The sequence below is a fragment of the Hymenobacter daecheongensis DSM 21074 genome (genome assembly GCF_900141805.1).
Lineage (GTDB): Bacteria > Bacteroidota > Bacteroidia > Cytophagales > Hymenobacteraceae > Hymenobacter > Hymenobacter daecheongensis.
Map to the genome: position 1 here is coordinate 1 of NZ_FQYN01000001.1, position 56,945 is coordinate 56,945.

Consider the following 56,945-nt stretch of genomic DNA (forward strand, 5'->3'; position numbering starts at 1 on the left):
GCAAGAAAAAGTTGGAAGTCTTTTTCCTCTTGCGCAACCGCCTCGTGTAAGCGGGGTGCAAAGGTAACTAGCTTTTCGCTTTTTCCAAGACAAGCAGAAAATTTCTTTTCCGCTTTTCGGCGTTTCCGCCGCCTCAGACCCGCCTCCGATTGAAGCGGGCTGCAAAGGTACGAGTACTTTTTCCAGACTTCCTATTTCAGGCCAAAACTTTTTTTCGGGTGACTCCGCAGAGCCCTGTGCCGAAAAGAAGGCGAAATCCAGGAAACGTGCCCTACCGCGTTTCGGTTTGGGAGTGCAAAAGTGCGAGTTTGATTTCGACTTTGCAAGCCCAGAGCACATCTTTTTATCTTTTGGTCCGTTTAAGGCCATTCAACAAAAGTACGGGGCGTTCCGGGCATGCTGAGGTACAACTGCTTAGAGCAGTCAATAAGTTCAAGCGAGCGAAAAAAATTAGTGTGGGGTTGTAGGGGCAAAGAACTCGCGAAGATCAGGCGTGAACTGATAGCGGCGGGTTGACTCGTACTGATATAGTGTCTGGCCCAGTTGGGCTAGGAAAGGCAAGCCAACGGATGCATACTCGTAGGCCCCATCGTTTATGATGCCGTCATTATTGACGTAGAGCACGGCACTCAGCATAAATTCGGTGCGGTGGAGAGAATCAGCGAAGTAGGCTACATCCGCCAGATGGCCGTGGGACATTCCGACTACATTATAGATACGCAGCCCCGGCTGAAATTCAGCGGCCGGCTGGCGGCCGTAGTAGAGGTATTTTTTATACGCATCGAAATACTGCGCGGCGGCAACAAGCCGGTGCTGCGCAGCGTGGGGGGCCGCTTGTAGATAGTAGCGCAGAAACGCGTGGTCCGATGGGGAAAGATCAGGCCGTTGCGCTGCCGGCACTGCGGCGGGGAAAAGTACGGATTTGAGGATATCGGTAACGGTTTGCAGCGGCAGGTAATTGGCGGTGGTGAAATCGTAGGGCTGGGCAATGAGGTGCCCGCCGGCGCGGTAGGCGCGGCCTTTGGTGACGCGGCCGAGCGGAAAGCCCAGGGGCCGCAAGTTGGTTTGAGCCGGCTGCTCGTAGATGCGGGTTCCTTGGGCATCGTAAAATACTATGGGGTTGGTACGGCGGTTGGCGGCGGTATCGCAGGGGGCGAAGCGGCGAACGATGCGGGCGTTGGGGTAGCCCAGCTGCCAAAGCCGCTCGTTGAGAGGGCGCTGGCCGAGGAACTCGTAGAGCCGATTGTAGGCGTTGTTGTCGCTGACCAGTAGCATCCGCTTGATGTAGTTGCCGACGGTAAAGAGGCGGTCGGAATCGGCCGGGGCGGCGTAGGGTACGGGGGTCTGGCAGCGGAAGGCGGTGCCAGTAGCCATGGGGCTGCGCCGGGTGAGGCCGGGCTGGTGGAGGCGGTTGAGCTTTTCCAGTGCCAAAGCCGCTACGGGCAGCTTGACGAGGCTGGCGGGATTGAAATACTGCCGCGCATTAAGGTGAAAGCTATGCTGAGTGAACCGCGGCTGATTTTGCGGGTCGCGGTTAATCTGGGTGTAGATGATTTGTAGCTCGTATTTGTCCGCGTTGCTGACAACGGGCAATAAGCGGGAATCTGAGCGCAGCAGACTATCCAGCAAGGGACTATCAGCGGAAGTGAGGCGGGCGGGTGCTGGCAGCCCTGACGGTTGGGGCACCGCAGACTGATTGCTGCAAAGCAGCCCCGCCAACACCACCGGCAAAATGCGGGCACAAGCAAGGAGGAATTTTCGGGCGTTTTGCATACCTCTATATAAGGAGAGAATAAATGAGCCTGCCCCTACCCCGCCATGAACGAAAATGGAGCCGCGCCGAAGATGCACAGCTCCATTCACAATGACTTCATTTAGGCCGCGCCTACATGGCCGGGGCCGAGCGGCGGCGGGCCAAAAGCAGGTTAGAGTCGTTTTGGCGCCAGTTGTAGCCGGTGCCGAAGGGCAACGGGCGCGGCCGGTGGGCAGAATCGGCGTAGGCTTTGGTCAGCTCGGGCTGATACTGTTTGGCGAAAAGGTTGATGGGACGCTTGTAAACCCCATAATAGGTGAATTGCCAGTCGGCTGGCCGGAAGTATTTCATGGCGATGCCCGAATCGTCTTGCAGCACGAAGCTGCTCTGCTCCAGAATGAGGTTGCGGACCTTGGAGAAGTAGGTCTTGTGCATCAGATAGGTAGCCGATTTGACGTAGGTAACCAGGGGGCCGAGGGTGCGAACGTATTTCAGCGCGGCTTCTTTGTTGGTACCAAGCTTCCAGTCGCTGAGGTCGGCGGAGAAGTAGTAGAGCTGCTTTTTCTGGCCGCTTTCGTTCAGTAGCTGCATTTCGACTCCCGGAATGATTTTAGGGCCGGGCTTGCGGATCGTGGCAGTATCGGCATCGAGGAGCTGGCCCTGGGTATTGAGCTGCACGTAGCGAATGGCGGTGACCTGGTGGCCGGTGCGGGCGGCAAAGAGCATCAGCAACGGCAGCGAGCCATCCAATTCTACCGATTTCAGGTCGACGGCCATGTCGTTGGTGCGGAAAAAGCTGAAGTTGAGCACCGACCAGAGCGAGGCTTTGAGAGCCGGAAACAGCCGGGGATTTTCGAGCGTGGCGCGGCGCGGCACCGAGCCCACGGGCTCCAAACCAATCAGCACGTAGGTCTGGCTGGTGGGAAACATGGTGGCGACGTTTAGAAAATCAGGGCCGCTGAAGGGGTAGAAGACGGTTTGAGCGGCCTGACGGGCCGAATCCAGCTCGGCGGCAGCCCAGGGCCGGATCTTGTCGGTGCGGGTTTGGTGGTAGCTGGCCCAGCTTTTATCGGCATCGATGGCGAAAGCCTGCCATGCGGGTTGGGCCACTAAATCCCGCAGCTCGCCGGTTCGGCTCACGGGCATTCCGGCCAGGTAGGCAGCCACATCCTGTACGGCAGTGGTATCGGCGGCGGCAGGTGCGGCGGACGGGCGGCTTGGGGCAGCCGCTACGGAGTCCGGGGTGGTTCGGGCGGCCGGCTTTTGGTGCTCGATGTTAGCAGTTTTTTGTTCGGAGCAGCTGACGAGGAGCCAAAGCAGGGGGAGCAGCCGGAGCAAGGGGAAACGCATCGGGAAGGGTTGAGCGAAATGGAGCGGCAAGATAGTATGGCTGGAATTTTGGCCAGATACTGACTCGGGCAGAAATGGCGGCGGTTTTGGCAAAAAGAACGGGGGCGGGCGGCTTCTACGTGGCCCGCACTTTTCGGCCCACGAAGTAGGCGACTAGGCCAAGCAGCAGGGTCAGCAGGCCGAAAAGGGATTCGGTGGGCTTGTCGCGCAGAATGAAAATCAGCGTCCAGCCGCTCAGAGCCAGGAAAACCAGGGGTGTGATGGGGTAACCCCAGGTGCGGTAGGGGCGCGGCAATTCGGGGCGGCGCACCCGCAGGATGAACAGCCCCAGCACCGTGAGAAACGTAAACAGGCTCAGAACAAAACCCGCGTAGAGCAGCACTTTCTCAAAGGTTCCGGTGAGCACGAAAAGCAGCGTCAGAGTAGTTTGAAGCAGCATGGCCCGCACCGGAATGCCCGCTTCGCTCACGACGGCCAGCCCGCGCAGCGCCGGCAGATCCTCGCCCATTACCTGCACGATGCGGGGGCCGGCAAAAATCATGGAGCTGACCGTGGATACCAGCAGCCCGGCAATGACGGCCCCCATCAGCCGGCCCACGGCGGGCCCGAAAAGCTGGCTGGCGGCCACGTAGCCCACTTCCAGCTGTCCGGCCAACTGCGGAATGGGCGTGGAGTAGAGAAACACGAAGTTCAGCCCGACATATAAGAGGAGCACCACGGCGGTGCCGGCCAGCAGAATGCGGGGCAGGTTGCGGCGGGGCTCGGCTACTTCGCCGGTCAGGTACACGGCCGCGTTCCAGCCGGAATACGCATAAGACACATACACCAGCGAAATGGCAAAAGCAGGGCTCAGCAGCTGGTGCCAATCGGCCCGCAAGGGCACAAAGGAAATGGCCTGGGGCTGCGCGGTAAGCAGGCCCGCCCCAATGAACAGCACCAAAACCAGCACTTTTACGGCGGTAATGACGACCTGCAGGCGGCTACCCGCCCGGCGACTGGTAGCGTGAACGGCCGTGAGAGCCAGCACCACGCCAACCGACAGCAGCTGCGGATTCAGTTCCGGCCATACGCCGGCGGCGTAGCGGCCCAGCGCCATGGCGGCCAGCGCCGTGGGCGCGGCAAAACCCACCGTGGCCGACACCCACCCCGACAGAAACCCGACGGCCGGATGATAAATCTGTGAGAGGTAGTGGTATTCGCCGCCCGAGCGGGGCATGGCAGCGGCCAGCTCGCCGTAGCACAAGGCCCCGCACAGCGCAATGAGGCCGCCCACCACCCACAGCATCAGCAGCGCAAACCCGCTCTGGATGCCCAGCACCTGAAACCCCAAACTGGTGAAAACGCCCGTGCCCACCATGTTGGCCACCACAATAGCGGTGCCGGCCAGAAAGCTGATTTTGTAGGGCGAGACGGTGGTGGTAGCGGTGGGCATGAAGCGGCGGGTGAGGCCCCAAAGATGCGCAACAATGCGTAACCGCTACTTCAAACCCGGTTTGCCCCACCAAAGCTTCAGCAAAAAGCCCCGCTTTCCGAGGACGGGAAACAGGGCTTGCAGGACAGAAACCGGCGTTATCTAAGCTTTCGGACGCTTGTAGAGCGGCACCGTGCTGCACGGCTCGCCATACATCACGCTGCTCACCACCGGCAGCAACTTCTGCATGATGGCCACGTAGGCGTAGGTAGGCACCGGAATGTTGCCGCAGCCCTTCACCACCACTTTCGCGTCGCGGTACTCTTCGGCATCAATAGCGGCAATGGCTTCGTGAAACAGCTCCTGCTCCAGCGCTTCCAAGTTGCCGAATACGTAGCGGTGCGCATGGTTCTGGAGCTTGGAGGCCAGCAGCATGTAGGCCCAGGTGGGCACAATGGCATCGGCGGAGCAGATGATGGCCACGCTCTTGCCGTCGTATTGCGTCCAGTCGTGGGTTTTCACAAACTCGCGGAAATCCTTTTCGCGCAGCATCAGGCCATGAAACAGGTTGTCCTTGATGTCATACACTACCCGTTCGCCCGGATGCAGCAGCTCTTCCAAGTTCAGGGTAGTCAGCGCACTTTGCGCCACTCGGTTGACGAATATTTCTTCCATGATGGGCTGGGCTGTAGAGACGCGACGCTTCGCGTCTCAATCGTTGCTGATGTTGTATGAATCACGCCGGGAGCTTAATGCCGAGGCGTAACCAAATGTTTCTACCGGACTTTCGGGGTCGTGGTGTACACTTCCTTCAGATAAAACGGCTCGTAGTAGGCCACGTCGCGAAAATCCTGCCGCTCGTAAGCCGCCTGCGCCAAAATGCCCACGGTAATGGCCGAAGGCTCGATGCTGCTCAGGAAACCCGCGTTCGGATTATCCGCCACGAGCGGCTGAAACTTGGCCGCGCCGTTGCCAAAGAACAACAACCGATGGTGGGCTAATTGTTCGGCCAACGTGTCGGCATCCAGCAGCAGCGGCGCGGGAGCCAGCACTTCCCGCCCATCGGCGGTATACAAAGCGCTGTACACTTCCATCCGCCGGGCATCGAGCATGGGGCAAAACAGCGTATTTTCGGCCCCGGCCGTGTACGCCGCCACCTGCGCGGCCATAGCCTGCAGCGTGCTGACGGCAATGAGCGGAATATCCAGCGCGAAGCACAGTCCCTTGGCCGCCGCCGCCCCGATACGCAGCCCCGTATACGACCCCGGCCCATCCGACACGGCCACTGCCGCCAGCTCCGGCAGCGTGCATTGGCAGTTTTCCAGCAGCTGATTCGCCAGAAGGCTTAGATGCGTGGAGTGCGACTTTTCCAGCCGCAGCTCTGACTGGCCCAGCAGGCTACCGTCGCGGTGCAGAGCCACCGAGCAGACGGGGGACGAGGTTTCGAGGGAAAGGATGAGGGTGGACATGGGGCAAAGGTACGTTGCCGCATTTTTCCCTGACCACACTCCGAATACCGTTACGCTACGGTTAAACGGCGCATTGCAGCGCCGCCTGAATGTCGAGCATTTCCAGATCGGGCATTTCAGCCAACACCTGCTCCGCAGTCAATCCAGCCGCTAGCAGATTCAGCACGTCCGTCACGCGGATCCGCATACCCCGAATGCACGGCTGCCCGCCGCACTGCCGCGGGTTGGTGGTGATACGCTGACGGAGATTTTCCATAAAGCCGAAGACGCTAAACGAAAGTGAGCCAAAAAGAAAGCAGCCCTTCTCAGAACTGCTTTCTCTTTCAATGATTAACAGAAACCCTACTTCCCTCCTGCCGTCCGGCGGTTGGCCTCGGGGCGGGTTTTGGCTTCCGGCGTGCCGGGCTTCAGCAAAGCGGCATAGCGCACCGGGTCGTTGAGCACGGCCATGGCGGTCAGAATATTCGGGTCGTCGTCGAAGCTGGCTTCGATGCCGCCCTTCTGGAAGTAGTAGCGCGACACGATTTCCTGCTCCAGCATCTCCCGGATTTCGGGCTTGAAGCGCATCAGGTCGTTGCTTTTGTTGGTGGAAACCTTGCGGCGCATGGCTTCCAGCTCGGCCTTCACATCATCGTAGTGCTTTTCCTCCTTAGCCTTCTTGGTCAGGTCGGTCAGGCTCTTCTCCATGTCAGTGCTGTAGTTGATATCCTTGTTTTTGAGGAAATCAACGAACTTCTGGTAGTCGGCGTCGGAAAGCTGGAAGTCGCGGGCCGGGGCAATGGTGGCGTGCTCGGCGCGGTAGCGGGTGGCGAAGTCGAAGAGGTAGCTCTTCTGAATCAATACCCGCGAGATGTCGGCAATTTCCTTGTCGGCCACGGCCACATCGGGCGCTACGCCGCCGCCATCGTACACCACGCGGCCGGCCTGGGTTTTGAAAGCCGTGCGCAGCGAGTCGGGAAATTTGCCCAGCGTGCCGTCATCGGCACGGTGCGCGTAGTCTATTTCCTGAATGCAGCGGCCGCTCGGGATGTAGTATTTGGCCGTGGTCACTTTCAGCTGCGAGTTGTAGCTCAGCGGCCGGGTGGCCTGCACGAGGCCCTTGCCAAACGTCCGCTCGCCCACTACCACCGCCCGGTCGTAGTCCTGCAGCACCCCCGACACGATTTCGGAAGCCGAAGCCGAGCGGTTGGAAGTGATGATGACCACCGGAATCTGAGTATCCAGGGGCGCGTCGAGGGCCTTGTAGGTTTTGTTCCACTCCGTCACCTTGCCCTTGGTGCTCACCACGTCGAGGCCTTTTTCCACGAAGATGTTGGAAATATTCACCGCCTCGTTGAGCAAGCCGCCCGGATTGTCGCGAATATCGAACACGATTTTTTTCGCGCCCATCTCCTTGAGCTTGCTCACCGCTACCCGGGCTTCCTTGCCCGCATCTACGGTAAAGCCGATAAGCTGAAAATACCCGATTTCCGGCGTCAGCATACCGTAATACGGCACGTTCTCCATCTGAATCTTGTCGCGGGTGATGCTGATTTCGATGGGCTTTTCCTGGCCGTAGCGCGTTACTTCCAGCTTTACCGTGGAGTTGGCCTGGCCTTTCAGCAGCTTGCTGATGTCAGAGTTGTTCTTCTTCTCAACGTTGATGCCGTTGATGGTCAGAATCTCGTCGCCGGGCAGAAGGCCGGCTTTCTGGGCCGGGTAGCCTTCATACGCACTCTGCACGATGGTTTTGCCATTGCGCTTCGCTACTTCCACCCCAATGCCGCCGTACTGCCCGGTAGTCATGAAGCGGAAATCTTCAATTGCGTCTTCGGGAATGTAGTTAGTGTACGGGTCCAGCGACTTGAGCATGGCATCGATGCCGGTTTTCACCAGCTTGCCGGGCGTCACATCGTCCACGTAATACGTGTTGACCTCCTTAAACAGCGTGGCGAAAATGTCGAGGTTCTTGGCAATTTCGAAGTACCGCTCGTTGTCGGAAGCCGGGCGAAACGATACGAGCAGGGCAGCGCTTCCGAGAAGCAGGCCGGCAACGGTCTTTGTACGCATATAAGCAGCTGGAAGCGAAAAACATGACTAGGCAGAAGACCCCGCGGAAGCCGTGGGGGTTGCTTCTTGCAGCAAACGCTCCAGCCCTGAAATTAATTTTTTTTCGACCAGTGTGAAAGGCTTTTTTTCCTTGCCCGTGTAAATGAGGGCCAGCAGGGCCACCGGGTGCCCGCCGGGCGCTTCCAGCAGGCGATATTTGTTCAGCCGGTACGCCTCGCGCAGCAGGCGCTTGAGGTAATTGCGGTCCACGGCCCGCTTAAAGCTACGCTTCGACACGCTCACCAGCACCTGTGGCGGGGCCGTGGTCGGGGTCTCAGCCGCAATCCAGACCAGGCGCAAAGGGTATAAACCAAAAGAAGAACCCCGACCGAAAAGCTCAGCAATGAGCTTTTTGCGGCACAGGTGTTCTTCTTTCGGAAACGAATAAGAGCGCGCGACAGGCATCTGAGCCGGTTCGGGCACCACGGCGGGAGCCGTCAGCGGCTTAGCGCTTGTGCTTGCCTTCGTCGGACACGGTCAGGCGCTTGCGGCCTTTGGCACGACGACGGGCCAGCACGCTGCGGCCGTTAACAGATTCCATACGCGAGCGAAACCCGTGTTTGTTGCGGCGCTTGCGCTGCGAAGGCTGGAAGGTACGTTTCATGATATGTTAAAGACTTCAGTGGCAGGTAAGGCCGGCAAAGGTACGACGAGCGGGAAAAGATTGCAAGGGCTTGCTTGGTTTAATTGCAATTGTTGCCCGGCAGGCTGGTAAGTGGCCTTTCGAAGCCCGCCCACCAGACTGCCGGAACAACTTTTATTGAAGCACTACCCGGCACTGCCCCGTGCCCTGGTCGGTGTGCACGGTGAGCAGGTAGCTGCCGCGGGCCAACGCGCCAACGCGCAACTCCGCTTCGGGGCCGAAGGTGGCCACCGTTTGCCCCAGCATGTTGGTCAGCACGGCGCGGCTGAGCTTCGCGGCGGCGGGCAGCGTCAGGTGCAGGCGGTCGGTGGCGGGGTTGGGGTAGGCAGCCAGCGCCACCTGGGGGCCGGCGGCGCGGGCTGCCGTCACAGTGATGAGGGGCGAATACTCGTACCAGTCGCTGGTGGCGGTGGGGCCGGTGGCAGTGCCCAGGCCCACATAGGCTTTGCCGCCGGCAATGGCCGCCACGGCCTGGTCGCGGGCGGTGCCCAGGAACGGCGTGCGCTGCGTCCACTGGTCCGTCTGAGGGTTGTATTCCCACAGGTCGCGGTAAATTAGGCCGGCGCTGTAGCCGGTGGCAAAGTAGCCGAAATTGCCCAGGCCAAACCCAACCGCCGCCGAGCGGGCATTGCCGGGGAAGTCGGTGCGGCGCGTCCAGACGTTGGTAGCGGGATTGTACTGGTAGAAGTCGCGCAGATAGCCGCCCGCAGCGTTGCCCAGGCCCACGTAGCCCTGGCCGTTGATGGCAAAGCCGGAAGGATAGGCGCGGGCGCTGCCGGCAAACGCGGCCTTCTGAGCCCAGCTGTCGGTGGCGGGGTTATACTCCCACAGGTCGCGGTAGTTGAAGCTGTCGTCGGTGCCGCAGGCCACGTAGGCGCGGCCGCCGGCCACGAAAGTAGCTGCCTGCCGGCGCGTGCCAGGGGCGAAGGCGGCGCGCAGCGTCCAGACGTTGGTGGCGGGGTTGTATTCCCACTGCGTGTTGTAGAGCGCGGAGCCGAGTGCCCCACCCACCACGTACCCGAGGCCATTGATGCTGTAGCCCATACCGTCGCTGCGGTTGCTGTTGGCATTGCCGAAGGCCGCTTTTTGCGTCCAGACGTTGGTAGCGGGGTCAAATTCCCAGAAGTCGCGGTACACGTTGTTGCCTTCGCGGCCGGTGCCCACATACACGCGGTTGCCAATGCCGAAAGCGGCCGCGCCATAGCGCACCCCGCCCGCAAACGGGGACCGGGCGCGCCAAGTGTCCTGGGCCTGGGCCTGTTCCGGGGTGGCCAGCAGCGCTAGGCCACCGAGCAGGGCCACGCGACGGAGAAGAGAGTAAAATAGAGTCATACGAGCTGAAAAAGAGGTTGAGGAAATTTATAAGCAGTTGAGAAAATCAGGAACGAAGGCAATGCGGGGGCAGCCAGTACGGCATCAGAGGCCCAGGCTGTCCAACTCGGCCTCGGTGACGGAGGGCGGCATCTGCCCCCGGCCGAGCTTGGCCTGCACCAAATCCGCTACCTGCCGGGCCTGGGCGGCGGTGGCAAAGCCGCGTACGCCCGGCCGGCCGGGCACGTTGGGCTGCTCGATGAAGGGACGGCCGCGCTGGCGGATGCGGTAGCCGAACGACCCGTCGGCATTGGCAAAGGTTTCGCTGGTGAAGTCGGCGGCCGGCGTGGCGCGGGCCGGTGGCGTAGCGGCCGGCGTGGTGGTAACTGCGGCGCTGGCGGGCGTGGCGGCCGGAGCTTCGGCCGGAGTCGATGAGCACGCGGCCAGGGCGGTCAGGCTGGCGATTACTAAAAGCGTGCGAAGTGGCTGAGCAAGAGCGTATCGGGGATAGAGCATCAGTCAAATTTAAATGAAAAAATTGGTTTGGCGCTTGCCGAAGGGCACCCCGGCGCTACTTTCGTTTTTCTCCGCCTTGCCCTATGCTTCACTACCACGTCGCCTTCGAGAACCCGCTTACGTTTTACCTCCAGATTCAGCTGACCTTTGAGGTGCCCGCCGCGGCTGCTGAGGCCCTGCAGCTGCAGCTGCCCGCGTGGCGACCGGGGCGCTACGAGATTCAGAATTTCGGGCAGAAGATTCAGCAGGTGATAGTGGAAGATGCCGCTTCGGGCGAAAATCTGCCTTTCCGCAAGCTTACCAAGGACCGCTGGGAAGTGGCCGGCGCGGCGGGCCGCACCGTGCGCGTGCGCTACAACTTCTACGCCCACCAGATGGATGCCGGCGGCTCCTGGCTCGACGAAACCCAGCTCTACCTGAACCCCATTCAGGCCTGCATGTACGTGGAAGGCCGCCAGCAGGAGCCCTGCGAGCTGACCCTGGAGCTGCCCGACGGCTGGCAGATAGCTTGCGGAATGCCCCAAAGCGGCCCCAACACGTTGCGGGCGCGGCATTTTGAGGAGCTAGTGGATTGCCCGCTGGTTGCCAGTCCCACGCTGGTGCAGCGCACCTACGAGGCCCAGGGTCTCCCGTTCTACGTATGGGTGCAGGGCGAGTGCGCCCCCGACTGGCCCCGCCTGCTGCGCGACTTCAAGGCCTTCACGGAGGAGCAGCTGGCGCTTTTCGGCTCGTTCCCAGTGTCCGATTATCATTACTTGAACCAGATTCTGCCCTACAAGCACTACCACGGCGTGGAGCACTCCAACTCGACGGTGATTGTGCTGGGTCCGGCCGAGCTGCTGATGACCGAAGGGCTGTATAAGGAGCTGCTGGGCGTGAGCTGCCACGAGCTGTTCCATACCTGGAACATCAAGCAGATTCGGCCCGCCGAGATGCTGCCCTACGATTACACGCGGGAGAATTATTTCCGCACCTGCTACATCGCCGAGGGCATTACGACTTACTACGGCGAGTATTTGCTGGCCCGGGCCGGGGTGCGCACGGCCGAGCAGTACTTTGCCGAGCTGAACACGGTATTGCGCAAGCACTATGATGACTATGGCCGCTTCAACCTCTCGCTGGCCGATGCCTCCGTGGATCTGTGGCTGGATGGCTACAAACCCGGCGTGCCCGACCGCAAAGTATCGGTGTACCACAAAGGGGCGCTGGTGGCGCTGCTGCTCGACCTCACGCTGCGCCGCCTCAGCCACCACGAGCGCAGCCTCGACGACGTGATGCGCCGCCTGTGGCTGGAGTTTGGCCAGCCCGGCATCGGCTACACCGAGCAGGACTACATCCGGCTGGTAAACGAAGTGGCCGGGCGCGACATGCAGACCTATTTCGACAAGTTCGTGTATGGCACCGCGCCGCTGGAGGAGCCGCTGGGCAAGGCCCTGGAGCTGGTGGGCTGTATGCTGCTGACGGAAGAAAATTTATCCGCTTCGGAAGGCCTGTTCGGGTTTCGCACCGTAGTGAAGAATGAGCGCACCGAGGTGACCGATATTCTGCCCGGCTCGCCCGCCGCGGCCACGCTCACCGTCGATGATGAAATTATTGCGGTGAATGGCAGGAAGGTAGCTATGAATCTGCAAACTTTGCTGAGCGATGGTGCCCCCGGTTACCAACTCAGCGTATTCCGCCAGAATCGCCTGCTCACCGTGACGCTTACGGCGGATGCGGAGCAGCGTTTCTGGCAGAAAATAACGGTGGAAAAACGGCCCGATGCCACGCCTGACCAGCAGGCCAGCTTCCGGCAGTGGCTCAAACAGGACTTCTAGACGCGTACTTTTTACTCCTTTTTTATGTTTCGGCTTGGTGCGGTGGCAATAGCTCTGCTGGTGGCGGCGGGGCTCACGGCCTGTTCGCTGCGGATGCAGCCCGCCGAACGGGCGCGGCCGGCAGCCAAGCCGATTCCGGCCGTGGTGGCGCTGCCGCCGCCCAAGCCGCCACGTATCTACCGCCTTGAGCACCTCGATACGCTGGTGAAGCTGCCCGGCCGCATAGTGCAGCTCTACCCCGCCCCGCGCCGGGTGTATGAGCAACTGCCCCCGCCCGCGTGGCTGGCGCCGGCGCCGGCCAGTTCAGAAGAGGAGGAAAATGTCCTGGATTTTTCGCTGGAAGAAAAGCGGCAGCTGCGGCACGCCGGCTCCAAAGTGAAGCGCGTGGGCAACACCCTCTGGCTGCGCCCCACGGCCGCGCCGCCGGTACGCTTAGTAAGCAACTTGGCCGACGACGACCGGCACACGGTGTACGAATACCTCACCGGGCTGCCCAATATTCAGCACTGGCTCGTGTCGGTGCACTTGTATGAGGGCGGCTATTACCTGCTGGTCAGTCAGCGCACGGGCCGGCGCACGCGCGTGTGGAGCCCGCCCGCCGTGGCCCCCGACGGCCGGCATTTCGTGTGCGGCAACTCCGATGTGCTGGCCCGCTTCGAGCCCAGCGGCCTGCAGGTGTGGGCCGCCGATGGCCCGGCCCCACGCCTGCTCTGGGAGCGCCAGACCGAGTGGGGCGTGAGCGGCCCGCGCTGGCTCGACAACAAAACCATCCTCTTCGAGCAGGATTTCTTCGATAACGGCGACGTGGATACCCGCGTGGTGCGCATGACGGTGGTGCCGTAGGGCCGGCCGCCAGCCGACTCCGTAGCCCACAAAAAAGCCCTGCCGGAATGCTCCACAGGGCTTTTTCAGGAATATTAAATGTGGGCTAGTGCTTGGTATCGCCGCCTTTGCCCACTTTGCCGTTGCCATCTACTGACATAGGCTTGTTGCCCTGCGGATTGTTGCGCGGCTTGTTGGCCGGCGAGGTGCGCTGGTCCTCGTTGTTGCCGTCGCCGGGAGTGCTATTTTTGGTGGGATTTCCGCCCTCATTCAGCCCGTTCTGATTCACGTTCTGCATGTGCGTGCCCCCGCTGTTCGACTGCGCCTGGCCCTTGAAGTCCATTGACTCCTGATTTTTCGGTTCCTGCGCGGCGGCATCGGCCGGCTTCTTCGATTTTTCCGAGTTTGTGGGCGCTTTATCTTGATGCTTGGTCATGGCGGTAAAAGCTTAGGTGGGAAATGTCTTTGTACCGCCGCCGCCGGCAAATAGTTGTGCCCACTAACCCACAAAAAAAACCCTGCCAACCTTTCTAGAAGGCGAGCAGGGTTTCAAAACAGGGTTTTCCGGAAAGGCAGCCAGCTACACGTTCTGCACGGCCGTGGCCGGCACCACTTCCACCAGATCGGCAAACTGCTTCTCGCGGGCTTCGATTTCTTCCGGCTTCAGGTTCAGCAGCCGCTCGGTGCCGAATTTCTCCACGCAGAACGAGGCCATAGCCGAGCCATGAATGACAGCACGCTTCATGTTGTCGAAGCTGATGTCGTCGGTGGCGGCGAGGTGGCCGATGAAGCCGCCCGCGAAGGTGTCGCCGGCGCCGGTAGGGTCAAATACTTCTTCCAGCGGCAGGGCCGGGGCATAGAAAATCTTCAGCTTCTGCTTCTGGGCGTGGAAGAGCAGCGCACCATGCTCACCTTTCTTGATAATCAGATACTTAGGGCCCATATCCAGAATCTTGCGGGCCGCTTTCACCAGCGAGTATTCGCCGGAAAGCTGCCGCGCCTCCTCGTCGTTGATGCTGAGTACGTCCACCATTTCAATGGTCGCAATCAGGTCGTCGAGGGCAATGTCCATCCAGAAGTTCATCGTGTCCATCACAATGAGCTTGGGGCGGTTTACGAGGCGCTGAATAACGAGGCGCTGTACCTGCGGGGCCAGATTGCCCAGCATCAGGTATTTGCAGTCCTGGTACGAGTCGGGCAGAATAGGGTCGAAATCGGCCAGCACGTTCAGCTCCGTTACCAGCGTTTCGCGCGAGTTCAGGTCTTTGGAATAGATGCCCGACCAGAAAAACGACTTTTCGCCCGGCTTCACCTGCAGGCCTTCCACGTCCACGCCGTGCTCTTCGAGCAGCAGAATATCGGATTGCGGGAAGTCGTCGCCGACCACGGCCACCAGCTTCACGGGTTTCAGCGAGTACGAGGCCGACAGGCTGATGTAGGTGGCGGCACCGCCGATGATTTTGTCGGTTTTGCCGAAGGGCGTTTCCAGGGCGTCGAAGGCGACGGAACCGATAACAACCAGACTCATAGTCAGAAAGGTAAGTGGGAGTTGGGCAATAGGCCGCTGCGAAGGACAACGGTGCAAGGAACAAAAAAGTCCCCGGAAGTTTCTTTCCGGGGACTTGCTACGGGTAAATAATGGGGCTCGAACCCACGACCTTCGGAATCACAATCCGACGCTCTAACCAGCTGAGCTATATCTACCGTGTTGGGGTATTGGAGCGACAAAAGTAGAAGCCCGAACGGTTTTATGCAAGGATTAAGGCAGTTTTTTTCTGGCCGGCAGTTGTTGCGGGCTCTCAATCCGCTGTCATTGCGAGCAGAGCGAAGCAATCCGTCCCGGACAATGAGCTGAGCCTTGATTACGCACAAAGCCCTGATGTATGCTCACGTCAGGGCTTTGTGGGTGAAAAGGGCTCTTTACATTTCAGAGGACGGATTGCTTCGTCCTTCGTCCTCGCAATGACAGCACTTCGTCAGGCGTTGCGCTGCTATTCAGCTGGCCCCGACTACATTCCCCGTACCTTTGTGGCTCGCAATATTTTTTCTGCCGTCATGTCCGAGTCGCCTGCCCCCGTTTCCTTCGCCGATTTCAAGCTCAACAAACAACTGCTCACGGCCGTGGCCGAGGCGGGCTTTGCCGAGCCCACCCCCGTGCAGGAGCAGACGATTCCGCTGCTGCTGGCCGGTCACGACGTGCTGGGCATCGCCCAGACCGGCACCGGCAAAACCGCCGCCTTTGGCCTGCCGCTGCTAATGAAGGTGAAATACGCCCAGGGCATCAACCCGCGGGCCCTTATTATGGCTCCCACGCGCGAGCTTGCCATGCAGATTGAAACTCACCTAAAGCGGCTTTCCACCTACACCGATTTGCGCATTTATGCCATCTACGGCGGACTGGGGCCCAAAACCCAAATCGAAACGCTGGCCAAGGGTGTCGATATTCTCATTGCTACCCCCGGCCGCCTGCTGGAGCTGTACCTGCGCGGCGACCTGGTGCTGAAGGAGCTGAAAACGCTGGTGCTCGACGAGGCCGATAAGATGATGGATATGGGCTTCATGCCCCAGATTCGGCGCATTCTGGAAGTTATTCCGCGCAAGCGGCAGAACGTGCTGTTTTCGGCCACCATGCCCGACAAGGTGACCACCTTGAGCGAGGAGTTTCTGGAGTTTCCGGTGCGCGTGGAGGTGACGCCGGCCGCCACCTCGGCCCAGAACGTGAGCCAGAGCCTATACCGCGTGCCCAACCTGCTCACCAAAATCAACATGCTGGGCTACCTGTTCAAGGATGAGGAAACCTTCAACCGGGTGCTGATTTTCTGCCGCACCAAGGAAAACGCCGACAACGTGGCCCACTTCCTGGCCCGCAAGGTGAGTCCCGAAACCCGCGCCATTCACGGCAACAAGGGCCAGAATGTGCGCATCAACGCCATGGACGCTTTCCGCGCCGGCGAGCTGCGCTTTCTGGTTTCGACCGACGTGGCGGCCCGCGGCATCGACGTGCCCCAGGTGAGCCACGTCATCAACTTCGACGTGCCGCTGGTGTACGACGACTACGTGCACCGCATCGGGCGCACGGGCCGGGCCCAGCACACGGGCGCGGCCATCACCTTCGCCAACGAGGCCGAAATGCACCACATCGAGAAGATTTCGGAGCTGATCAACCAACCGATTCCGGAGCTGCCGCTGCCTGAGGGCGTGAAGGTGATGGACACCACGTTCGACGAAAAGCAGTCGATGGACCGCGAAATTGACGAGCGCCGCCGCCGCCTGGACCCGGACTTTCAGGGCGCTTTCCACGAGAAGAGAACCCCGCTGCAAAAAGGCATCGACAAGCGCACAGGCCAAGCTTATGTGGAAGGCCCGAACCGCAGCCAGAAAGGCAAAAAGAAGCGGGCTTCGCCGGGCAAGAGCCAGTCGCCGGCCGCCAAAGCCTCGGCCAAGCTGCGCAACTCGCGGCACAAGTAGGACGCAATGAAGCCGCGTAGCGGCGACAGGTTTGTAGCAACCGACAAGTACAACGAACAAAGCCGCGTAGCGGTGACAGAGCCATTCGGGCATTTCTGTCGCCGCTACGCGGCTTTTCGTTCTGCCAATACAATTTGCTACAAACCTGTCGCCGCTACGCGGCTTTTTTATTTACAGCGAGGCTGAGAGCTGTAATAACCGCTTACCGGTGAAAAAACGGCAGGTGGCTGAACCGGATGGTAAGCGTAGTCATGGCGACGCCCCAGAACATGGCGCTCCAGAACATGTGCAGGAAGATGCGCAGGCGCGGTACGTGCAGTTGGGTGGCAATGACGGTGCCGCCGATGGGGCTGAACAGAATGGGCGTCAGAAACGCAATACCGGGCATGCCGAAGCGGCGGAAAAACCGCACGATGTTGCGGCTGCGCTTGGTAAAAACGGGCTTGCCTTTGGCCTGGCGGCGGCGGCGCTGATGCAGCGCCCAGGCCTGGCCCACGCTGGAAATAATCAGCACCGTGGTCATCATGCCGGCCACCGTGAGGCCGAGCGTCTGCACGAAATTCAGCCCGATGGAGATGCCCGCCACAGGGCCGGCAAAGAACTTAATCATGCTGAGCAGGAAAACAGAGGCGCATTTGAGCAGGTAGGGCAGCACGGTTGTTTTCGGAGCTAGGAAGGTGACTTTGGGCGCTTTTGCCGGTTTGGCAAAAGACAAAGATAGTAAGGGCAGCTTGTGGGTTTTGGTTCCGGGGGGTTGGGGTTTGTTGGTTTCGTAAGTGTTGCAGCCAGCCAAGCCGTCTGTCATCCTGAGCTTGCGAAGGACCTCATCACAGTTCAGCGACGAGCGTAATAACGACTCGTTCTTATCCTATAAAGTCCTTCGCTTTGCTCAGGATGACAGATGGCTTGGCTGGCTGTTCCCTACTTACACCTACAGCTTGCTGCCGTACGACAGGTCGCCGGCGTCGCCGAGGCCGGGCACGATGTAGGCCTGGGCGTTGAGCTTTTCGTCGATGGCGGCTACCCAGAGCGTGGCCTCCGGGATTTCGCGGGTCACATATTCCACGCCCTCGGGGCTGGCAATGACGGCGGCAATATGCACCTGCCGCGGCTGGCCGAAGCGCAGCATAGCCCGGTAGGTCTGCACCAAGGACTTGCCGCTGGCCAGCATCGGGTCGGCCAAAATCAGCACCCGCTCATCGAGGCTGGGGGCCGAGAGGTAATCAACCTGCACGCGCACCTGCGCCGTGCCCTCGATGCGGTAAGCGGCGGCAAACGCGCTGGGCGACTGATCGAAATAATTCAGAAAGCCCTGGTGAAACGGCAGGCCCGCCCGCAGCACCGTGGCCAGCACCGGAAAATCGTGCAGCTGCTTGCTGACGGACTCGCCTAGGGGCGTGGTCACCGTTTTCTCGGCGTAGCTGAGCTGGGAGCTGATTTTGTAGGCCATGATTTCGCCCAGGCGCTGCAGGTTGCGGCGGAAGCGCAGACTGTCGCGCTGCACGTCCACGTCGCGCAATTCGGCCAGGAAGTGGTTGGCAATGGAGGGCTCGGCGCACACAATGTGCACGCGGTCGGGGTGGCTCAGAGTCGGCTTCAGCGTTTCCATGATAGATACCAGGGCAAAGAGGTTTGGGTAAGGGCGGCGTAGGGCACGGGCGCAGCGCCGAAGTTGGCGAAAAAACGGGCAATGGAAGGAATCATGCCGCCTTCAAAATCGAGCACGAGGCCGGGCGTGGCGGCATGGCACCGGATAACGTAGTCGGGCAGCAGCAGCGGGGCCCCGGCTTTTTTGCCGGCCGGCGAGGCGGCGGCAAACAGGTAGATAAGGCGCCGGGGCGTGACGACGAACAGCGCCCCGGCCAGCAGCTCGCCGGTTTCGGGGTGGCGCACTTCCAGTATAAGCGCCTGCCCCAGCGTCTGCAAAGCGGCCGTTAGCCGAGCCAACTGCTGATAATGGCGGGGCTTGAGGCCAGCTACTTCGCCGCCCTTATGCTCCTGAAACAACTGAATAATAGCCGCCACGGAAGCCGTTTCGGTGACGACCAGCGGCCGGGGCTGCTGCTGGTTCAGGCGCAGGCGGCGACGGTAGTCGGCGTGGTAGCCGGCCAGCAGCGCGGGGTAGTCGAAGGCCAGGGGCATCAGGTATGTTTGGCGCTGCGCGAGGGAAAAGCCGGCTGGGGCAACACCAAGCTCGTTTTGGGCATTGAGCTGCGTATAGAGCCGGGCGTAGCGGCCGGGAAGCAGCGCCAGGTAGTCCGCCAGGTTTTGGTGGCGGCTGCCGGGCGTAGTGAGCAGGCCCAGCTGCTGAGTGAAAGCCGGCTGGTACACTTCCCGGCCCCAGGGCCGGCGCTTTACCGGCAGCGGCAGCACCGCCAGATACCGGCCGGTGGCTTCCTCCACTTCCACCACCGCATCCCAGCGGCCGGCGGTGGCGCGCAGCCAATCGGCCTGCGCGTAGGGCACAGCCTGCGCGGCCCCGGCCACGCAGGCATCCCAGGCGGCAAGGTTCAGGGCGGAAAAAGGCAGGTAACGCAGCGGCACGCGGCAAAGGTAGAGAGTTCGGGCCGGGTGGCGGGCTTTAGAATAAGCGGACTCGGCAGTGGGGCCGCAACCAAAAGGGCACTCCTGCGGTAACTGCGTAGCTTTGCGTGAGCCGGAAATTCTTCCCGAAGCGCGGCCCCTTATCCTATGAAAAAAATTTTCCTGTTGCTAGGGCCGATTCTGGCCGGATTTTCTTCCTCGGCCACCGCGCAAACCCAGACGGCTCCCCTCACCACGACCGACAAAGACCCGGTCTGGATGGTGTACGATCATCCGGTGCCGCCGCCGGAGGTGCCCGTGGCCAAAACCACGCAGGGCGCGACCTACGTGCCGCTTGATGCCGACGTGTACCGGCTTATTGACCGCTACGCCGTCATCTACGGCACTGACTCGCTCTACCAGCTGCATACCTCCGTGCGGCCTTACCCGCGGACGGCCGTGGCGCGCCTGGCTGAGCGGATGCTGGCTGATAGTGCCAACCTCTCGGCCCAGGACCGCTTCAACGCCGAGTACCTGCTGCGCGACAACTGGAACTACACCACCCGCGCCACCCCGGTAAACCAGGGCCGCCGGCCGCTCTGGAAAAACCGGTTTTTTGAGCGCCAGTCGGACCTGTACAGCGTAGCCACCCGGGACTTCACGCTGCGCGTGAACCCGGTGGCAGGCCTGAGCCTGGGCAACTCCGACGGCGCCAAGAGCTACGCTTTCCTGAACACCCGCGGCGTGCAGCTGGAGGGCACCATCGACCAGCGGCTGGGCTTCTACACTTTCCTGGCCGACAACCAGATGGCCGTACCCGAATATGTGCGGCAGCACATCGGGCGGGATTTGGCCGTGCCGCACGAGGGCTTCTGGAAACCGTTCAAGACCACGCCCGGCCAGTATGACTTCCTTTCGGCGCGGGGCTACCTCACGTATGCGGCCGGCCGCCACGTCAATATTCAGTTGGGCCACGACCGCAACCAGATTGGCAACGGCTACCGCAGCCTCATCCTGTCGGACTACTCGGCGCCCTATCTGTTTCTGAAGCTGAATACGCGCATCTGGAAGTTCAACTACCAGAACCTGTTTGCCCAGATGGTGTCCGACGCGCCCAACGTGGACGCCTCCTACGACCGCAAGTACCTGGCCATGCATCACCTCAGCTATGATGTGCTGCCCAACCTGAATGTGGGCGTCTTTGAAAGTGTGGTGTACAGTGCCTATTCTAACACCATTGATAGTGTGGTGGTGAACAAGCAGGTAGTCGCGCGCCCGCGCCGCCGCGGCTTTGAGCTGCAGTACCTCAACCCCATCATCTTCTACCGCGCCGTGGAGCAGGGCGTGGGCTCCGAGGACAATGCCCTGCTGGGCCTGGATTTCAAGTGGAACGTGAAGCGGCAGGTGCAGCTCTACGGACAGGTAGTGCTCGATGAGTTTGTGCTGAGCCAGATCCGGAGCGGCAACGGCTGGTGGGCCAACAAGCAGGGCATCCAACTGGGGGCCAAATACCTCAACGTAGCTGGCATCCGCACGCTGGATCTGCAGGGCGAATTCAACTATATCCGTCCCTACCTCTACCAGCACGAGGATAAATACCGCAACTACCAGCACTACCAGCAGCCGCTGGCCCACCCCATGGGGGCCAACCTCTGGGAGCTGATCGGCATTGTGAGCTACCAGCCGCTGCCCCGCCTCAGCGTAGTAGCGAAGGGCTTCTACGTGAAGCAGGGCCTCGACCCGCTGGGCCAGAACTACGGATCCAACCCCAACCTACCCTACACCAACCGCCCCCTCGACAGCAACGGCCGGATCCGGGAATTCGGCTTCCGCGTCGGCGACGGCGTGACTTCCTACCTGTTCCACGGCGACTTTACGGCCACCTACCAGCCGCGCCACAACCTCTGGCTCGACGCCAAGCTCATCGTGCGAAACCGCACCCTCGACCAGCCTGTGTCCTACGCCACCGCCGGCACCGATGCGCTGGCCTCGCTGGCATTGCGCTGGAACATCGCCCAGCGCCTGCACGAATTTTAAGCCAAGCCCACCGATGCGCCACGACCCGCCCGCCCTGTTGCTTTTTCGCCCCGTCAACCAGCCGGAACTGGATTTGATTGCCGCCACCGACTGGCTAGCATTTCCGCCCCGCCTGCCCGAGCAGCCTATTTTTTATCCGGTGCTCAATGAAGAGTACGCCGCTCTGATTGCCCGCGACTGGAACGTGCCGTACTACGGCATCGGCTACGTGCTACGCTTTGCCGTGGATGCCGATTACGCGGCGCAGTTTCCGGTGCAAATTGTGGGCGACGCCCATCATGAAGAGCTGTGGATACCGGCCGAAGAGCTGGCCGAATTCAACCGCCATATCGTGGGCCGGATTGAAGTAGTCAGCCTCTTCAAGGCCGAATAACCGGGAAGCCACCCCGGCACAATCTCCGCTTTCAACAAACCTCGTCGCCTGCAATCGACGAGTTTTTTTTGCGTTGAGGGCAGAAGCGGGGTTCGCGCCCGAATGGCTTCGTTTCGTGGCTCTGGAGTTAGCTGGTTACGCGCAGCGAGTTGCCGGTTTGCGTCACCGTGTATTTCTTCAGCGGCCGGGCAGCGGGGCCATTTGCTACCGTGCCGTCGGCGTTGAACTGGGAGCCGTGGTTGGGGCAGAAGAAGTTTCCCTGACCGGGCTGAAACAAGATGGCAGTGCCCTGGTGCGTGCACGGGGCCTGCACGGCCAGATAAGTGCCGGCCGTGGTTTTGGCCACTATCACCTGTCCGCCGGCTCCGTACACGTAGCCTTTGGCCGGGTCTTGCAGATCGGCATTAGCGGGGGCCGTCAGGTCGAGGGTGAAATCGACGCTGGTGGCGCCGGTGGGGCCACTGCTGCCGGGCGTGGGGTCGTCGCCTTTGCTGCCGGAGCAGCCGCCCAGGCAGCCCGTGGTCAGCACGGCCGCCGCGCCCAGGCCGAAGAGGTGGATGAATTCTTTGCGTTCCATAAGCCGGCAAAACTGGTGAGGAAAGTATAGTCCGAACTCGCTCGTCAGCGCCCAAAGGTTGCCCGCACCACAACGCGGAATGCCGGTTACCTTTGCTGCCCCCATGAAGACCTACCTCCGCATTCTGCAGTACGCCCGGCCCTGGGCGGCCTTTTTGCCCCAATACCTGCTCTACACCGTGCTGACCATCTTTTTCAGCATCGGCAACTTCACGCTCATCATTCCGCTGCTGCGGGTATTGTTCGACAAAACGGCCAAAGTCCCGCTGAAGGCCCCGGCCAGTATTCCGGACTTCGCCCCCACCATCAACTGGGTAACGGACACTTTCAACTACTTTTTTGCTCAGGTGCTGGCTCAGCGCGGGCAGTTGGGGGCACTGGGCTTTGTGTGCGGCGTGGTGGTGGTGTCGGTGCTGCTGAGCAACGTGTTTCGCTACCTGAGCCTGCGCCTGCTGGCCACGGTGCGCGCCCGCGTAATCCGAAACCTACGCCGCGACCTGTACCACCGCATCATCGGGCTGCCGCTGGGCTTTTTCGGGGGCGAGCGGAAGGGCGATTTGATGTCGCGCTTCACTTCTGATGTGCAGGAAGTGGAAACTTCGGTGGTGAACACCATGACGGCCGTTATCAAGGAGCCGCTTACCATCATTGCCTATTTCGTGGTGCTGTTCCACATTTCGGTGCCGCTCACGCTGTTTACGCTGGTGCTGCTGCCCATTTCCGGGGGCATCATTGCCACCATCGCCAAGCGCCTGCGCACCCAGGCCAAGCAGAGCCAAAAAACCCTGGGCACCATGCTGTCGGTGATTGATGAGACGCTGGGCGGCATCCGCGTGATCAAGGCGTTCAATGCGCAGGAGTACATCAAGGGCAAGTTTGAGGCGCAAAACGACCAGTACGCCCGCACCTCCCGCACCATCGACAACACCCGCGACCTGGCCTCGCCGTTTTCCGAGTTTGCGGGCGTCACGGTGGTGGCGGGGCTGCTCTACTTCGGCGGCTCGCTGATTCTGGGCGGCGGCTCTAATCTTGATGGCGAGACATTTATCGGCTACGTGATTCTGTTTTCGCAGGTGCTCACACCGGCCAAGGCGCTGTCGTCATCGTTTGGCAATATTCAGCGCGGGCTGGTGGCCGGCGAGCGGATTCTGAGCATTATTGACATGGAGCCCACCATCCGCGACAAGCCCGGTGCGCAGCTTCTGCCCGCTTTTCAGCACCAGATTGAGCTGCGCAACCTGCAGTTTGGCTACGCCGACCAGCCCGTATTGCAGGACATCAACCTGACGATTGCGAAGGGCAAAACCGTGGCCCTGGTAGGCCCCTCGGGCGGCGGCAAAAGCACGCTGGCCGACCTGCTGCCCCGCTTCTATGACCCCACCGGCGGCCAGCTGCTCATCGACGGCCACGACGTGCGCGACTGCACCATCCATTCTGTGCGCGACCAGATGGGCATCGTGACCCAGGAAAGCATCCTATTCAACGATTCGATTTTCAACAACATCCGCTTCAACACGGAAGCCACCGAGGCCGAAGTCATCGAAGCCGCCCGCATTGCCAACGCCCACGAGTTCATCATGCAGACGCCGGAGGGCTACCAGACCACCATCGGCGACCGGGGCTCTCGCCTCTCGGGCGGGCAGCGGCAGCGCCTGAGCATTGCCCGCGCCATCCTGCGCAATCCGCCCATTCTCATCCTCGACGAAGCCACTTCGGCCCTCGATACGGAAAGCGAAAAGCTGGTGCAGGAAGCCCTCACGCGGCTGATGCAGAACCGCACCTCGCTCGTCATTGCCCACCGCCTGAGCACCATCCAGCACGCCGACGAAATCATCGTGCTCCAGCACGGCCGCATCGTGGAGCGCGGCACCCACGAAGATCTGCTGCGCGGCGGCGGCCTCTACCAGCGCCTGAACCAGATGCAGAGCAACGGGATGCTGGGTTGAGTGATTGGTTGTCCGTTGTTAGTGGCTGGTTGTGGATTGGTCGTTGAACAAACTAACAACGGACAACTAGCAATCAACGCCTATATTTAGTGCGCCAAGAAGGCGGCCGCGTGGTATAGCCCGCGGTTTTTCCGGACTCTTACTTTGCCCTGCTCATGCTTGCCATCAAACGTCTTGTTACGGTTCTGGTAATGGTTTTCGTTCTGACCGGGCTGCTGCTCGTGCTGGTGCCGTCCGTGCGCTCTTCGGCCGAAGGCATGTTCAGCAGCGGGCCGGTGGGGTTATACTACGCCCTGTTTCTGGCCGGCTTGGTGCTGCTGGGCCTGCAGCTCATCACCGAAAATCTCGACAGCGCCCTGCTGCGCCGCGAAGTGGCCGCCCACAACAGCAAGGTGAACGAGCTGAAAGCCAAGCTCTACGACCACCAGGCCGACCAGCGGGCCCGCGAGTTTCAGCAGCGCCCCACCGCCACCACGGCCATTCCGCCGGACTATGGCACCCAAACCAGCCGCCCGGCCCCAAGTCAGCCGGCCCCCGACGCGGAGCACCCCACCTTCCCGCAATCGGACCCCGGCCTGCTGAACCGGCCGCTGGACCAGCCCAATTCCATTATCAACACGCCGCCGGACCCCACCAATCGTCCGGCGCTGTAACCCCGCCGCCGTGCCTGCCCCGCTCACCGAACTCATCCGGGCCGAACTTCTCGAAGCCCGCACCGTGCTAGACCGTTTTCTAGCCGCCCCGCACAACCTCACCAGCATCGAGCAGGCCGCCCGCCTGATGGCCGAAAGCCTGCAGAATCAGGGCAAAATTCTGACCTGCGGCAATGGCGGCTCCCTCTGCGATGCTCAGCACTTTGCCGAGGAGCTGACCGGCCGCTACCGCCAGGACCGCCCCGCGCTGGCCGCCATTGCCCTCACCGAAGCCTCCCACATGAGCTGCGTGGCCAATGACTACGGCTACGACTACGTGTTCAGCCGCTACGTGCAAGCCCTGGGCCGCCCCAACGACGTGCTGCTGGCCATCAGCACCAGCGGTAACTCGCCCAACGTGCTCCGCGCCGCCGAAGCCGCCAAAGCCGCCGGAATGCGCGTCGTGGGCCTCACCGGCAAAGACGGCGGCCAGCTGGCCTCCCTCTGCGACGTGGAAATTCGCGCACCCCACGCCGGCTTCGCCGACCGGGTGCAGGAAATCCACATCAAAGCCATTCATATCATGATTATGCTGATTGAGCAGCTGGTGAAGTAGCTCCTGCGAGTACAGAAAAGAACGTCATTCCGAGCGAAGCCGAGGAATATCGCCTGCTGACGACTGATTACTAATTCAGCGACGCCACGCGAGATTCCTCGGCTTCGCTCGGAATGACGTGCTGGTTATGGCCTAATGCTTCTATCTTAGCCTATTCTTCCCCCCTCCTATCCAACGTGCGCTATGCTTACCAAAACCTACGGCTCGGCCGTGCAGGGTGTCAATGCCAATACCATTACCATTGAAGTCGTCGTGTCGCAGGGCACCAATTTCTTCGTCGTCGGGCTGCCCGACAATGCCATTAAGGAAAGCCAACAGCGCATCGAGGCCGCTTTAAAGTTTCGGGGCTACAAGATGCCGCGCACCAAAGTGGTGATAAACATGGCCCCCGCCGACATCCGCAAGGAAGGCTCGGCCTACGATTTGCCCATTGCGCTGGGCATTCTGCATGCTTCCCAACAGCTGCTCACCGAAAAGCTCGGCGAGTATATCATCATGGGCGAAATGGCGCTGGATGGGGCGTTGCGGCCCATTCGCGGGGTGCTGCCCATTGCAATTCAGGCCCGCAAGGAAGGTTTCAAGGGCATTATGCTGCCGCTGGAAAACGCCCAGGAAGCCGCCATCGTGAACAACCTCGACGTGATTCCCGTCGAGACTATGCAGCAGGCCATCGACTTCTTCGAGGGCCGGCTGGACATTGCGCCCGTCACGCTCGACACGCGCCAGGTGTTTCAGCACGCCGCCAACCAGTACACCGCCGACTTCGCCGACGTGCAGGGCCAGGAAAACATCAAGCGGGCGCTGGAAATAGCCGCCGCGGGCGGCCACAACGTCATTATGATCGGGCCGCCCGGCGCGGGTAAAACCATGCTGGCCAAGCGTTTGCCCAGCATTTTGCCCATGCTCACCATGCAGGAGGCGCTGGAAACCACCAAGATTCATTCCGTGGCGGGCAAGCTCGGGGCCAATGCCTCACTGCTGAACGTGCGGCCCTTTCGCTCGCCCCACCACACCATTTCCGACGTGGCGCTGGTGGGCGGCGGCAGCAATCCGCAGCCCGGCGAAATCTCGCTGGCCCACAATGGTGTGCTGTTTCTGGATGAACTGCCCGAGTTCAAGCGCACGGTGCTGGAAGTGATGCGCCAGCCGCTGGAAGAGCGCCGCGTAACCATCGCGCGGGCTAAAGTCAGCATCGACTTTCCCGCCAGCTTCATGCTCATTGCCAGCATGAACCCCTGTCCCTGCGGCTACTACAACCATCCCGACAAGGAGTGCGTGTGCGGCCCCGGCGTGGTGCAGCGCTACCTCAACAAAGTCAGCGGTCCGCTCCTCGACCGCATCGATCTGCACGTGGAAGTCACGCCCGTCACCTTCGACCAGATGACCGAAACCCGCAAGTCGGAAACCAGCGCCGGCATTCAGCAGCGCGTCGAAACGGCCCGCACGGTGCAGGCGGCGCGCTTCACGGAGTTTCCCGACGTGCATTCCAACGCCATGATGCCACCCCAGATGGTGAAGGATATGTGCCAGATCAGCGACGCGGGCCGCGCCCTGCTCAAAACCGCCATGGAGCGCCTGGGCCTCTCGGCCCGCGCCTACGACCGCATCCTGAAAGTAGCCCGCACCATCGCCGACCTGGCCGGCACCGACGAAATCCGCCTGGAGCACCTAGCCGAAGCTATCCAGTACCGCAGCCTCGACCGTGAAGGCTGGGCCGGCTGAAGCCGCCGCACTCTCGGAAAATCAGAAAACAAAAAACCCTCACTGCATTACGCAATGAGGGTTTTTGGTGATCCCGCTGGGATTCGAACCCAGGACCCGTACATTAAAAGTGTACTGCTCTACCAGCTGAGCTACAGAATCATTTTCCCGGCCGCGAAGATTGATTTCCGCTTTGTGGGGGTGCAAAAGTGCCAGTCTTCTCGCTCGTATCCAAATTTTAGCAGGCTTATCTGCTGACTTAGCCAGCTACTAAGATGATATCTGCTTAATTATCATGCGAATAACTTTGTAAAAAAAGCTGCCTGTTAAGGCATCATATTACGCGTTATTCTACGGGAATAAGTTAGGAGCTTTGCAGCGCCCACTCCTTGCTGCGGCCTGCCATGTACAAAGCCCTGCTGAAACCCTTGCTCTTTCAACTGGATGCCGAGCAGGCCCACCACTTCGTTTTCGACAACCTGAAACGTGGCCTTCGGGTGCCGGGCATGGCGGCACTGCTGCGCCAGCTCTACGATTTTGAGCATCCGGGGCTGATGCGGGAAGTGTTCGGGCTGACGTTTCGCAACCCCGTGGGGCTGGCCGCGGGCTTCGATAAGAACGGCGAGCTGACCGACGAGCTGGCCACGCTGGGCTTCGGCTTCGTGGAAATCGGGACGGTGACGCCGCGGGCGCAGCCGGGCAACGCGGCGCCACGGCTGTTCCGGCTGCCGGCCGATGAGGCGCTGATTAACCGCATGGGCTTTAATAACGACGGGGCGGCCGTGGTGGCGCAGCGGCTGCGCCAGCGTCGCTCGGGCATCATAATCGGCGGCAACATCGGCAAGAACAAGGACACCCCCAACGAGCACGCCGCCGCCGATTACGTGGCTTGCTTCGAGGCGCTTTATGGCGTGGTCGATTATTTCGTGGTCAACGTCAGCTCGCCCAACACGCCCAATCTGCGGGCACTGCAGGAAAAGGAGCCGCTGATCCGGCTGCTGCAGCAGGTGCAGGAGCGCAACCTGGCTAAGGCCAAGCCCAAGCCGCTGCTGCTCAAAATAGCCCCCGACCTCACCGACGGCCAACTCGACGACATCCTGCTCATTGCCCGCGAAACCAACCTCAGTGGCCTGGTAGCCACCAACACCACTATTAGCCGCGCGGGCCTGACCACGCCGGCAGGCGCTGTGACCGGTATGGGCGCAGGTGGGCTGAGCGGTCGGCCCTTGCGGCAGCGGGCCACGGAAGTTATCCGCTACTTGCACCGGCGCAGCGAGGGCAGCCTGCCGATCATCGGGGTGGGCGGCATTGCCTCGGCAGCCGATGCGCTGGAAAAGCTGGCGGCCGGCGCGGCGCTGGTGCAGCTCTACACTGGTTTTATCTACGAAGGGCCGGCACTGGTGAAGCACATCAATCAGGCGCTGGTGCGGGGGCAGCAGGGCTAGTCAGCGCGGCGGGGCTGGTTCCGGCTGAATACGCACGGCGGCTACTTCGGCGGGCGGGCGGCCTTGGGCAAATTGGGCTTTGTAGCGGCGCTGCGTCCAGATCAGCGGGGGCACCATGAGCAGCGTGGGCCACAGAAAATTGAGCGGAAACGGAATGAAGGTGAGGCTGGTGGCTGAAAATGCCGAAACGGCCGCAATGTAGGAGCCCACAAAGCCCGATATGTGGTTCAGCAGCCACTGGCCAGCCGGCCACGGGCCTGTCCGCAAAAAGCCCCGGATCTGGCGTAGCGTCGTCATCAGCCCAATGCCACCAAAGACGACCGGCACCGGATTCTGGCGCAGATGCAGCAGGCCATATACTATCGTGCCGGCAAATACCAGCGTGCCCAGCCCCACGCCCAGCCAATCGGCCAAAGCCGGGCGGGCCTCGCCGCGGGCCAGCTTTTTGTGGTATAAAGACCGATAGCCAAACCAGGCCAGATACAGGCTAAAAATGCCCGTGAGCAGCAAAAACGTAAGCCCATTGTAGGCCGCCGACACAATGGCTGTAGTGCCTGCTACCAGCATTGACCAGAAGAAAATACGCCCCCAAAGCCGGTGCGCGGCCCCACCCTTGCGCACGTACAGCGCCGCCGGAGCCACAAAAAAGCCGATAAAGCCCGCCGTGATGTGAAGCCAGCGGTTGGCCAGCAGAAAGGTTTCCATGCGCAAGAGAGTTGTAGAGCGGGTTCAACTAAACACCCTTGAAATAAGCAGATTGCTGGAAGTCCACCCAAAAAAACATGCTCAAGTAGCAAACGGCAATGCTGAAGCGCCTGAGTTTGTGTCTGAATGCTAAACTGGTGGTGACGTTAGAATAGAGTTTTAGCACAAATACTTTGAAATACAAAGTACTTTAGTTTCATTTACACCGTCGCTGTTATCTGCAGTAGCAACGATAGCCAACGGGCGAAGCTGACTACACCTCACTTTGATAATTCTTCCTAACCTCTCATCGACTTTGCCATGACCCCATTGCTCAAAAACCTTGTCCGGCTGGCACTTGCCACTGCGTTTGTTCTACTGATTCCGCTGGTGGCAATGCAGTTTACCCACGAAGTAGTCTGGACAGTTACCGATTTCGTATTCGCCGGCACGCTGCTGTTTGGCACGGGGCTTACCTACGAGCTGATTGCGCGCAAGGGCGGCACCAGGGCCTACCGGCTGGCGGTGGGCGTGGCACTGGCAGCAGGGTTTCTGCTCATCTGGCTTAATCTGGCCGTTGGCCTCATCGGGAGCGAGCAGAACCCGGCCAATTTGCTCTACGGCGGGGTGCTCGTGGTTGGCATCACAGGGGCTTTGCTGGCTCGCTTCCGGCCGCAGGGTATGGCACGTACGCTGCTACTGATGGCGGCGGCCCAGGTGCTGGTGCCCGTGCTGGCCCTGTTGCTCTGGCAGCCCCGAACCATTTTGGGTGCCGACTTTGCCGAGGTCCCCATTGTGTTGGGGGTCACGGCACTTTTTGTAACGCTTTGGGTTGGTGCGGCTTGGCTGTTTCGATATGCAGGCACCCGTAGCCTGCAGCAGGGCTGAAAACCAGCGTGGTAGCTGACGCGAAGCTAAATCGGGCCGAGGGCTACTCCCTAAGTAGCAGCTCTCGGCCCGGATTTTTCTTACAGCGTAGCTCCGATTTTCAGCTCGATTACATCAGCGGCGCCACGGTGTATTTTGAGGTCAACGGCGCTCCAGAGACGGTTGGTGAGGTGGTATTTGAGGCCCAGGCGCTCGTAGTAGAATTTGTTGGACTTGTAAGGATTGTAGACGTAGAAGCCCAGGTGCGCCACGAAGGCCAGGCGGCCAAACAGCAGCTCGTGGCCCACCAACACGCCGGCTTTTTTCACGTCGGGGCGGGGTATGCCGGCGCGCGTGGTATCCTGGAGCTGGGCCACCAGGCTACGGTCGTAGAAGCCTTCCAGGCCCAGCACCAGGTTGCTTTTGCGGTTCACGCGGCGGCCCGCCACCACCGATACGGAGTTGACGAGGTACTTGCGGCGGTCCGACTCGTTGCGCTGCTTCCAGCCGATACTGGTGCTCAGGTCCAGAAAATTACGCCCGATTTCGGCCGGCGCATCCAGCGCGGGGTTGGCGGCCAGCGGCTGAAACGGGTGCTGCTGATGGTAATTGAAGCCCATCAGCACGGTGGGCAGATTGATACCGAAGTTGGGCTTGGTGGTGGCCCCATTCGAATAGTGATTCAGCCCCAGCCCAAGCAGCAGCCCCCAGTGCTCGGCCACAGCCACATCGTACTCCAGCCGGGTTTGCAGGGTGGCATTCAGCCGCGAGCTGACGATGGTGTTCTTGTGGTTGGTTTCCTGATCGAAGCGCACCGGGAAGTAGCCCAGGCCGGTGCCGATGCGGAAGTTCAGCTCGTGCCGGCTGGTGCGCAGGAAGGTTTTGTTCAGGTAGAGGCTGCTGGCGTAGGAACGCCCCAGCACGGGGTTGTGGTAGTCGTAGTACACGAAGTTGACCCCGATTTTGGGGTACTTATACCACGCGTGCCACGGCTCCGAGCCGTTGGTCTGGCGCTGCACGTTCAGCTCGAAGCCCGTGGGGTGCGACACGGCCAAGTGCTTTACCGAGGGCGTGTGCGCGATGATGAAGCTGCCCTGAGCGTAGGCCCCTAGAATAAGCGGGCCTTTGGGCAACGCGGGTGCCACCTGCTGCGCCCAAAGCGGGCCGCTAAGCAGGCCCGCCAGAGCCGAAACTACTACTCGGGGAAGGCGCAAAATAACTGAAGGCATAAGGCGGAAAAAGAGCTTCCCAAAATTAGCGAAAGCCCTTGTACCACGCGGCCCAAATGCCTGAACCGGCTGCCGCTACGGGCGCGGCCAACGCCCGCCTACGGACCAGCTAGCCAACCAGTACAGTGTTAAATCATTGCTCAACCGCAACATTCTTGCTGCTTTCTACGGTAAGAGGGCCAAATCTACCCACCCAGATTCGATACCGGCCACCCATTTGCCGGTTCATTTTTCACCCTCAAATTTCCATCTTATGAAAAAGATTGCAGTACTGGCTTTGTCTCTTTTGAGTGTTTCGGCTGCTAAAGCGCAGGACGCGGGCGGCTTCCGCATCGGCGTGAAAGCCGGCGCTACCTATTCCACCGTCAATGGCCGCGACTCTGAAAAGCTGTTCAATAATGGCCAAGACAACAAGCTGGGCTTCAACGCGGGTCTGGCTTTCACCATTCCGCTCACCAGCGACGGGTTTGCCTCGTTTGCGCCCGAAATCCTTTTAAACCGCAAGGGCTACGAGGCCAAATCGCAGACGACTACGGGACTACCAGCTGGGGTTTCCAAGGTTGAAAACGAGTATAAGCGTACCCTGACCTACATTGAGGTGCCGCTGCTGGCTAAAATCAACGCCGGCGGCCTGTTCTTTGAGCTGGGCCCGCAAGTAGGCTACATGGCTCGCTCCAGCCAGGATCAGCAGACCATCACCAAATTCACCAACGGCGACAAAGACAAAGTGAACGACAACACGAGCGACGGCAAAGAGGATCTGGCCAGCTTCGACATCGGCGGTATTGCCGGCGTAGGCTACCAGACCGAAAGCGGCCTGAGCATCGGGGTTCGCTACAACCAGGGCTTCAAAACGCTGTTTGATACGAAAAACGTGAATGGCAAAGACGAAGACCGCGCCTTCAACACGGCATACATGCTCCAGATCGGCTACCTGCTGCCGCTGGGCAAATAAGCTAGCCGCAACTCCCTGAAAATGTGGCTTCCAGACCGGGAGCCACATTTTTTTTGGCCCCAGCCCACCAGATTGGCCCAAAAATGGTGTTCAGGGCCTAACGCTGCCCGCCGCACTGGCGGGCAGCGCTTGTGCATCTTTCACCAATTTTCTTTTGCACCATGAAAAAGACCTCTTTCCTACTGGCCGCGCTTCTTTCCGCTGGCGCACTGTTTTCGTCATCGGCTCAGGCGCAGGTACGGCTGGGCCTCAAAGCCGGCGCTAACTACTCCAACCTATCCGGCGACCTGACCAACGAGGACCGGTACGAAAGCAAATTCGGCCCCCACGGCGGCCTGATGGTTAATTTTGACGTGACGGGCGACGGGTTTTTCTCGGTGCAGCCCGAGCTGCTGTATTCGCAGAAAGGCTTTCAGTACGCCGACAATAAATTTACCATTGCCAACAATACTTACACCTACAAAGGCAAGGTGAACTACAACTATCTGGAACTGCCGGTGATGCTGAAAATCAACGCCGGGGGCCTGTTTTTTGAGGCCGGCCCGCAGGTGGGCTACCTGATGAGCGTAAACGACAACGTGGAAACGACCCTTAACGGCCAGCCGCAGAGCAAGTCGAACACCTACACCAACCTCGACAACACGAACCGCGTGGAGCTGGGCTACGCGGCGGGCCTGGGCTACCAGTCGGAAGCCGGACCGCTGGTGGGACTGCGCTACAACGGCGGCCTGAGCAAATACGGCAAGAGCGACGCGCCGGCCAACGACTTCAACAACGCCCGAAATTCGGCCATTCAGCTGTATGTAGGCTATATGTTCGGCGGCAAATAGTCAACTTGCCATCTCACAAGAAAGCCCGGTTCCTACACAGGAATCGGGCTTTCTTGTGAAGTAGTGAAATAGTGAGTTTGATGTTCTGGCTGCGCAAGTGGCGCAAACCGAACATCACACTCACTATCTCACTATCTCACTACTTCATCGCCGCGGCGTAGTTGCGGAAGAAGTGCGGGATGGTTTCGATGCCTTTCAGGAAGTTGAAAACGCCGAAATGCTCGTTGGGCGAGTGGATGGCGTCTGAATCGAGGCCGAAGCCGAGCAACACGGTATCCAAGCCCAGCTCGCTCTTGAACATGGCCACGATGGGAATGGAGCCCCCGCCGCGGGTAGGAATGGGGCGCGTGCCGAACGTGGCTTCCATGGCATCGGCGGCGGCTTTGTAGGCTACCGAGTCGGTGGGCGTTACGACGGGCTCGCCGCCGTGGTGGGGCATCACCTTCACCGTGACGCCGCTGGGGGCAATGCTTTCGAAGTGCCGCTGGAACAGGGCCGTGATTTCGTCGGAGGTCTGGTGGGGCACCAGGCGCATCGAGATTTTGGCGTAGGCCTTGGAGGCGATGACCGTTTTGGCCCCTTCGCCGGTGTAGCCGCCCCAGATGCCGTTCACATCCAGCGTGGGCCGGATGCCGATGCGCTCCACGGTGGTGTAGCCTTTTTCGCCGTAGGTATCGGGCAAGCCGATGCTCTGCTTGAACTCGTCGTCGGAGTGCGGCACGCGGTTCAGCTCGGCGCGCTGCTCGTCGGTGAGCACGGCTACATTGTTATAAAACTCGGGGATGGTAATGTGGTTGTTCTCGTCGTGCAGCGAGGCAATCATCTTGCAGAGCACGTTGATGGGGTTGGGTACGGCCCCGCCGTAGATGCCGGAGTGCAGGTCGCGGTTGGGGCCGGTCACTTCCACCTCGTGGTAGCTCAGGCCGCGCAGCCCCACCTCAATGCTGGGCACGTCGTTGGCAATCATGCCGGTATCCGAAATCAGAATCACATCCGCCTTCAGCTTCTCCTTGTTGGCTTTCACGAAGATGCCCAGATTGCTGGAGCCTACTTCTTCCTCGCCCTCAAACATGAACTTCACGTTGCAGGGCAGCTCGCCGTCCTGCATCAGCACCTCAAAGGCCTTTACGTGCATGTACACCTGGCCTTTGTCGTCGCAGGCGCCGCGGGCGTAGATTTTGCCGTCTTTAATCACCGGCTCAAAGGGCGGCGAGGTCCACAGCTCGTAGGGGTCGGCGGGCTGCACATCGTAATGGCCGTATACCAGCACAGTGGGCAGGGCGGGGTCGGTTATTTTCTCGCCGTACACGATGGGGTTGCCGGCCGTCTGGCACAGCTCCACGTTCTGCACGCCCACTTCTTCCAGCCGGGCTTTGAGGTAGTCAGCAGCTTTCAGCACATCGGCGTGGAACTTAGGATCGGCCGAAACGGAGGGAATGCGCAGCCAGTCGAGCAGCTCGCTCAGGAAACGGTCTTGGTTCTGTTCGAGGAAAGAAGCCATGCGGAGAGGTTGGGAAAGGGGTGAGAAGAATGGATGGTAAAAGTAGCCAACGAATACATAGGCCCGCTCAGAAATCGGAGTTAAAACAAAGCACCCCTCCTTTTTCGGGGAGGGGTGCTTTGTTTCAGGGTTGGTGAAGTAAGGCTACTTCAGCTGCTCGGGGCACTGGCTCAGCCAGGCTTTGGCCTCCACTTCATTGCCAAACACGCGGCCTTCAAAAGCCGTGAGCTGGGCGTAGAAGTTGGCCGCCGACGAATCGGCCATCGAGTCGGGGGTGGCAATGAGGGCGAAGTAGCGCAGGCCGGCGGCAGCGGCGTTGGGGGCCCACACGTTGATAACCCAGTCCATGGAATGGTCCCAGGGGCCCAGCACTTTGCGCGTATCGTTCAGCACGCGCTGAAAGCCGGACTGGGCCAGCGCCTGCGTGTAGGCGTGCGCCCCGGCCTTGATGCTATCGGCGGTGAGGTAGCCGGCCCAATCCACCGCAATCCAGCGGTTTTCCGGGTCGTCCTCGATGGTGATGTAAGGCCGTCCGAGGGAGCTTTTGAGTTCTTGTTTCATTCGAAATGTGGCAGAACGGCACCGCCCGAGGGCAGCCGGCTGGTAGGAGAAGGGAGCGGGAAATGGATAGAATCTGGGGCGGAAGTAGCGCTGGCCCAGGCAAGAAATAGCTAACGAGAATCTACCATCAGTAAGGCTTACAAAGATAACCACATTGCACCGCAAGCCCTAACGCGCCGGGCAATCAAAACCGGCCTGGTCGGGGTGAGGAGCATATCCTGTTCTACTTCCTTCCAAACATCGGCACCCGGCTCTCCGTGCCGCTCCGCAGCCGGCTAATATTGGCCCGGTGAGTATAAATAAGCAGAACCGCCAGCACGAAGCCGAAAACCAGCAGCAGGCTATTGTCAGGGCGAAACGGGGGCAGCAGCTGAAGCAGGGCGAAGGCCACGCCGGCCGTCATGGAGGCTAGGGACACGTAGCGGAACAGCACCAACATGAGCAGGAACACCAAGATGCACACGCCGACCGTAGCCGGAGCAATGGCCAGCATCATGCCCAGCACCGTGGCCACGCCCTTGCCCCCGCGAAACTGCGCGAAGACGGGGTAAATGTGCCCCAGCACCGCCAGCACCCCACACGCCAGCTGGAAATACAGCAGCTGCCTCGGCTGAATCGCGCCTTGGTTCAGCATCACGGTAGCCATCATGGTGGCGGCCCAGCCTTTGAACACGTCGATGGCCATAACGACGGAACCGGGCCGCTTGCCCAGCACTCGGAACGTGTTGGTGGCGCCCGCATTGCCGGAGCCGTGCTCCCGGATATCGAGGCCGAAAAACCGTCGACCCACCCACAGCGCCGTGGGAATGGAGCCGATGAGGTACGCGGCCACGAGCAGGGCGAGGATGAGGGGTAGGTTCATGGAGAAAGAGATAGAGCGGGTGAGGTGGCCAAAGATAGAAAAACCCCTTACGCTGGCCCCTTGTGCCAACCCCTCCCCAACCCCTCCCCAAAAGGGAGGGGCTTTAGCTTTAGAATTTAAACTGCCAGAAAGCTACAATTAGAGCCCCTCCCTTTTGGGGAGGGGTTAGGGAGGGGTTGGGGTTGGGGAGTGGTAAACAAACAGCCCCGCGCCGGATACCGGGCGGGGCTGCGTGTTCGGGGCAGGAGGCGGGTTAGGAGTCGCCGAAGGGGTCGTCTTCCTTCTTTTTCTTCTTTTTTTCGTCTTCCTTGGCCTTCTTCTCTTCCTCTTTTTTGAGCTTTTCCGCCTCTTTGGCTTTGCGCTCTTCCTCCTTTTTGGCTTGAGCGGCTTCCTTAGCCGCATCCTTGGTATCAGCGGAGGCCGGGGTTTCGGTAGGAGCCGGGGCGGCAGGTTTTTCTGCCGGGGCAGCGGGTGGCGCGGCGGGTTTCTCTACCGCGGCTTCTTCCTTCTTTTTCTTTTTGCCGGTGTCCTCGGTGGGCGGGGCCGGCTCGGCCGCGGCGTTGTCGAAGGGGTCAGCGTCCTTGCTCTTTTTCTTCTTCTTGCCGGTGTCCTCGGTGGGGAAATCGCCGGCGGGCGGGGTGCCGGCGTCGTTGGCGGCGGCTTCTTCCTTGGCCTTCTTTTTCTTCTTCTTATCGTCCTCAGCAAAGTCGAAGTTGCCGGTGCTGGCGGGGCGCGAGCTGACGGCTTTGGTCTTGCTGTTGTCGCCGAGGAAGTCTTTGCGGAAGTGGCGGGTGAAGCTGTCCTTTTCCTGGTCGTCGCCGAGGTAGAAGCCGTATTCGGTGGCCGTGTTGTAGTCGCCTTTGGCCTTGAAGCCGATGATTTCGTCGAAGGAACCGTGCTGGGCCTTGGCCAGCAGCACGTTGTTGGAGTAGCGGATATGATACCAGGTCTGCGGCTCGGCCTCCAGGTACATTTCCACCGCGTCGCCGGTGCTTTCCTTCTTGATTTCGATGTAGCCGTCAATCAGGGCGTTGATGTCCTTCTTGCCGATACTCACCAGCCCGATCTTGCCCACCGAATACCAGGCATTCAGCTTGGGGCTCCAGCGCAAGTTTACCTGACTGAGCACCAGCGTGTGCAGGAATTTCGGCGACACCTTCTGCAGGGCCACGTAGTTGCCTTTGCGGTCGGTGTAGTTCTGCACGGCCTTGCTGCCGATGAACTCGCCCATCTTATACAGCTGCTCCTGCGAGCCGGTAAGCGCTTCGGGCAGGCCGCGGGCGTTGGTGGCCATATCCGTGCCCATCGCCTCAATGGCCTTTTCGGGCATATTGATGTCGAAGGTCATGAACGTGTTGAGCTTGTACACGTTGCTGTCGGGCTTCACGTAGCCCAGGCCGGCGGCGGTCAGGTTGTAGTCCTTGTTGGAGTTGATTAGGTTGAGCTTGCCGCGCAGGTTGATGGCTCCCGTGGAGTCTTCCAGCGTGAGCACGCTGCCCTCATACACGTTTGGGTCCGAGAGGTCGTTGCGGGTGATGGTGTACTGGCGCTTCTTGATGTCGTAGCTCAGCGTACCATCCACTTGAAACAGGTTCATATCCGTGATGCCGGGCTTCACGGCCACAAACAGCGGGTACACTTTCATGGAAGCATCCGACACGAACAGGCCCGTCACCATCGGCGTGCCGTCTTCCGATTTGGGCTCGGTAAGGCGGATGCGGATGCCCTTGGGGTCGATGCTGTCCTGCACGGCAAACCACTCGGCCGAGCTGGGCGTTTTGCTGAACTCCAGGCGGCTCTGGCCATCGAAGGTGAAGCCGCGCTTCTGCGAGTTCAGGTTTACGGCCCCGCGGTAGGCAATGCGCGGCGCGAGGTGAAACTTATCGGTGGCGGCAATGGTGGCCACGGCCGTGGTGGGCGGCGCAAACGGCGCGTCCTCGTCACCTTTCTTCTTCAGCAGGCCCTTGGGGCTGGCCGCCTTGCCGCCCTTGCCCGGCTTGCCGCCCAGCGCCGCCGCCGAATCCACGGCGAAGCTGCTGAACTTGATGGCAAACGAGTCGGCGGCGGTTTTGTAGCTATATAAAGCATTGCCGGTGAAGGATGTACGCGAGAGCACCTTGATGTCGCCTTTGTAGAGGCGGTGGTATTTGAAAAGCGAGTCCATCACGATATCCGCGTTCTGGAACGCCCGCATCTGGGCGTTGGGCAGCACGTACACCTTGTTGCTGTCGGGCGTAATCCAGCTGTCGGCGGCGGCAATGTAGGGCACGCCGCCGGCCACCAGGCGGTAGCGGCTCAGGTCGTACTGGCCGCTGCTGGCCCGGAATTTCAGGCCTTTCTGCTCGGGCTTGGTCGAGTAGAAATAGGAGCGCGACGAGTCGGCTCCGGCGGCCACGCGCATCTGCACCATCTTCTTCTTGAAGTCCCACTTGCCGCCGCTGAGGGTGGTTTTGTAGTCGGAATACGGCAAATCGATGCTGGCCTTGCTGCCCTCCACGCGGGCAAAGTCGGCGTAGCCCTGCTTGATGTCGTAGGCAAAATCTACCTCGTTGGCCGTCAGGGCGGGCTTGTTCACCTCCGCCGACTTAATGCTCAATGTAGACTTCTTGCCCGAGTAGCTGCTGGGCTTAAACACGAAGGAGCGCGAGCGGATAAACGACTGCGGACCATCCATTCGGCCATCGCCGTAGAGGCCGCCGGGCGTGAGAATAGTGGTGCCGCGGAAGGTGTAGTCGCCGTTGTAGTACTTCATCGGCTGGGCCTCCTTGGCCGTGCTCAGGTACATCGAGTCCTGCTTCACGGCCCACTTCATCTGGTAGCCCGGCAGCAGCGTCACCTTAGCAAAATCGACCCCATTGAGCGGCCCCTGGCCAATGGTGGCCGTTTTGCCCACCGTCACTACCGAGTCGCGGTAGAAGATGAACTGGTCGCTGAGAAACTCACCGGTCAGGTAGTTCATCTTGCCCACGCCCTGAATGCCGCGGTTGCTCATGGTCACCTTGTTATACAGCTTGCCCTTGCCGCCATACAGCGGAAATCCTTCTTTGGGCACGTCGTACACGAAGCCCAGCGAGCCATCTTCCTGAAGGCTCAGCTTGGTTTTGAAGCTAGGCATGATACCGCCTGACACGAACGTACCCTTGAAGCCCACGGCCGAGCGGTTCTTGTTGTTGAGCGAGTCGAGGCGGAAGGGCGGAATGTCGAAATACACCGCCGTATCGTAGGCGCCGCCCAGCACTTCGGGCTTGTTGAAGAATACGTAGGCCCCGGTGCTGGCATCGAACGAGGGGAAAGCGCCCAGCTTCTTGCGGCCCGATTTGTTGTTGGGCGCGTTGATGTAGAGGCGGCCGGCCGAGGTTTTGTTCTTGTTGGTGAGGGTGAAATCCGACTCCTTGCGGGCCTTCATCACCGAGCCTTTCGTGCCCTTGCCCTTCACGATGATGGAGTCAATCTTGACCAGATCGACATAAAAGCCGTCGTAGTCAAACTTGAATTCCTTGCCTTTAAAGATAAACGCCGAGGCCACTACGGTGCCATTGAACAGCACGCCCCGGTTTTTCTGAATGCGGATGGTGCTCGAATCAGGCTTCACGAACACCGTCACGGAGTCGTCGGAGAAGTTGAAGCGGTCCACGCCGCGCACGATCAGGTCGTTGTTGGAGAGGTCCAGCGTGGCGTTCTTGCCGTTCGGCGACAAGGATTTGATGGCAATGTGGTCGTAGTCCTTGCGCCCGCGCGACGAATTCACGTAGTGCTGGGCCTTGGGCAGCAGCGTAATCTGCTCGGTCTGGGGGTTCCACTTCACGTAGCCGTCGCGGGCCAGCCCGGCCACGGCCGAGCGCACGTTGTCTTCCTTCAGCTTGAGGTGGGTGGCGGCCTCCTGCACGGTAAAAGATTTCACGTTGCCGTTGGCCTGGCTGTAGCCCACCACCATCTGCAGCGGGTGCAGCTTATTGATGGACTTGATCTGCTGGTAGCGGGTGTTGGTGTAGAATTCCTTGCTCTCGAAGTTGGCCGTTACCTGGTTTTTGGCCGTCAAGATGGCAAACTGGATGTTGTTGGTGCGCAGCGGCCAGGTCAGCATCTCAGTCTGAATCTCCATCTGGTGGTAGGAGTCGGCGTAGGGCGTGGTTTTGTAGAGGCCTTCCTCGCGGGCCAGCTGCAGCACCTGCCGGTTTTTGGAAAACTTCAGCTTCACGCCGGGGTGCGTCAGCGAGTCGCTCTTATCCTGAAAAATGGTAACCGCCGCCCGGTTGGCCGAAATCAGCGAGTCGCCCAGCACGTAGGCGCTGGAAGAGGCCCGGAACTTGGGCTTGCCGTCGATTTCGACGATAATGCGCGACAAACTGCCATCCAGCGAGGCCGACAGCGTGCGGGCCCCGGCCAGCGAGAAGCCGCCGTAGTAGCGGATGTTGTCGCCAATGTTCTTGACGCGGGCATCGTTGGTGAGCGAAATAAAGCGCGGGTAGCCCGAATCGGTGGCGCCGGGCTTTTTCTTGAGGCTTTTGTAGGCAAACGCGCCCTGAATGGGCGCTTCCAGCACCGCCGGATAGGTCAGCGTCATCGGCTGGGCCGTCAGTTCGGCTTTGGTGAAGTCAAAGTCGAAATTGGTGAAGTCAGCCGTCACCAGGTTCTGCTTGATGGACCACACGTATTGCCCGCCCTGCCCCACAAAGCGGTTGGTGCCCGGCACCACGGCCCCGCTCACCTTCCGGATGAAGATGGAGTCGCCGGTGGTGGCCATAAACAGGTCGGCATCCTTGAGCAGCAGCACCGGCCCGCGGGTGGGCGGGGCCACGTAGGTATCGTAGGCCGAGTAGGAAGGCGCGGGTTCCGGCTCCGGCTCGGGGGCCGTTACCGGGGCGGGCTTGGCACCGGGCGCAGCTTTGACGGGGGCTTTGGCGGCGGGTTTCTTTTTGGGCGTGCCCCAGCCGTCGTCGTCGCTGCTGCTGCCCCAGCCGCTGCCGCCCCAGTCGTCGGCGGTGTCCCAGCCGCTGCTGCTTTTTTTCTTGGGCGCGGGCTTTTTGGCGGGTGTGCCGGTGGTTTTGATGGGCGCGCCGGTATACACTGGCGTGGAGGTAGCGGCTGGCGCGGCGGGCTTGGGCGGCGCGGGCACTACCGGCTGGGGCATGTCGGTTTCGTTGTAGGCGAAGCTGAAGGTGCCGCCAATCACGCGCAGCCGGTTGTAGCGCGAGCTGTAGAGGTACTTGGTATCCAGAAACTGGGCCGAGGTGAGCAGGAACCGCTCGGTGTCGCGCACGGGCTCCCGCTCCAGCGTTTTGGCCGTCACGCCCAGAAACTCGTCCATCTGCGCGTCGGAGAAGTTCTGCACCCGCGCCCCCGCCGTCACGGCATTGAACAGGGCCTCGAAGTGGGGCCGGGGCTTAAACTTGCGGGCCAGCATCTGCTGGGCAATGGCCACGATGCGCCCCTGCTGGGTGGCTGTGAGCTTGTTGCTGGCCCACAGCTGCTGCAGCCGGGCGGCGCTGGCCTTGGCCGCCGCATTGTTGGTCGTCACCATCATCGACTGCACATCGATGATAAACTGCGCGGGCTCGGTGGCCAGCTTGCCCGTGAATTTGGGCAGCACCGGCGCGGCCGGGGCCGTGGTGGGCTGCTGCACTGGTTTCTTTTGCGCCCACGCCGGAGCGCTTAGTCCCAGCGCCAGGGCGCAAAGCCACCCAAAAACGATTTGCTTCATACTTTTTCCGTCAAGGCCTACTACGACGGCTACAATTTCGTGAAAATCGCCGAAACCCAGTTATTCTTGGTTCGGTGTGATTGATAAGCTAGTGCGTGCTTGTTGGCTTCGGCCTCAATCTTGGATAAATCCTCTTGATAAAAGCCGCTGAACAGAATAGGACGGCCCGTGGGCAGCAAGGCTGCATAGGCGTGCATATCCTCCAAAAGCACGTTGCGGTTGATGTTGGCCAGAATGATATCGAAGGGCTTTTCGCCCTCCAGCACCTCCACGCCGCCCAGGCGGCACTCAATATTCGTGCAGTTATTTTCGGCGGCGTTGTCGGCGGCATTTTCCACCGTCCAGGGCTCCACGTCCACGGCCAGCACTTCCTTGGCGCCCAGATGCACGGCCATGATGGCCAGAATGCCGGTGCCGCAGCCCATATCCAGCACGCGCTTGCCCTGGTGGTCAATATCAAGCTGGTTCTCAATCATGAGGGCTGTGGTTTCGTGGTGGCCGGTGCCGAACGACATGCGCGGCATAATCACGATTTCGTGCTCAATGCCGGCGGGCTTTTCGTGGAACGGGGCCCGCACCGAAACCCGCTCGGCGATGATCAGAGGCTGGAAATTCTTCTCCCACTCGGCGTTCCAGTTCTGGCGCGTAATCACGCGGTGGTCGTAGCCCAGCTCGCCCTGCCCCTCGTAGCGGCTCATGATTTCGGCCACGGCGTCGTTGTCGAAGTCGCCTTCGCCGATATAGGCGCAGAAGCCTTCGTCGTTGTCTTCAAAGGTATCGTAGCCCACCTGGCTCAGCTCGGCTACCAGAATATCGGCCAATTCGCGGGGGGCCTGCACGCGCACTTCTACAAAATCCATCTTGTCTCGGTCGGGTTGGGAGGAAAACCGGCAACGCTCGGGCTGCCTTAAAGTAAGCTGCAAGTTCGCACGAAAAAACCTGCGAACAGCCATCGGCTATCTTCGGCAGAGCCGGCAACAGCGGCCATTAGGACCGGGGTTCCCGCCAGCTAATTCGCTACTAAGTGTCAGTTTATAAATTCATATTCTGCTGTACCTTTCCAAGGCAAAATAGCTCCTGAGCGCAGCCTTGTTGCGGCCGAGCGGGAGAAAAAAGTCGTCGTTTACGCTTAATCCATTTTCTATGAAGATTTCCTTACCAATTCTTGCCGTACTCGCGGCCCTGGGCACCACCACCGCCCAAGCCCAGCAGCCGGCTCCCCGCCTGATCGTGCGGCTGCATGATGCCACGGGCACCGCCCAGGCTGCCGCCGCCAGCCGCAACGTCGCTCCGGCGGCCTTCGCGCAGCTCAATCACCAGCACCACGCCGTGCAGGTGCAGCCGCTGAACCCAGGCCCTAGGCCGCTGCCCAATGCCGTAGCGGCCGTCACGCCGCCGGCCGTGTATCTGGTGGAGCTGCCCGCCGGCACTGATGCTGCGCAGGCCCAGCGTGACTACCAGCAAACCGGCCTGTTTCGCTACGTGGAGGTGGATGCTACCGGCCAGGGTGGCGGCGTGCAGGGCCTCACGCCCAACGACCCGCTCTATGCCGGCCGGCAATGGGGCCTGAACAACACCGGCAATTTCAGCCTCGCGCCGGCCCGCGCTGGGGCCGACATCCGGATGGAAGACGCCTGGCCCATCACCCGCGGCGACTCCTCTGTAACGGTAGCCACCATCGACAGCGGCTGCAAGCTCGACCACCCCGAGTTCAGCCGCCGCATCTGGCGCAACCGCCAGGAAATTCCGGCCAACGGCATCGACGACGACCGGAACGGCTACGTGGACGACCTCAGCGGCTGGAACTTCGTGAGCAATACCAACAACACCGCCGACGACTACGGCCACGGCACCAACGTGACGGGCATCATTGGTGCCTCCGGCAACAATGCGCTGGGCTACGCCGGCGTAAACTGGGGCTGCAAGCTCATGATCTGCAAAGGCCTGGACAACCAGAACTCCGGCTTCTACTCGTGGTGGACGGCCAGCATCTACTACGCCGTGAACAACGGGGCCCGGGTTATCAATATGTCGTTGGGCGGCCTCAGCACCTCGCAGGCCATGCAGGATGCCATCACGTTTGCCAACCAGCGCGGCGTGGTGGTAGTGGCCTGCATGATGAACGCGAACAGCAGCACCGTGTATTATCCGGCCGGGATGAGCGGCGTGGTGGCCGTGGGCTCCACCAACCCCGACGACACCCGCAGCAGCCCGTTTTTCTGGAGCCCCACCAGCGGCAGCAACTTCGGCCCGCACCTGTCGGTGGTAGGCCCCGGCAACTACATCTACGGTCTGAGCCACACCTCCAACACCAACTACGGCTCCTACTGGGGCGGCACCTCGCAGGCCACCCCGCACGTGGCCGGCCTGGCGGCGCTCATGCTCACCCTGAAGCCCCAGCTCACGCCCGCGCAGGTGAAAGCCGCGCTACAAGCCACTGCCGACGACCGGGTAGGCAGCCTCAGCGAAGACACGCCCGGCTGGGACCAATACTACGGCCACGGCCGCGTGAATGCCGCCCGCGCCCTGGCCTCCGTGGTGACGACGGCCGCCCGCCCCGCGCCGGTGGCGGCCTCAGCGCTGCAGGTATTCCCCAATCCCGCCCACCATCAACTCACGCTGCGCACCACCGATGCCCGCCTGCTGAACCACGAAGTGCAGATTTTCAACGGCGTGGGCCAGCTGGTGTACCGGCACCTGCTCACGCAGCCCACGCTGCAGCTCCCGCTGGCCCTCGCTCCGGGCGCGTACTGGCTCACGCTGGCCGGCACAGGTCGCAAGCTGCTGGTAGAATAGGCGCGTCGGTTCTTCTGAAGCACGAAAAAGCCCTTCCGGAACGCCGGAAGGGCTTTTCTTATAAGGTGCAACCCAACTTACCGCGGGCGGCAGCCGGCAAAGGAGCGCACGTCGGTGTAGTGAATGCTGAAGTCGGCCAGGGCGCGATTTTCGGTCACGAACAGCACGTAATCGGCGAAATTGGGGCCGGCGGGCGAGTACCAGAAGCCGGCTTTATCGGCGAAGAGCTTGTTGTCTTCGCGGTACACCAGCACGTCGGCAAAAGCTTCCTCGGACTCCAGATATACCGTGGCGAAGCAGAAGCCGCGCCGCGCCGGGTTGGTTTCCAGAAACACCGAGCCGTAGATGCGGCACGGCTCGATGGAGCCCATCGGCGCTACCGCCACAAACGGCACACGCGGCTGGGGCTGGATGGGGTTCAGGGCCAGGGAAGCAGAAACTAGGAGCGCAGCAAGCATACGTTGGGGTGAGATGAGCCGGGATTTCTGGCCGATTTGAGTTCAGCCTTACAAGGCCATTCCGCAGAACTAAGTTCGGGCCAGAAACCAAAAACGCCTCCCACCAACCAAATTTAGAACGACTTGATAATCTCGGTGAAGTCGCGCGACTTGAGCGCGGCCCCGCCGATGAGGCCGCCATCTACGTCGGGCTGCGAAAACAGCTCGCGGGCGTTCTGAGCGTTGGCCGAGCCGCCGTAGAGAATAGTGGTGTTCAGCGCGGCCTCGGCATCATAGGCGCGGGCAATCTGCTCGCGGATGAAGGCGTGCACTTCCTGCGCCTGCTGGCTGGTGGCCGTTTTGCCGGTGCCGATGGCCCAAATGGGCTCATAGGCAATGGTTACCTGGTCGAATTCCTCATTGGAGAGGTGAAACAGGCCTTCTTTGAGTTGCTTTTCGAGGTAGGCAAAAGTCTCGTCGGCCTCGCGGGTTTCCAGGCTTTCGCCCACGCAGAAAATCGGCTTGAGGCCGGCGGCCAGCACGGCCTTCAGCTTCTGGCTCAGCAGCTCATTGTCTTCATGAAAATACTGTCGGCGCTCGGAGTGGCCCAGAATCACGTACTCCACCCCTACTGACTGCAGCATTTTGGCCGAAACCTCGCCGGTAAAGGCCCCGCTTTCTTTCTGGTGGCAGTTCTGCGCGCCCAGATGGATGTTGCCGCCGGCGGTGAGCAGCTTGCCTATGGAATGCAGAAACGGAAACGGCGGACAAATCACGACTTCCACGCCCGAGCCACCCACTTCGTCGGCTACCATGTTAGTGATTTCGGATACCAGGGCGAGGCCGTCCTGGTAAGTCATGTTCATTTTCCAGTTGCCGGCGACGAGGTTCTTGCGCATAAGAAAAGGGTTGGGTGGGAAGAATCTGTTGATGCGCGCAAAGAAACGACAATTCACCCAAGCGCCCCAGTCGGAATCGGACTCTACTCCGCCGCGGGCCGGTGCGGGCGCAGCGCCAGCAGCACGCCGCCCAGGGCCACCACCGCCGCCCCTACCAGCGCCGCCAGCGCCAGCTCCGGATATGAGCCGCCGCGCTGCGCCACCCAGATGCCCACCAGCGCCCAGGCAATTACCAACGGGTACACCACATTGCGAAACACACTGCCAATAACGAGTCCCAGCGCCACCACCACGGCCAGCAGCACAAACGTGAGCAGCACCGACCCATTCTCGGCCGTGCGCCAGCCCAACTCCCGCAGCCCGATGGTGATGTTGATGACCGAGGCCACCGAAATCCAACCCAGATACAGCGCAAACGGAATGCTGGTCCAGTGCGGGGTGAGGCCGGTGCGCACCCGGCGGCGCACCCGCCCAAACGCCACGATAAGCGCCCCCAGAATCAGCACCATCACCAGCACGCTCAGCGGCAGTAGCTCGTAGGCAAACACCACCAGCCAGCCGCCCGTGGCCACGCAGGCCAGCGTGAGTGGCTTGGCCACCGCGTCGGGCAGCTGGCTGGTGCGCTGGGCCGGCAGCAGCTGCCACACGGCATAAACAATCAGGCTTAGAAAGATCAGCCCCCAGATGCTGAAAGCGTAGCCGGCCGGCGTGAGCAGCGTGGGGTACTTGCCCGATACCACGGCGTTGGTCTGCCCGTTGAAGGGGCGGGCATTCGACCAATAGTTGAGGAAGACATTGCCGAAAACGGCCAGCGCGACCATCCAGCGCCAGAGCAGGTGGCGGGCAGAGGGGGTGTAGGTGGCGGGGGTAGTGGTGGGTTCCATAGGTTTAGGAAGCAGCATGAGTGATTTTGCCTACGCAACCATGCGGCTGGGCGTTGGTTGGCAGCTAGTGCCGGTCCGTTCGGGTAGTGTGTTGCTGATAGCGGAAATTCAGATTGGCCGAAATACTGAGCCGGTGCCGCCCAACTTCAGCAAAACGGCTGCCTCCGAACCGGGCATTATAGCCATACAGCAGATTGATAAAACCCGCCGCGCCGATGCCCAGTGCGGGCGTAATCACCAGTTGACCACGACTGAAATCAGTATAATAGGCCGCCGAAATATCCCCTCCAAGCGCCATAGCCCCAAACGAGTAGCCCACCTTGGGGCCTAGCAACACCTTGTCCCTGGTGAAACGAAAGTCCGTTGCGACGTAAGGACCGCTGCTGGCTATGCCCAACGCCTGCCACTGCACTGCGTGCCGGGCCAGTCCTACTTCCAGCCACGCTTTGGGCTGAAAAGCCCCGCCGACCCGCAGCACCGTGCGCGGCGCGGCGCGGTAGCGGGCCCGTTGCCAGTCAACCGTATCAGGGACCTGAGCGGCAACAGCTGAGGGGAGCAACATTGCCGTTGCTACTATAAACAGGTGAGAAATAGACATAAAAAAGAGGCCACCGGGAAGTGGCCTCTAATCTACTCGGATAGTTCTTGACTGTACAAGAGTGCCCTATTGAGCACACGCATTCTGCTACAGCTTCTCGGCCAAGAACCGGGCCGTGTGGTTGGTCTTTTTCAGCTTCACCATTTCCTCCGGCGTGCCCTCAAACAGCAGGTGGCCGCCGTTGATACCGCCCTCGGGGCCGAGGTCAATCAGCCAGTCGGCGCACTTGATGATGTCCATGTTGTGCTCGATGATGAGCACCGAGTTGCCCTGCTCGATTAGGGCGTTCAGGGCTTTGAGCAGCTTGTTGATGTCGTGGAAGTGCAGGCCGGTGCTGGGCTCGTCGAAGATGAACAGAATCTTATCCTGCTGCAGCGTGGCACCTTTGGTCAGGAAGGAGGCCAGCTTCACGCGCTGGGCCTCGCCGCCGCTCAGCGTGTTGGCCGACTGGCCCAGGCGGATGTAGCCCAGCCCCACGTCGTCGAGGGGCCGCAGGCGCTCGGCTACTTTAGGCTGGCCTTTGAAGAACTCCACCGCGTCGGCCACGGTCATTTCCAGCACATCGTCGATGCCCATGTCCTGGAATTTCACGTCCAGAATGTCCTGCTTGAATTTGCGGCCCGCGCAGCTTTCGCAGGTCAGGTAGATGTCGGCCATGAACTGCATTTCGATCTTCACCTGGCCCTCGCCCTGGCACACCTCGCAGCGTCCGCCTTCAATGTTGAACGAAAAGTGCGAGGGTTTCAGACCCCGGGCTTTGGCCAGCGGCTGGTCCGAAAACAGCGTACGGATGGCATCGTAGGCCTTCACATAGGTAACAGGGTTCGAGCGGCTGCTCTTGCCGATGGGGTTCTGGTCTACGAACTCGACGTGGCTTACCTGGCCCTGCACGCCCATCAGGCGGTCGAACTTACCAGTGGCCTCGCCCGCGCCGCCGCCGAGTTGCTTGGCCACGGCCGGGGCCAGAATGCGCTTCACCAGCGTCGATTTGCCCGAGCCGGATACTCCCGTCACGACGGTCATCACGCCCAGCGGAAACTTCACGCTCACGTTTTTGAGGTTGTTTTCGCGGGCGCCCAGCACTTCCAGCGCATTGCGCCAGGGCCGGCGCGTGGCGGGCACCTTCACCTCCATGCGGCCGCTCAGGTACTGGCCGGTGTAGGTTTTGGTGTCCTTCAGAATTTCGGGGTACGTCCCCTGAAACATCAGATGGCCGCCGCCGGAGCCGGCTTCTGGGCCGATGTCGATGATCTGGTCGGCTTCCTCCATCATCTTCTCCTCGTGCTCCACCACAATCACGGTGTTGCCCAGCTTCTGCAACGAGCGCAGCACGCCAATAAGCTGCTCGGCATCCTTCGGGTGCAGCCCGATGCTGGGCTCGTCCAGAATGTACATGGAGCCCACCAACGCCGAGCCCAGCGACGTAGCCAGCGAAATGCGCTGACTCTCGCCGCCCGAAAGCGTGCTGCTCAGGCGGTTCAGCGTGAGGTAGCCCAGGCCCACGCGGTTCAGATAGCCTAGGCGGTTGGTAATTTCAGTGCTCAGGCGCTCGGCAATCTTGGCGTCGTGCTCGTTCAGGCTGAGTTGCTCGAAATACTCCAGCGCCTTACTCACCGGCAGCAGCACGATATCGGTGATGCTCTGGCCATCGATTTTCACGTACTGCGCATCCTTGCGCAGGCGGGTGCCGCGGCAGTCAGGGCAGGTGGTGCGGCCCCGGTAGCGGCTCTGCAGCACCCGGTACTGGATTTTGTGGGTTTGGGTGGCTATCCATTTGAAGTAGGCATCGAGGCCCTCGAAGTACTTGTTGCCTTTCCAGAGCAGGTTGCGCTCGGCTTCGGTCAGCTCGTTGTAAGGGCGGTGAATGGGGAAGTCGAAGCGGATGCCGTTTTTGAGCAGCGGCTTCAGCCATTCACTCTGCTTGTCGGTGCGCCAGGGCGCAATGGCCCCTTCGTACACAGTCAAGCTTTTATCCGGAATCACCAGGTCCTCATCAATACCCAGCACCGAGCCGAACCCCTCGCAGGTCTGACAGGCGCCGTAGGGGTTGTTGAAGCTGAAGAAGTTCACGTTGGGCTCCTCGAACACTACACCGTCCAGCTCAAACCGGTCGGAGAAGGTGCGCGTTTCCTCGTCAAGCTTAATGCGGCAGGTGCCGTGGCCCTCAAAAAAGGCGGTCTGCACCGAATCCGAGAGGCGGAACATCAGGTCCTCATCGCCGGTGCGGATTACGGCGCGGTCAATCATGATGTGCACGTCGCCTTTCACTTCGGGCTGGCCTTCGGCAATCAACTCTTCGATAAACGCGGTTTCATCGCCATTGATGACCACGCGGCTGTAGCCTTTTTGCAGCAACAGATCCAGCTCCTTGCTCATCGGGCGGCCGTCTTCCGAGGGCAGCAGCGGGGCCAGAATCATGGCTTTCGAGCCGTCGGGCAGCTTGAAGAGAAAGTCCACCACATCGGCCACGGTGTCCTTGCGCACCTGCTCGCCGCTGACGGGCGAATACGTGCGGCCCACCCGCGCAAACAGCAGCTTGAGGTAGTCGTAAATCTCGGTGCTGGTGCCCACCGTGGAACGGTTGTTCTTGATGCTAACCTTTTGCTCAATGGCAATGGCCGGCGAAATGCCGCGGATGTAGTCCACATCGGGCTTATCCATGCGGCCCAGAAACTGGCGGGCGTAGCTGCTCAGGCTTTCCACGTACATGCGCTGCCCCTCGGCATACAGCGTATCGAAGGCCAGACTCGATTTGCCCGAGCCCGACAAACCCGTGACGACGATAAACTTATTGCGTGGCAGCGCCACGCTCAGGTTTTTGAGATTGTGCACCCGGGCATTCTTAATCAGAATGAACTGCCGCGGGTCGAGCTGGTCAATCGGGTCGGCCGCGGGGGCGGCTACTTGCAGGGATTCTTGGGCCATAGAGGTAGTAAACAGCCACGGGCAGGGGTTTGGTTTCCCGGCCGCGGCGGTTGGACCAACGAAGGTAAGGCTTTGCCGACCGTGGCGGAAGCCCGGAGCCGGCTAATTGCCGCCGGGCCGCCGGCCGCCAGGCAGCGCAGGCGCAGGTGGCTTTCTTTTACCTTGGCAAAACCAGCTCTGGCGCCGTCAGAGCCCAAACCCCATTTATACTATTGGCGTTTAGCTGGCAGAAGTACGGCATTTGTGGTACTTTTAATTCCTTTTCACCAACTCAGCCGCCTGACAGCCAAACCACATAGTACTTTATGAAGAACCGTTTACACGTTGCATTTCTCCTTGTCTTCGTTATGTGCTTTCCGCTGCTGAGCTTAGCTGGCCGGGTTTCCGGTGGGCCCTCGCTGCTGGGCGGGCAGTGGAAAGGCCAGCTCGCGGTGCCCGGCGGCAGCCTGAATCTTATCGTCACCATCGTGCCGCTCACCAACGGCTCCTACTACGCGGCCCTCGACGTGCCCCAGCAGAAAATCAGCCGGATGCCGGTGGAAGTGGCGCAGAAAGACAATGAAGTGACGCTCAGCATTGAGCAGGCCGGCAGCCGCTTCGTTGGCAAGCTGCGTCCCGATACCGGCGCGCTGAATGGCACCTGGACCCAGCCCGGCCTCACCGCGCCGCTGGTGCTCACCCGCTCCAACGTGGCCGTGACCACCGCGCCCAAGTTCAAAGTAGCCCCGCCCTACCGCCAGGACGACGTGATTGTGCCCAACAAAGTGGCCAAGCTGCGCCTGGGCGCCACGCTCACCATGCCCCAGGGCAGCGGCCCGTTTCCGGCCGTGGTGCTGGTTTCCGACTCCGGCCCGCAGGACCGCGACGCGCTGCAGGAAGAATACCGCATGTTCGGGCAGCTGGCCGACTACCTCACCCGCCACGGCATTGCCGTGCTGCGCTACGACGACCGGGGCCTGGGCAAATCGACCGGTACATATTCCAACGCCACCACCGCCGACCTGGTAACCGACGCGCAGGCGGCCCTGGGCTATCTGCGGGCTCATTATCGGGTCAATAAATCCCAAGTCGGTATCATCGGGCACGGCGAGGGAGCCAACATCGCGCTGCTGGCCGCCCGCCAGCCCAAGGGCCCCGACTACGTGGTATCGCTGGCCGGCTATGGCCTGCCGGGCCGCGATGTGCTGCGCCGCCAGCAGGTAGAAATCATGCGCCTGATCGGGGCCAACCCGGCCCAGGTAGATGCTGCGCTGAAAATGGATGACCGGCTGGTAGAAGTAGTGCGCCAGACCCCCGACAACGCCCTGGCCCGCGCCAAAGTGGGCGTGCTGTTGCGCCAGAGCAATGCCGACATTGACCCCGACATGGCCCGCGCCCGCGCCGTGCAGCTCACCACGCCCTGGTACCGCTACTTCGTCGATTTTGACCCGCAGCGCAACATGGCGGGGGTGAAATGCCCCGTACTGGCCCTGAACGGCACCGCCGATCTGCAGGTAACGGCCGGCAAAAACCTTTCGGCGCTGAATAAAGCCCTCAAAGCCAGCGGCAACCGCAAAGTGACCGTGCAGAAGCTAGCCGGCGTGAACCACCTCTTCCAGGCCGACCCTACGGAATGGCCCGTTTTTGAGGGCGAGCAGCGAGCTACTTTCTCGCCCGAGGCGCTGAAAGTCGTGCACGGCTGGATTGCCCAGCAAGTCATTATCGTGAAGCCGACCGCCGTCCCGATTACGGTGAAGCGCACAGAACCGCATTCGCTGAAGCGCACGGACCCTAATCCGCTGAAGCGAATTTCGGCTAAAAGAGGCCGGAGCTAAGGCCGGCAGCTCGGACTTCAACCCCAAAAAAACGGTTGTCAGGCATCAGGCCCGGCAACCGTTTTTTTGGTGTAGGCCGTGCTAAAACCGCAAGCCGATCTGCAGGCCGGGCCAGAGGCGGGTGAGGCTGCGGTTGGAGCTTCTGTCTAGCAGTAGCTGCTGGTTTTGGCCGAAATCCCAGTCGGGCGGGGTTGTGGTGTTGTAAGCCAGGGCCAGGTTGAGCGTGGGAGCCAGCACCAATTGCAGATGCCCGGCGGGCTCCAGCTGCCAGGCCACCGCCGGCCGCAGCTGCGTTAGCAGGCGCGTTTCGCGGGTAGAAATGGCCGGTTCGGCCAGCGCCCACTGCATCACGTCGAGGCTGTAGGTGAAGCGGCCGTGGGGCCGGCTGGCCGTGCCGATGCCGAAGCCCGAGGCCCACCGGAACCGGGTGCCGAAAGGCTGCGTGGCCACCCCCACCAGCGTGTAGTAGTGGCGCACGCCCAGCTTGAGCACCGCATTCAGCGGTAGCGACTCGCTGGCCCACACCTCACCGTGCAGGTAGCCGTGCCGCACGATGTTGATAATGCCCAGCGACACGCCATCCACCGAATCGGCCACGTTGATGAGGCCCAGCTGCATGCCGCGCACATGCTTGCCCACATTCACCAGGCCAATCTGCGCCCCGCGCACCTGCCGGGCCACGTTGAGCAGGGGTGCGGTTTGCAGCCCGGTCACGTCGTTGCCGGTCAGGTTGAACAGGCCGGCCGCCTGCAGCAGCGGGCCGGGCCGCGAGCCGGGATTTGGCGCGCCCATGGTGCTGGCGGCCGAGTCGGTGGCCAGCAGGCGGGGCAGGCCCAGCAGGCGGCGGGCCAGCGTGGGCCGGGCCGGATTCTGGCGCGAGCGGGCCGCGCCGCCCCCGATGTTGAACAGGCCCGCCACCTGCAGCCCGCGCACGTCGTCGCGGCCGATGTTGCCGAGGCCGGCGGCCTGCACGCCGTAGGCCGAGCCCCCAATGATGTTGAACAGACCCGCCAGCTGCGTGCCTTTCACCTCGGTGCCCACCACGTTCAGCAGCCCGGCGGCCTGGAGGCCCAGCACCGTATCTCGCTCAATGTTCACAAGGCCGCCCAGCTCCGCCCCTTTCAGCCCCGCCGAGTAGCCGGCCAGCAGATTGAGCGAAACGTGGTTCACCGTGCGGCCGCTTTTCAGCCAGTTGGAGCCCAGCGGCGGCACCAGACTGACCTGCCCGAGCCGCCGATAATAGGGCCGAGTGCTTTCCACTTTCGGCTTTAGCGGTATGGCCGCCAGCAGCGTGTCGCGCCCGGCCAGGCCACTTTGCACCAGCACCGGGCGGCTGGCCAGCGGGTCGGCGGGCCGCGCCAGGGCAGCCAGGCGGCGCGTGGCGGTGCGCAGCGGCGGGCTGGCTTTGGCGGCGGCCGTTGCCACCGAATCGGCCAGGGCGCGGGCGGCGTTGGTGAGCTGGCTGGTGCTGCTGCTTAGGGTGCGGCCGGCCCGCTTGGTGGTGCGGGCCAGCGCGGTGGCGGCCCGCGCGGTGCGCTGCCGGGCACTTTGCGGCAGCCGCGCCAACACCGAAACGCGCCGGCCCTCGACCGCTGGCTGGCTGGTTTCGGCGTTGGCCAGCCGGCGGCCGGCCACGGAATCGGGCACCGCGGGGCGGGCAGCGGCGGCCGCCAGCGCGACCTTGGTGGGTCGGGCCGGAATGGCCGCCGGATGGGTAGCGCCGGCTGGCTTTCTGGCAGATGCCAGCCGGGCTTGCGTTGGTTCAGAAGGCCGGGCTTTCCCCGAAGGTGCTTTGCCCGCTACGGTTTTCGGTGAGTTACCGGCCGGGCTACTCAGTGCGGTTTTCTTTGAATCGAATACTGGGCGAACTGCCGGACCCACCGGCGCGGCAAGCCGAGCGGGCCTGGCGGCAGCGGATGATGCGGCGACTGCCGGCCGGGGTTTCTCGGCGTTGCCTGGCGTGAAGGGGGGCTGGGTGCCGGTGCGCCAGAGCACAATCTGGCCGCCCACGAGCTGGTAGGAAATCTGGCGGGCGGGCAGCAGCTGGCCGAGTACGGCCGCCACCGGCTCTGTGCCTCTGGTATGCAGCGTCACGCGCTTTTGCAGCGGAATAAACGTGCTGCTGTAGCTGAATGGCACGCCGCTCTGCCGGGCAATATCACGCAGCACCTGCTCCAGCGGCTCGTCCGTAGCGGCTACCCGCACGCGCCGGCTCAGCGCGGCCGGCACCTGCGCAAGCACCGCCGAATGGAGCAGCAGCAGGCAGAAAACAAGGGCAAAAGAGGGCCGCATGGCGCAGGAAAACTGGTTTACAGACGACGCAATTAGAGCAGGCAGCGAGTTGCCGAAAAACAATCCGGGCGGTGCTAGTCGCAGCCTTTTCCGCCGAGGATATAGCCGTTGCCGGCATCGCCGGTGAGGGTAGCGTTGGTGGCCAGACTCAGCACCTGCAGCACCTGCGCCGGCTCGGGCCGCCGGAAGGTACCGGTGAAGCGGCAGCTGAGCAGCCGGGTATCGGCCACGCTGATGCTGGTGCCGAACGTGGTGCGCAGCGTGCGAATGACGTGGCGCACCGGCACGTTATCAAACACCAGCTCCCCGGTTTGCCAGGCGCGGAAGTTGGTATCCTGGGTGCTGGCGCGGCGCAGGGTGGGCGCAGCGGCTGTGGTTGGGCCGGCCGTATTGCCCGCGGCACGCAGCACGCCGCGCATACCGGGCAGCAGCAGCAAAGTATCCTGCTCGGTGGTGCGGCTGGCCAGCGCCACCCGGCCCGTGAGTACGGCTACCTCTACCGAGTCTTCGGCGGGGTAGGCCCGCACGTTGAAGGAAGTGCCCAGCACTTGGGTGCGGGCGGTTTCGCTCAGCACCGTGAAGGGCCGGCCGTGGTCTTTTTGTATCTGAAAAAATGCCTCTCCGCTGAGCTTCACCTCCCGGGCAGCCGTGCGGAAATCGGCGTCATACTCCAGGGTTGAGTGGCGGTTCAGCCACACCTGGCTGCCATCAGGCAGCGTGAGCTGCCGCTGCTGACTGGTGGCCGCCACCAGTACCGGAGCCAAAGCCGAAGATTGATTCGCCCTGAAGAAAAACACGGCCCCCACCAACAGCAGCAGCGTGGCCGCCACGGGCAGCAGCCACGGCCGCGCCGCCGCCCCCGGATACATCGGAACGACTTTGGCCGGCGGCGCGGCCGGGCTTTGTGGCGCTTCGGGAGCCGGCCGGGCCCCCAGCATCTGGGGCCGGAACCGCTGCCAGGCGGCCTCCACATCGGCGGGGCTGAACAGGTCGGGCACGGGCGCGGCCCCTACCCGCTCCCAGGCGCGGGTGGCATCGGTGAGTAGGCCCAGCCGCCATGGGTCGGCCACAACCCAGGTGCGCAATTCCTCCAGCTCGCCGGGCGTGGCTTCGCCGGCCAGATGCCGGGCCAGCAGCTCCCAGGGTGCTTCGGGGTTGGAGGGGTGCATTGGTGGGTGGTACGTAGTGCGTGGTTGCCGGTGCAAATATGCCGTTGATTCCAGAACAACCAATCAGCAAGGCAACGGAATCGGTAGCTGCCGCTTTTCAGGACACCCGCTCTACCGAATCACCAGCGAATCGGCGCGCACGGTGTGGCCGGCGAAGTAGCCCACGGCGGCCTTATCGGAGCCGGGCTGCACGTTGCGCACGTTGGTGCGCACGTTGGCGGGCGGGGCGGCAAAAAGGCCCACATTGTTAAGCTGGGTTACCATTTCATTGAGGAAGTAGAAATAGTCGCGGGGCAGGGACTCGGCCACCACGCGCACCCGGTCGCCCTTGGCGAAGGGCTTATCGTTGGCTCCTTTCTCGCTGGTCAGCTCCACGCCGTTGATGTAGTTGCCATCCACAAACTCGTCGTTGGTCACGATCAGGTCGTTGGGCTGGTTGAGCAGAATGCCGTTGTGAAACACCTTGAAGCGGTAGTAGTCGCCCACGCCGGGCGTTTCCTCGCCGTAATACAGAATGTAGTAGCCCTCATTCTGGGTGGCGGTTTTGGCCCGAAACTCGGCCCGGATGCTGTCGATTTCGGGCGTGCGCCGAATCTCGGTTTCGGCCCGGTACTCCTCGCCTTCGCTCCTGATGGTCAGCACGTACTGGTTGCCCACTTTGCCGCGCAGCGTGCTGGTAGCATAGGTGCCGGGGCCGATTTCGCGCAGGGTTTCCTGGTGGCCCTCATTGTCGGCGAGGGTGAGCACGGCTCCGCGCACGCGGGGTAGCGCGTCTTCTTCGAAGTACGGGGCGGTTTTGGTGAGCCTGACGAGGTACGGCCCCGGCTGGTCGGTTATTTCGCCTTCCACGGCCAGCAGCGGCCGGCCTTCGGGTATTTTCACCTCCAGCGCATCCACGCAGCCGGTGAGGCCGAAAGGGCCCAGCAAAATCAGCAGGAAAAACAGGAAACGGGTCATGGCAGCTTAGAAATTGAAGTTGTAGGAAGCCGAGGGCAGCACGCTCCCGAGCACCGACAGGCGCACGGCCTCGGTCCGGAGCGGGTTGTCCTTGTTCTGGCGGAAATAGATGCTGTAGGCGTTGCGGCGGGCGTAGGCGTTGTACACCGAGAACGTCCAGCTGCCGTGCCAGCGGCGGTTGGGGTCGGTTTTGCCCTCGCGGGTGGCGGCCAGGTCGAGGCGGTGGTAGGCGGGCACGCGGTAGTTGTTGCGCACGTCGCCGTTCACGTTCGGAATGATAAGGCCCTGGTAGGAATAGCGCGAGTCGGGGAAGGTGGTGGCGATGCCGGTGCTGTAACTGAAGGTGCCCGACAGCGTCCAGCGCGGATTGAGCTGGTACAGGCCCACCACTGAGAGGTAGTGCGTTTTGTCGTACTTATTCACGTACCAGTCGTTGTTGTTCAGGCCGTTGATTTGCCGCTCCGAGCGGCTCAGCGTGTAGCTGATC

48 protein-coding genes and 2 tRNA genes (1 of these 50 running past the window's edge) are annotated in these 56,945 nt (G+C 61.3%); 15 read left to right on the forward strand and 35 right to left on the reverse strand.

Translation table 11 applies throughout. The features are described from left to right. Nucleotides 1-450 precede the first annotated feature (450 nt). The 11 genes from BUB62_RS00005 to BUB62_RS00055 form a co-directional block, all read right to left on the reverse strand. Nucleotides 451-1,593 (reverse strand): serine hydrolase, encoded by a 1,143-nt coding sequence (locus tag BUB62_RS00005; RefSeq protein WP_159437376.1) that lies wholly within the window; start codon nucleotides 1,591-1,593, stop codon nucleotides 451-453. A gap of 292 nt (nucleotides 1,594-1,885) precedes the next feature. Continuing rightward, nucleotides 1,886-3,103, reverse strand: a complete 1,218-nt coding sequence (locus BUB62_RS00010; protein ID WP_143163962.1) for a hypothetical protein — start codon at nucleotides 3,101-3,103, stop codon at nucleotides 1,886-1,888. 115 nt (nucleotides 3,104-3,218) lie between these two features. Further along, nucleotides 3,219-4,535, reverse strand: a complete 1,317-nt coding sequence (locus BUB62_RS00015) for an APC family permease (RefSeq protein ID WP_073104610.1) — start codon at nucleotides 4,533-4,535, stop codon at nucleotides 3,219-3,221. Between the two features lie 141 nt (nucleotides 4,536-4,676). Continuing rightward, a complete protein-coding gene (locus tag BUB62_RS00020) occupies nucleotides 4,677-5,189 on the reverse strand; it encodes a DUF2480 family protein (RefSeq protein WP_073104613.1) in 513 nt (170 codons plus the stop codon). A 101-nt stretch (nucleotides 5,190-5,290) separates the two neighbouring features. Beyond that, nucleotides 5,291-5,983, reverse strand: coding sequence for a tRNA (adenosine(37)-N6)-threonylcarbamoyltransferase complex dimerization subunit type 1 TsaB (gene tsaB, locus BUB62_RS00025; protein WP_073104616.1), 693 nt, complete (start codon nucleotides 5,981-5,983; stop codon nucleotides 5,291-5,293). Nucleotides 5,984-6,044: 61 nt separating this feature from the next. Then, the gene (locus tag BUB62_RS00030; protein WP_073104619.1) at nucleotides 6,045-6,239 is read right to left on the reverse strand and encodes a DUF433 domain-containing protein; all 195 of its coding nucleotides are present in this window, start codon (nucleotides 6,237-6,239) and stop codon (nucleotides 6,045-6,047) included. Between the two features lie 86 nt (nucleotides 6,240-6,325). After that, nucleotides 6,326-8,032 (reverse strand): S41 family peptidase, encoded by a 1,707-nt coding sequence (locus BUB62_RS00035; RefSeq protein WP_073104622.1) that lies wholly within the window; start codon nucleotides 8,030-8,032, stop codon nucleotides 6,326-6,328. Between the two features lie 27 nt (nucleotides 8,033-8,059). Then, the gene (locus BUB62_RS00040) at nucleotides 8,060-8,497 is read right to left on the reverse strand and encodes a ribonuclease P protein component (protein WP_234988431.1); all 438 of its coding nucleotides are present in this window, start codon (nucleotides 8,495-8,497) and stop codon (nucleotides 8,060-8,062) included. Between the two features lie 19 nt (nucleotides 8,498-8,516). Next, a complete protein-coding gene (gene rpmH, locus BUB62_RS00045; RefSeq protein ID WP_073104628.1) occupies nucleotides 8,517-8,675 on the reverse strand; it encodes a 50S ribosomal protein L34 in 159 nt (52 codons plus the stop codon). Nucleotides 8,676-8,828: 153 nt separating this feature from the next. Further along, the gene (locus BUB62_RS00050; protein ID WP_084538704.1) at nucleotides 8,829-10,046 is read right to left on the reverse strand and encodes a Kelch repeat-containing protein; all 1,218 of its coding nucleotides are present in this window, start codon (nucleotides 10,044-10,046) and stop codon (nucleotides 8,829-8,831) included. A gap of 84 nt (nucleotides 10,047-10,130) precedes the next feature. Next, on the reverse strand, nucleotides 10,131-10,541 hold the full coding sequence (locus BUB62_RS00055; protein WP_073104634.1) for a DUF4907 domain-containing protein: 411 nt from the start codon (nucleotides 10,539-10,541) through the stop codon (nucleotides 10,131-10,133). 83 nt (nucleotides 10,542-10,624) lie between these two features. On the opposite strand from BUB62_RS00055, the gene BUB62_RS00060 reads away from it, so the two are divergent. Together BUB62_RS00060 and BUB62_RS00065 are read left to right on the forward strand one after the other, a co-directional pair. Further along, nucleotides 10,625-12,358, forward strand: a complete 1,734-nt coding sequence (locus tag BUB62_RS00060; RefSeq protein WP_073104637.1) for a M61 family metallopeptidase — start codon at nucleotides 10,625-10,627, stop codon at nucleotides 12,356-12,358. Nucleotides 12,359-12,382: 24 nt separating this feature from the next. Then, the gene (locus tag BUB62_RS00065; protein ID WP_073104640.1) at nucleotides 12,383-13,201 is read left to right on the forward strand and encodes a hypothetical protein; all 819 of its coding nucleotides are present in this window, start codon (nucleotides 12,383-12,385) and stop codon (nucleotides 13,199-13,201) included. An 85-nt stretch (nucleotides 13,202-13,286) separates the two neighbouring features. Here the strand turns inward: BUB62_RS00065 and BUB62_RS00070 are convergent, their stop codons facing one another. From BUB62_RS00070 to BUB62_RS00080, 3 genes are all read right to left on the reverse strand, one after another. Next, the gene (locus tag BUB62_RS00070; RefSeq protein ID WP_073104643.1) at nucleotides 13,287-13,616 is read right to left on the reverse strand and encodes a hypothetical protein; all 330 of its coding nucleotides are present in this window, start codon (nucleotides 13,614-13,616) and stop codon (nucleotides 13,287-13,289) included. 144 nt (nucleotides 13,617-13,760) lie between these two features. After that, nucleotides 13,761-14,708, reverse strand: coding sequence for a PfkB family carbohydrate kinase (locus BUB62_RS00075; RefSeq protein ID WP_073104647.1), 948 nt, complete (start codon nucleotides 14,706-14,708; stop codon nucleotides 13,761-13,763). A gap of 102 nt (nucleotides 14,709-14,810) precedes the next feature. Next, nucleotides 14,811-14,884 (reverse strand) — tRNA-His (locus BUB62_RS00080). Between the two features lie 351 nt (nucleotides 14,885-15,235). Here BUB62_RS00080 and BUB62_RS00085 point away from each other — a divergent pair. Next, entirely contained in the window at nucleotides 15,236-16,648 is a 1,413-nt protein-coding gene (locus BUB62_RS00085) for a DEAD/DEAH box helicase (protein ID WP_073104650.1), read from the forward strand. Between the two features lie 202 nt (nucleotides 16,649-16,850). Here BUB62_RS00085 and BUB62_RS00090 read toward each other — a convergent pair whose 3' ends face one another. The 3 genes from BUB62_RS00090 to BUB62_RS00100 all read right to left on the reverse strand — a co-directional run bounded on the left by BUB62_RS00090 (nucleotide 16,851) and on the right by BUB62_RS00100 (nucleotide 19,192). Further along, nucleotides 16,851-17,258 (reverse strand): hypothetical protein, encoded by a 408-nt coding sequence (locus BUB62_RS00090; RefSeq protein ID WP_073105897.1) that lies wholly within the window; start codon nucleotides 17,256-17,258, stop codon nucleotides 16,851-16,853. Nucleotides 17,259-17,579: 321 nt separating this feature from the next. Beyond that, nucleotides 17,580-18,257 carry a uracil phosphoribosyltransferase gene (gene upp, locus BUB62_RS00095; protein ID WP_073104653.1) on the reverse strand — a complete coding sequence of 226 codons (678 nt, stop codon included), beginning with the start codon at nucleotides 18,255-18,257 and terminating at the stop codon, nucleotides 17,580-17,582. After that, complete coding sequence (locus BUB62_RS00100) at nucleotides 18,245-19,192, reverse strand: GNAT family N-acetyltransferase (RefSeq protein ID WP_073104655.1); 948 nt, start codon at nucleotides 19,190-19,192, stop codon at nucleotides 18,245-18,247. The genes upp and BUB62_RS00100 overlap by 13 nt, the downstream gene beginning before the upstream one ends. A 147-nt stretch (nucleotides 19,193-19,339) precedes the next feature. Between BUB62_RS00100 and BUB62_RS00105 the strand changes: the two genes are divergently transcribed. Beyond that, nucleotides 19,340-21,208, forward strand: a complete 1,869-nt coding sequence (locus tag BUB62_RS00105; protein ID WP_084538705.1) for a hypothetical protein — start codon at nucleotides 19,340-19,342, stop codon at nucleotides 21,206-21,208. 13 nt (nucleotides 21,209-21,221) lie between these two features. Then, the gene (locus BUB62_RS00110) at nucleotides 21,222-21,581 is read left to right on the forward strand and encodes an ADP-ribosylation/crystallin J1 (protein WP_073104658.1); all 360 of its coding nucleotides are present in this window, start codon (nucleotides 21,222-21,224) and stop codon (nucleotides 21,579-21,581) included. Between the two features lie 127 nt (nucleotides 21,582-21,708). On the opposite strand, the gene BUB62_RS00115 is transcribed toward BUB62_RS00110, so the two are convergent. Beyond that, a complete protein-coding gene (locus BUB62_RS00115) occupies nucleotides 21,709-22,158 on the reverse strand; it encodes a QcrA and Rieske domain-containing protein (protein ID WP_073104661.1) in 450 nt (149 codons plus the stop codon). 103 nt (nucleotides 22,159-22,261) lie between these two features. Here BUB62_RS00115 and BUB62_RS00120 point away from each other — a divergent pair, with 103 nt between their 5' ends. The 4 genes from BUB62_RS00120 to BUB62_RS00135 all read left to right on the forward strand — a co-directional run bounded on the left by BUB62_RS00120 (nucleotide 22,262) and on the right by BUB62_RS00135 (nucleotide 27,073). Continuing rightward, on the forward strand, nucleotides 22,262-24,103 hold the full coding sequence (locus tag BUB62_RS00120; protein WP_073104664.1) for an ABC transporter ATP-binding protein: 1,842 nt from the start codon (nucleotides 22,262-22,264) through the stop codon (nucleotides 24,101-24,103). A 155-nt stretch (nucleotides 24,104-24,258) separates the two neighbouring features. Further along, entirely contained in the window at nucleotides 24,259-24,756 is a 498-nt protein-coding gene (locus BUB62_RS00125; protein WP_073104668.1) for a hypothetical protein, read from the forward strand. Nucleotides 24,757-24,766: 10 nt separating this feature from the next. Continuing rightward, entirely contained in the window at nucleotides 24,767-25,351 is a 585-nt protein-coding gene (gene lpcA / locus BUB62_RS00130) for a D-sedoheptulose 7-phosphate isomerase (RefSeq protein WP_073104671.1), read from the forward strand. A gap of 183 nt (nucleotides 25,352-25,534) precedes the next feature. Next, complete coding sequence (locus BUB62_RS00135) at nucleotides 25,535-27,073, forward strand: YifB family Mg chelatase-like AAA ATPase (protein ID WP_073104674.1); 1,539 nt, start codon at nucleotides 25,535-25,537, stop codon at nucleotides 27,071-27,073. Between the two features lie 65 nt (nucleotides 27,074-27,138). Here the strand turns inward: BUB62_RS00135 and BUB62_RS00140 are convergent. Next, nucleotides 27,139-27,214: transfer RNA gene (locus BUB62_RS00140), tRNA-Lys, on the reverse strand. 242 nt (nucleotides 27,215-27,456) lie between these two features. On the opposite strand from BUB62_RS00140, the gene BUB62_RS00145 reads away from it, so the two are divergent. Next, nucleotides 27,457-28,497 (forward strand): quinone-dependent dihydroorotate dehydrogenase, encoded by a 1,041-nt coding sequence (locus BUB62_RS00145; RefSeq protein WP_073104677.1) that lies wholly within the window; start codon nucleotides 27,457-27,459, stop codon nucleotides 28,495-28,497. Here the strand turns inward: BUB62_RS00145 and BUB62_RS00150 are convergent, their stop codons facing one another. Next, the gene (locus BUB62_RS00150) at nucleotides 28,498-29,202 is read right to left on the reverse strand and encodes a DUF2306 domain-containing protein (protein ID WP_143163963.1); all 705 of its coding nucleotides are present in this window, start codon (nucleotides 29,200-29,202) and stop codon (nucleotides 28,498-28,500) included. A gap of 300 nt (nucleotides 29,203-29,502) precedes the next feature. On the opposite strand from BUB62_RS00150, the gene BUB62_RS00155 reads away from it, so the two are divergent. After that, a complete protein-coding gene (locus BUB62_RS00155; protein WP_073104683.1) occupies nucleotides 29,503-30,069 on the forward strand; it encodes a hypothetical protein in 567 nt (188 codons plus the stop codon). A gap of 80 nt (nucleotides 30,070-30,149) precedes the next feature. Here the strand turns inward: BUB62_RS00155 and BUB62_RS00160 are convergent, their stop codons facing one another. Then, entirely contained in the window at nucleotides 30,150-31,262 is a 1,113-nt protein-coding gene (locus BUB62_RS00160) for an acyloxyacyl hydrolase (protein WP_073104686.1), read from the reverse strand. A 268-nt stretch (nucleotides 31,263-31,530) separates the two neighbouring features. Between BUB62_RS00160 and BUB62_RS00165 the strand changes: the two genes are divergently transcribed. Beyond that, nucleotides 31,531-32,232, forward strand: a complete 702-nt coding sequence (locus tag BUB62_RS00165) for a porin family protein (protein ID WP_073104689.1) — start codon at nucleotides 31,531-31,533, stop codon at nucleotides 32,230-32,232. 161 nt (nucleotides 32,233-32,393) lie between these two features. Continuing rightward, a complete protein-coding gene (locus BUB62_RS00170) occupies nucleotides 32,394-33,062 on the forward strand; it encodes a porin family protein (protein ID WP_073104691.1) in 669 nt (222 codons plus the stop codon). Nucleotides 33,063-33,201: 139 nt separating this feature from the next. On the opposite strand, the gene BUB62_RS00175 is transcribed toward BUB62_RS00170, so the two are convergent. The 5 genes from BUB62_RS00175 to prmA all read right to left on the reverse strand — a co-directional run bounded on the left by BUB62_RS00175 (nucleotide 33,202) and on the right by prmA (nucleotide 42,547). Continuing rightward, nucleotides 33,202-34,563: a dipeptidase gene (locus BUB62_RS00175; protein WP_073104693.1), complete on the reverse strand. Its 1,362-nt coding sequence runs from the start codon at nucleotides 34,561-34,563 to the stop codon at nucleotides 33,202-33,204. A 144-nt stretch (nucleotides 34,564-34,707) separates the two neighbouring features. Continuing rightward, entirely contained in the window at nucleotides 34,708-35,124 is a 417-nt protein-coding gene (locus BUB62_RS00180) for an STAS/SEC14 domain-containing protein (RefSeq protein ID WP_073104695.1), read from the reverse strand. A 223-nt stretch (nucleotides 35,125-35,347) separates the two neighbouring features. Next, nucleotides 35,348-35,986, reverse strand: coding sequence for a glycerol-3-phosphate 1-O-acyltransferase PlsY (gene plsY / locus BUB62_RS00185; RefSeq protein ID WP_073104696.1), 639 nt, complete (start codon nucleotides 35,984-35,986; stop codon nucleotides 35,348-35,350). 253 nt (nucleotides 35,987-36,239) lie between these two features. After that, nucleotides 36,240-41,687 (reverse strand): hypothetical protein, encoded by a 5,448-nt coding sequence (locus tag BUB62_RS00190; RefSeq protein WP_143163964.1) that lies wholly within the window; start codon nucleotides 41,685-41,687, stop codon nucleotides 36,240-36,242. A gap of 29 nt (nucleotides 41,688-41,716) precedes the next feature. After that, nucleotides 41,717-42,547, reverse strand: a complete 831-nt coding sequence (prmA, locus tag BUB62_RS00195) for a 50S ribosomal protein L11 methyltransferase (RefSeq protein WP_073104699.1) — start codon at nucleotides 42,545-42,547, stop codon at nucleotides 41,717-41,719. Between the two features lie 283 nt (nucleotides 42,548-42,830). Here prmA and BUB62_RS00200 point away from each other — a divergent pair, with 283 nt between their 5' ends. After that, a complete protein-coding gene (locus tag BUB62_RS00200; protein ID WP_073104701.1) occupies nucleotides 42,831-44,483 on the forward strand; it encodes a S8 family serine peptidase in 1,653 nt (550 codons plus the stop codon). Between the two features lie 77 nt (nucleotides 44,484-44,560). Here the strand turns inward: BUB62_RS00200 and BUB62_RS00205 are convergent, their stop codons facing one another. The 5 genes from BUB62_RS00205 to uvrA all read right to left on the reverse strand — a co-directional run bounded on the left by BUB62_RS00205 (nucleotide 44,561) and on the right by uvrA (nucleotide 50,226). Further along, entirely contained in the window at nucleotides 44,561-44,941 is a 381-nt protein-coding gene (locus BUB62_RS00205) for a 7(1) septoil knot domain-containing protein (RefSeq protein ID WP_234988433.1), read from the reverse strand. Nucleotides 44,942-45,054: 113 nt separating this feature from the next. Continuing rightward, a complete protein-coding gene (tpiA, locus tag BUB62_RS00210) occupies nucleotides 45,055-45,819 on the reverse strand; it encodes a triose-phosphate isomerase (protein ID WP_073104702.1) in 765 nt (254 codons plus the stop codon). Nucleotides 45,820-45,902: 83 nt separating this feature from the next. Continuing rightward, nucleotides 45,903-46,703 (reverse strand): tryptophan-rich sensory protein, encoded by an 801-nt coding sequence (locus tag BUB62_RS00215; RefSeq protein WP_073104703.1) that lies wholly within the window; start codon nucleotides 46,701-46,703, stop codon nucleotides 45,903-45,905. A gap of 64 nt (nucleotides 46,704-46,767) precedes the next feature. Further along, nucleotides 46,768-47,301, reverse strand: a complete 534-nt coding sequence (locus BUB62_RS00220; protein WP_143163965.1) for a hypothetical protein — start codon at nucleotides 47,299-47,301, stop codon at nucleotides 46,768-46,770. A gap of 87 nt (nucleotides 47,302-47,388) precedes the next feature. Beyond that, complete coding sequence (uvrA, locus tag BUB62_RS00225; RefSeq protein WP_073104707.1) at nucleotides 47,389-50,226, reverse strand: excinuclease ABC subunit UvrA; 2,838 nt, start codon at nucleotides 50,224-50,226, stop codon at nucleotides 47,389-47,391. A 347-nt stretch (nucleotides 50,227-50,573) separates the two neighbouring features. Between uvrA and BUB62_RS00230 the strand changes: the two genes are divergently transcribed. Further along, nucleotides 50,574-52,040 carry an alpha/beta hydrolase family protein gene (locus BUB62_RS00230; protein ID WP_073104709.1) on the forward strand — a complete coding sequence of 489 codons (1,467 nt, stop codon included), beginning with the start codon at nucleotides 50,574-50,576 and terminating at the stop codon, nucleotides 52,038-52,040. A gap of 81 nt (nucleotides 52,041-52,121) precedes the next feature. Here BUB62_RS00230 and BUB62_RS00235 read toward each other — a convergent pair whose 3' ends face one another. The 4 genes from BUB62_RS00235 to BUB62_RS00250 all read right to left on the reverse strand — a co-directional run. After that, nucleotides 52,122-54,332, reverse strand: a complete 2,211-nt coding sequence (locus BUB62_RS00235) for a hypothetical protein (protein ID WP_073104711.1) — start codon at nucleotides 54,330-54,332, stop codon at nucleotides 52,122-52,124. 74 nt (nucleotides 54,333-54,406) lie between these two features. Beyond that, nucleotides 54,407-55,501: a FecR family protein gene (locus BUB62_RS00240; protein WP_073104713.1), complete on the reverse strand. Its 1,095-nt coding sequence runs from the start codon at nucleotides 55,499-55,501 to the stop codon at nucleotides 54,407-54,409. Nucleotides 55,502-55,612: 111 nt separating this feature from the next. After that, entirely contained in the window at nucleotides 55,613-56,458 is an 846-nt protein-coding gene (locus BUB62_RS00245) for a DUF4249 domain-containing protein (protein ID WP_073104715.1), read from the reverse strand. A gap of 6 nt (nucleotides 56,459-56,464) precedes the next feature. After that, nucleotides 56,465-56,945: the end of a TonB-dependent receptor gene (locus BUB62_RS00250; protein WP_073104716.1), read on the reverse strand. Its footprint extends 1,898 nt past the window's final position; only the last 481 of its 2,379 coding nucleotides appear in the window; its start codon lies beyond the right edge, outside the window; its stop codon occupies nucleotides 56,465-56,467.

Bases quoted from the DNA above. Each gene is read 5' to 3' on its own strand.
- BUB62_RS00010 (WP_143163962.1), bottom strand. From the start codon at position 3,103: ATGCGTTTCCCCTTGCTCCGGCTGCTCCCCCTGCTTTGGCTCCTCGTC.
- BUB62_RS00015 (WP_073104610.1), bottom strand. From the start codon at position 4,535: ATGCCCACCGCTACCACCACCGTCTCGCCCTACAAAATCAGCTTTCTG.
- BUB62_RS00020 (WP_073104613.1), bottom strand. From the start codon at position 5,189: ATGGAAGAAATATTCGTCAACCGAGTGGCGCAAAGTGCGCTGACTACC.
- tsaB (WP_073104616.1), bottom strand. From the start codon at position 5,983: ATGTCCACCCTCATCCTTTCCCTCGAAACCTCGTCCCCCGTCTGCTCG.
- BUB62_RS00030 (WP_073104619.1), bottom strand. From the start codon at position 6,239: ATGGAAAATCTCCGTCAGCGTATCACCACCAACCCGCGGCAGTGCGGC.
- BUB62_RS00035 (WP_073104622.1), bottom strand. From the start codon at position 8,032: ATGCGTACAAAGACCGTTGCCGGCCTGCTTCTCGGAAGCGCTGCCCTG.
- rpmH (WP_073104628.1), bottom strand. From the start codon at position 8,675: ATGAAACGTACCTTCCAGCCTTCGCAGCGCAAGCGCCGCAACAAACAC.
- BUB62_RS00050 (WP_084538704.1), bottom strand. From the start codon at position 10,046: ATGACTCTATTTTACTCTCTTCTCCGTCGCGTGGCCCTGCTCGGTGGC.
- BUB62_RS00055 (WP_073104634.1), bottom strand. From the start codon at position 10,541: ATGCTCTATCCCCGATACGCTCTTGCTCAGCCACTTCGCACGCTTTTA.
- BUB62_RS00060 (WP_073104637.1), top strand. From the start codon at position 10,625: ATGCTTCACTACCACGTCGCCTTCGAGAACCCGCTTACGTTTTACCTC.
- BUB62_RS00065 (WP_073104640.1), top strand. From the start codon at position 12,383: ATGTTTCGGCTTGGTGCGGTGGCAATAGCTCTGCTGGTGGCGGCGGGG.
- BUB62_RS00070 (WP_073104643.1), bottom strand. From the start codon at position 13,616: ATGACCAAGCATCAAGATAAAGCGCCCACAAACTCGGAAAAATCGAAG.
- BUB62_RS00075 (WP_073104647.1), bottom strand. From the start codon at position 14,708: ATGAGTCTGGTTGTTATCGGTTCCGTCGCCTTCGACGCCCTGGAAACG.
- BUB62_RS00085 (WP_073104650.1), top strand. From the start codon at position 15,236: ATGTCCGAGTCGCCTGCCCCCGTTTCCTTCGCCGATTTCAAGCTCAAC.
- BUB62_RS00090 (WP_073105897.1), bottom strand. From the start codon at position 17,258: ATGATTAAGTTCTTTGCCGGCCCTGTGGCGGGCATCTCCATCGGGCTG.
- upp (WP_073104653.1), bottom strand. From the start codon at position 18,257: ATGGAAACGCTGAAGCCGACTCTGAGCCACCCCGACCGCGTGCACATT.
- BUB62_RS00105 (WP_084538705.1), top strand. From the start codon at position 19,340: ATGAAAAAAATTTTCCTGTTGCTAGGGCCGATTCTGGCCGGATTTTCT.
- BUB62_RS00110 (WP_073104658.1), top strand. From the start codon at position 21,222: ATGCGCCACGACCCGCCCGCCCTGTTGCTTTTTCGCCCCGTCAACCAG.
- BUB62_RS00115 (WP_073104661.1), bottom strand. From the start codon at position 22,158: ATGGAACGCAAAGAATTCATCCACCTCTTCGGCCTGGGCGCGGCGGCC.
- BUB62_RS00120 (WP_073104664.1), top strand. From the start codon at position 22,262: ATGAAGACCTACCTCCGCATTCTGCAGTACGCCCGGCCCTGGGCGGCC.
- BUB62_RS00125 (WP_073104668.1), top strand. From the start codon at position 24,259: ATGCTTGCCATCAAACGTCTTGTTACGGTTCTGGTAATGGTTTTCGTT.
- BUB62_RS00135 (WP_073104674.1), top strand. From the start codon at position 25,535: ATGCTTACCAAAACCTACGGCTCGGCCGTGCAGGGTGTCAATGCCAAT.
- BUB62_RS00145 (WP_073104677.1), top strand. From the start codon at position 27,457: ATGTACAAAGCCCTGCTGAAACCCTTGCTCTTTCAACTGGATGCCGAG.
- BUB62_RS00150 (WP_143163963.1), bottom strand. From the start codon at position 29,202: ATGGAAACCTTTCTGCTGGCCAACCGCTGGCTTCACATCACGGCGGGC.
- BUB62_RS00155 (WP_073104683.1), top strand. From the start codon at position 29,503: ATGACCCCATTGCTCAAAAACCTTGTCCGGCTGGCACTTGCCACTGCG.
- BUB62_RS00165 (WP_073104689.1), top strand. From the start codon at position 31,531: ATGAAAAAGATTGCAGTACTGGCTTTGTCTCTTTTGAGTGTTTCGGCT.
- BUB62_RS00170 (WP_073104691.1), top strand. From the start codon at position 32,394: ATGAAAAAGACCTCTTTCCTACTGGCCGCGCTTCTTTCCGCTGGCGCA.
- BUB62_RS00175 (WP_073104693.1), bottom strand. From the start codon at position 34,563: ATGGCTTCTTTCCTCGAACAGAACCAAGACCGTTTCCTGAGCGAGCTG.
- BUB62_RS00180 (WP_073104695.1), bottom strand. From the start codon at position 35,124: ATGAAACAAGAACTCAAAAGCTCCCTCGGACGGCCTTACATCACCATC.
- plsY (WP_073104696.1), bottom strand. From the start codon at position 35,986: ATGAACCTACCCCTCATCCTCGCCCTGCTCGTGGCCGCGTACCTCATC.
- BUB62_RS00190 (WP_143163964.1), bottom strand. From the start codon at position 41,687: ATGAAGCAAATCGTTTTTGGGTGGCTTTGCGCCCTGGCGCTGGGACTA.
- prmA (WP_073104699.1), bottom strand. From the start codon at position 42,547: ATGGATTTTGTAGAAGTGCGCGTGCAGGCCCCCCGCGAATTGGCCGAT.
- BUB62_RS00200 (WP_073104701.1), top strand. From the start codon at position 42,831: ATGAAGATTTCCTTACCAATTCTTGCCGTACTCGCGGCCCTGGGCACC.
- BUB62_RS00205 (WP_234988433.1), bottom strand. From the start codon at position 44,941: ATGCTTGCTGCGCTCCTAGTTTCTGCTTCCCTGGCCCTGAACCCCATC.
- tpiA (WP_073104702.1), bottom strand. From the start codon at position 45,819: ATGCGCAAGAACCTCGTCGCCGGCAACTGGAAAATGAACATGACTTAC.
- BUB62_RS00215 (WP_073104703.1), bottom strand. From the start codon at position 46,703: ATGGAACCCACCACTACCCCCGCCACCTACACCCCCTCTGCCCGCCAC.
- BUB62_RS00220 (WP_143163965.1), bottom strand. From the start codon at position 47,301: ATGTCTATTTCTCACCTGTTTATAGTAGCAACGGCAATGTTGCTCCCC.
- uvrA (WP_073104707.1), bottom strand. From the start codon at position 50,226: ATGGCCCAAGAATCCCTGCAAGTAGCCGCCCCCGCGGCCGACCCGATT.
- BUB62_RS00230 (WP_073104709.1), top strand. From the start codon at position 50,574: ATGTGCTTTCCGCTGCTGAGCTTAGCTGGCCGGGTTTCCGGTGGGCCC.
- BUB62_RS00235 (WP_073104711.1), bottom strand. From the start codon at position 54,332: ATGCGGCCCTCTTTTGCCCTTGTTTTCTGCCTGCTGCTGCTCCATTCG.
- BUB62_RS00240 (WP_073104713.1), bottom strand. From the start codon at position 55,501: ATGCACCCCTCCAACCCCGAAGCACCCTGGGAGCTGCTGGCCCGGCAT.
- BUB62_RS00245 (WP_073104715.1), bottom strand. From the start codon at position 56,458: ATGACCCGTTTCCTGTTTTTCCTGCTGATTTTGCTGGGCCCTTTCGGC.